This window comes from Shewanella sp. MF05913 (genome assembly GCF_059758095.1).
Genome location: NZ_JCAYNT010000011.1, coordinates 1 through 57,671, shown reverse-complemented (window position 1 = coordinate 57,671; position 57,671 = coordinate 1). Strand labels below are relative to the sequence as shown.

At 43.6% G+C, this 57,671-nt stretch carries 58 protein-coding genes; 4 read left to right on the top strand and 54 right to left on the bottom strand.

The features are described 5' to 3' along the window. Positions 1–97: 97 nt before the first annotated feature. From AC19MV_RS13745 to AC19MV_RS13500, 50 genes are all read right to left on the bottom strand, one after another. Entirely contained in the window at positions 98–496 is a 399-nt protein-coding gene (locus AC19MV_RS13745; protein WP_432403553.1) for a DUF2802 domain-containing protein, read from the bottom strand. An 82-nt stretch (positions 497–578) separates the two neighbouring features. Further along, on the bottom strand, positions 579–1,073 hold the full coding sequence (locus tag AC19MV_RS13740) for a chemotaxis protein CheW (protein ID WP_432403551.1): 495 nt from the start codon (positions 1,071–1,073) through the stop codon (positions 579–581). 2 nt (positions 1,074–1,075) lie between these two features. Further along, positions 1,076–2,146, bottom strand: a complete 1,071-nt coding sequence (locus AC19MV_RS13735) for a chemotaxis protein CheW (RefSeq protein ID WP_498308224.1) — start codon at positions 2,144–2,146, stop codon at positions 1,076–1,078. Further along, a complete protein-coding gene (locus AC19MV_RS13730) occupies positions 2,130–2,924 on the bottom strand; it encodes a ParA family protein (protein WP_432403547.1) in 795 nt (264 codons plus the stop codon). Before AC19MV_RS13730 ends, AC19MV_RS13735 begins: the two co-directional genes overlap by 17 nt. A 37-nt stretch (positions 2,925–2,961) precedes the next feature. Next, the gene (locus AC19MV_RS13725; protein WP_498308222.1) at positions 2,962–3,417 is read right to left on the bottom strand and encodes a membrane anchored protein in chemotaxis locus; all 456 of its coding nucleotides are present in this window, start codon (positions 3,415–3,417) and stop codon (positions 2,962–2,964) included. Beyond that, the gene (locus AC19MV_RS13720; RefSeq protein WP_498308220.1) at positions 3,410–4,636 is read right to left on the bottom strand and encodes a protein-glutamate methylesterase/protein-glutamine glutaminase; all 1,227 of its coding nucleotides are present in this window, start codon (positions 4,634–4,636) and stop codon (positions 3,410–3,412) included. Before AC19MV_RS13720 ends, AC19MV_RS13725 begins: the two co-directional genes overlap by 8 nt. 25 nt (positions 4,637–4,661) lie before the next feature. Beyond that, the gene (locus tag AC19MV_RS13715) at positions 4,662–6,902 is read right to left on the bottom strand and encodes a chemotaxis protein CheA (RefSeq protein WP_498308218.1); all 2,241 of its coding nucleotides are present in this window, start codon (positions 6,900–6,902) and stop codon (positions 4,662–4,664) included. 15 nt (positions 6,903–6,917) lie between these two features. Beyond that, the gene (locus AC19MV_RS13710; protein WP_432403538.1) at positions 6,918–7,655 is read right to left on the bottom strand and encodes a protein phosphatase CheZ; all 738 of its coding nucleotides are present in this window, start codon (positions 7,653–7,655) and stop codon (positions 6,918–6,920) included. A gap of 13 nt (positions 7,656–7,668) precedes the next feature. Then, the gene (gene cheY, locus AC19MV_RS13705) at positions 7,669–8,052 is read right to left on the bottom strand and encodes a chemotaxis response regulator CheY (RefSeq protein WP_432403536.1); all 384 of its coding nucleotides are present in this window, start codon (positions 8,050–8,052) and stop codon (positions 7,669–7,671) included. Between the two features lie 45 nt (positions 8,053–8,097). After that, positions 8,098–8,817 (bottom strand): RNA polymerase sigma factor FliA, encoded by a 720-nt coding sequence (locus AC19MV_RS13700; RefSeq protein ID WP_432403534.1) that lies wholly within the window; start codon positions 8,815–8,817, stop codon positions 8,098–8,100. Beyond that, on the bottom strand, positions 8,810–9,691 hold the full coding sequence (locus tag AC19MV_RS13695) for a MinD/ParA family protein (protein WP_432403623.1): 882 nt from the start codon (positions 9,689–9,691) through the stop codon (positions 8,810–8,812). The genes AC19MV_RS13700 and AC19MV_RS13695 overlap by 8 nt, the downstream gene beginning before the upstream one ends. A 4-nt stretch (positions 9,692–9,695) precedes the next feature. Beyond that, entirely contained in the window at positions 9,696–11,081 is a 1,386-nt protein-coding gene (gene flhF, locus AC19MV_RS13690) for a flagellar biosynthesis GTPase FlhF (protein WP_432403532.1), read from the bottom strand. A gap of 29 nt (positions 11,082–11,110) precedes the next feature. Further along, positions 11,111–13,210, bottom strand: a complete 2,100-nt coding sequence (gene flhA / locus AC19MV_RS13685) for a flagellar biosynthesis protein FlhA (RefSeq protein ID WP_498308217.1) — start codon at positions 13,208–13,210, stop codon at positions 11,111–11,113. Between the two features lie 115 nt (positions 13,211–13,325). After that, positions 13,326–14,459 (bottom strand): flagellar biosynthesis protein FlhB, encoded by a 1,134-nt coding sequence (gene flhB / locus AC19MV_RS13680; protein ID WP_498308215.1) that lies wholly within the window; start codon positions 14,457–14,459, stop codon positions 13,326–13,328. A gap of 9 nt (positions 14,460–14,468) precedes the next feature. Then, on the bottom strand, positions 14,469–15,272 hold the full coding sequence (gene fliR / locus AC19MV_RS13675; protein ID WP_498308213.1) for a flagellar biosynthetic protein FliR: 804 nt from the start codon (positions 15,270–15,272) through the stop codon (positions 14,469–14,471). A gap of 3 nt (positions 15,273–15,275) precedes the next feature. Beyond that, positions 15,276–15,545, bottom strand: coding sequence for a flagellar biosynthesis protein FliQ (fliQ, locus tag AC19MV_RS13670; protein ID WP_160054623.1), 270 nt, complete (start codon positions 15,543–15,545; stop codon positions 15,276–15,278). Positions 15,546–15,557: 12 nt separating this feature from the next. After that, a complete protein-coding gene (gene fliP, locus AC19MV_RS13665) occupies positions 15,558–16,301 on the bottom strand; it encodes a flagellar type III secretion system pore protein FliP (protein WP_498308337.1) in 744 nt (247 codons plus the stop codon). Between the two features lie 17 nt (positions 16,302–16,318). Next, positions 16,319–16,729 (bottom strand): flagellar biosynthetic protein FliO, encoded by a 411-nt coding sequence (fliO, locus tag AC19MV_RS13660; RefSeq protein WP_498308335.1) that lies wholly within the window; start codon positions 16,727–16,729, stop codon positions 16,319–16,321. A gap of 72 nt (positions 16,730–16,801) precedes the next feature. Then, entirely contained in the window at positions 16,802–17,185 is a 384-nt protein-coding gene (gene fliN, locus AC19MV_RS13655; protein WP_160054621.1) for a flagellar motor switch protein FliN, read from the bottom strand. Positions 17,186–17,195: 10 nt separating this feature from the next. Next, positions 17,196–18,224 carry a flagellar motor switch protein FliM gene (gene fliM / locus AC19MV_RS13650; protein ID WP_432403521.1) on the bottom strand — a complete coding sequence of 343 codons (1,029 nt, stop codon included), beginning with the start codon at positions 18,222–18,224 and terminating at the stop codon, positions 17,196–17,198. A gap of 29 nt (positions 18,225–18,253) precedes the next feature. Next, positions 18,254–18,781, bottom strand: a complete 528-nt coding sequence (fliL, locus tag AC19MV_RS13645; RefSeq protein WP_432403519.1) for a flagellar basal body-associated protein FliL — start codon at positions 18,779–18,781, stop codon at positions 18,254–18,256. A gap of 92 nt (positions 18,782–18,873) precedes the next feature. After that, positions 18,874–20,544 carry a flagellar hook-length control protein FliK gene (locus tag AC19MV_RS13640; protein WP_498308212.1) on the bottom strand — a complete coding sequence of 557 codons (1,671 nt, stop codon included), beginning with the start codon at positions 20,542–20,544 and terminating at the stop codon, positions 18,874–18,876. A gap of 315 nt (positions 20,545–20,859) precedes the next feature. Continuing rightward, entirely contained in the window at positions 20,860–21,306 is a 447-nt protein-coding gene (gene fliJ, locus AC19MV_RS13635; protein WP_498308211.1) for a flagellar export protein FliJ, read from the bottom strand. 3 nt (positions 21,307–21,309) lie between these two features. Then, on the bottom strand, positions 21,310–22,650 hold the full coding sequence (fliI, locus tag AC19MV_RS13630; protein WP_498308209.1) for a flagellar protein export ATPase FliI: 1,341 nt from the start codon (positions 22,648–22,650) through the stop codon (positions 21,310–21,312). Next, complete coding sequence (gene fliH, locus AC19MV_RS13625) at positions 22,647–23,783, bottom strand: flagellar assembly protein FliH (protein WP_498308207.1); 1,137 nt, start codon at positions 23,781–23,783, stop codon at positions 22,647–22,649. The genes fliI and fliH overlap by 4 nt, the downstream gene beginning before the upstream one ends. A 61-nt stretch (positions 23,784–23,844) precedes the next feature. After that, the gene (fliG, locus tag AC19MV_RS13620) at positions 23,845–24,891 is read right to left on the bottom strand and encodes a flagellar motor switch protein FliG (RefSeq protein ID WP_498308206.1); all 1,047 of its coding nucleotides are present in this window, start codon (positions 24,889–24,891) and stop codon (positions 23,845–23,847) included. Then, positions 24,884–26,566, bottom strand: a complete 1,683-nt coding sequence (gene fliF / locus AC19MV_RS13615; protein WP_498308333.1) for a flagellar basal-body MS-ring/collar protein FliF — start codon at positions 26,564–26,566, stop codon at positions 24,884–24,886. The genes fliG and fliF overlap by 8 nt, the downstream gene beginning before the upstream one ends. A 72-nt stretch (positions 26,567–26,638) precedes the next feature. Beyond that, on the bottom strand, positions 26,639–26,980 hold the full coding sequence (gene fliE / locus AC19MV_RS13610; protein ID WP_160054603.1) for a flagellar hook-basal body complex protein FliE: 342 nt from the start codon (positions 26,978–26,980) through the stop codon (positions 26,639–26,641). A 188-nt stretch (positions 26,981–27,168) separates the two neighbouring features. Next, the gene (locus tag AC19MV_RS13605; protein WP_498308204.1) at positions 27,169–28,518 is read right to left on the bottom strand and encodes a sigma-54-dependent transcriptional regulator; all 1,350 of its coding nucleotides are present in this window, start codon (positions 28,516–28,518) and stop codon (positions 27,169–27,171) included. Continuing rightward, complete coding sequence (locus tag AC19MV_RS13600; RefSeq protein ID WP_498308202.1) at positions 28,511–29,728, bottom strand: sensor histidine kinase; 1,218 nt, start codon at positions 29,726–29,728, stop codon at positions 28,511–28,513. The genes AC19MV_RS13605 and AC19MV_RS13600 overlap by 8 nt, the downstream gene beginning before the upstream one ends. A gap of 449 nt (positions 29,729–30,177) precedes the next feature. After that, positions 30,178–31,608: a sigma-54 dependent transcriptional regulator gene (locus AC19MV_RS13595; protein WP_498308200.1), complete on the bottom strand. Its 1,431-nt coding sequence runs from the start codon at positions 31,606–31,608 to the stop codon at positions 30,178–30,180. Positions 31,609–32,143: 535 nt separating this feature from the next. After that, complete coding sequence (fliS, locus tag AC19MV_RS13590; protein ID WP_498308198.1) at positions 32,144–32,548, bottom strand: flagellar export chaperone FliS; 405 nt, start codon at positions 32,546–32,548, stop codon at positions 32,144–32,146. Between the two features lie 6 nt (positions 32,549–32,554). Then, a complete protein-coding gene (locus tag AC19MV_RS13585) occupies positions 32,555–32,899 on the bottom strand; it encodes a flagella biosynthesis chaperone for FliD, FliT (RefSeq protein WP_498308197.1) in 345 nt (114 codons plus the stop codon). A gap of 55 nt (positions 32,900–32,954) precedes the next feature. Next, positions 32,955–34,319, bottom strand: coding sequence for a flagellar filament capping protein FliD (gene fliD / locus AC19MV_RS13580; protein WP_498308195.1), 1,365 nt, complete (start codon positions 34,317–34,319; stop codon positions 32,955–32,957). A gap of 67 nt (positions 34,320–34,386) precedes the next feature. Beyond that, complete coding sequence (locus AC19MV_RS13575) at positions 34,387–34,836, bottom strand: flagellar protein FlaG (RefSeq protein ID WP_498308194.1); 450 nt, start codon at positions 34,834–34,836, stop codon at positions 34,387–34,389. A gap of 344 nt (positions 34,837–35,180) precedes the next feature. Continuing rightward, positions 35,181–36,755, bottom strand: coding sequence for a flagellin (locus tag AC19MV_RS13570; protein ID WP_498308192.1), 1,575 nt, complete (start codon positions 36,753–36,755; stop codon positions 35,181–35,183). Positions 36,756–37,004: 249 nt separating this feature from the next. Continuing rightward, on the bottom strand, positions 37,005–38,582 hold the full coding sequence (locus AC19MV_RS13565; RefSeq protein ID WP_498308191.1) for a flagellin: 1,578 nt from the start codon (positions 38,580–38,582) through the stop codon (positions 37,005–37,007). 251 nt (positions 38,583–38,833) lie between these two features. Beyond that, positions 38,834–40,039 carry a flagellar hook-associated protein FlgL gene (flgL, locus tag AC19MV_RS13560; protein ID WP_498308189.1) on the bottom strand — a complete coding sequence of 402 codons (1,206 nt, stop codon included), beginning with the start codon at positions 40,037–40,039 and terminating at the stop codon, positions 38,834–38,836. 10 nt (positions 40,040–40,049) lie between these two features. Next, positions 40,050–41,969 carry a flagellar hook-associated protein FlgK gene (gene flgK, locus AC19MV_RS13555; RefSeq protein ID WP_498308188.1) on the bottom strand — a complete coding sequence of 640 codons (1,920 nt, stop codon included), beginning with the start codon at positions 41,967–41,969 and terminating at the stop codon, positions 40,050–40,052. Then, complete coding sequence (gene flgJ / locus AC19MV_RS13550; protein WP_498308186.1) at positions 41,969–43,105, bottom strand: flagellar assembly peptidoglycan hydrolase FlgJ; 1,137 nt, start codon at positions 43,103–43,105, stop codon at positions 41,969–41,971. The genes flgK and flgJ overlap by 1 nt, the downstream gene beginning before the upstream one ends. A gap of 17 nt (positions 43,106–43,122) precedes the next feature. Further along, complete coding sequence (locus tag AC19MV_RS13545; protein WP_498308184.1) at positions 43,123–44,220, bottom strand: flagellar basal body P-ring protein FlgI; 1,098 nt, start codon at positions 44,218–44,220, stop codon at positions 43,123–43,125. 10 nt (positions 44,221–44,230) lie between these two features. Next, a complete protein-coding gene (flgH, locus tag AC19MV_RS13540; RefSeq protein WP_498308183.1) occupies positions 44,231–44,905 on the bottom strand; it encodes a flagellar basal body L-ring protein FlgH in 675 nt (224 codons plus the stop codon). A 9-nt stretch (positions 44,906–44,914) separates the two neighbouring features. Next, the gene (gene flgG / locus AC19MV_RS13535) at positions 44,915–45,703 is read right to left on the bottom strand and encodes a flagellar basal-body rod protein FlgG (protein ID WP_160054578.1); all 789 of its coding nucleotides are present in this window, start codon (positions 45,701–45,703) and stop codon (positions 44,915–44,917) included. Between the two features lie 11 nt (positions 45,704–45,714). After that, a complete protein-coding gene (gene flgF / locus AC19MV_RS13530) occupies positions 45,715–46,458 on the bottom strand; it encodes a flagellar basal-body rod protein FlgF (protein WP_432403473.1) in 744 nt (247 codons plus the stop codon). 251 nt (positions 46,459–46,709) lie between these two features. Continuing rightward, positions 46,710–48,089, bottom strand: coding sequence for a flagellar hook protein FlgE (gene flgE, locus AC19MV_RS13525; protein ID WP_432403471.1), 1,380 nt, complete (start codon positions 48,087–48,089; stop codon positions 46,710–46,712). Between the two features lie 60 nt (positions 48,090–48,149). Beyond that, positions 48,150–48,932 carry a flagellar hook assembly protein FlgD gene (gene flgD, locus AC19MV_RS13520; RefSeq protein ID WP_498308182.1) on the bottom strand — a complete coding sequence of 261 codons (783 nt, stop codon included), beginning with the start codon at positions 48,930–48,932 and terminating at the stop codon, positions 48,150–48,152. Positions 48,933–48,956: 24 nt separating this feature from the next. Further along, on the bottom strand, positions 48,957–49,373 hold the full coding sequence (gene flgC / locus AC19MV_RS13515; protein ID WP_432403467.1) for a flagellar basal body rod protein FlgC: 417 nt from the start codon (positions 49,371–49,373) through the stop codon (positions 48,957–48,959). Between the two features lie 2 nt (positions 49,374–49,375). Then, positions 49,376–49,774, bottom strand: a complete 399-nt coding sequence (flgB, locus tag AC19MV_RS13510; RefSeq protein WP_498308180.1) for a flagellar basal body rod protein FlgB — start codon at positions 49,772–49,774, stop codon at positions 49,376–49,378. Positions 49,775–49,910: 136 nt separating this feature from the next. After that, positions 49,911–50,744: a CheR family methyltransferase gene (locus tag AC19MV_RS13505; protein WP_160054565.1), complete on the bottom strand. Its 834-nt coding sequence runs from the start codon at positions 50,742–50,744 to the stop codon at positions 49,911–49,913. Positions 50,745–50,808: 64 nt separating this feature from the next. After that, entirely contained in the window at positions 50,809–51,729 is a 921-nt protein-coding gene (locus tag AC19MV_RS13500; protein WP_432403463.1) for a chemotaxis protein CheV, read from the bottom strand. A 461-nt stretch (positions 51,730–52,190) separates the two neighbouring features. Here AC19MV_RS13500 and flgA point away from each other — a divergent pair, with 461 nt between their 5' ends. The 3 genes from flgA (at position 52,191) to AC19MV_RS13485 (ending at position 53,822) form a co-directional block, all read left to right on the top strand. Further along, on the top strand, positions 52,191–52,898 hold the full coding sequence (gene flgA, locus AC19MV_RS13495; RefSeq protein WP_498308179.1) for a flagellar basal body P-ring formation chaperone FlgA: 708 nt from the start codon (positions 52,191–52,193) through the stop codon (positions 52,896–52,898). A 73-nt stretch (positions 52,899–52,971) separates the two neighbouring features. Continuing rightward, a complete protein-coding gene (gene flgM, locus AC19MV_RS13490; protein ID WP_498308177.1) occupies positions 52,972–53,301 on the top strand; it encodes a flagellar biosynthesis anti-sigma factor FlgM in 330 nt (109 codons plus the stop codon). A 95-nt stretch (positions 53,302–53,396) separates the two neighbouring features. Then, the gene (locus AC19MV_RS13485; protein ID WP_432403457.1) at positions 53,397–53,822 is read left to right on the top strand and encodes a flagella synthesis protein FlgN; all 426 of its coding nucleotides are present in this window, start codon (positions 53,397–53,399) and stop codon (positions 53,820–53,822) included. Between the two features lie 437 nt (positions 53,823–54,259). Here the strand turns inward: AC19MV_RS13485 and AC19MV_RS13480 are convergent, their stop codons facing one another. Both AC19MV_RS13480 and AC19MV_RS13475 read right to left on the bottom strand, forming a co-directional pair. Continuing rightward, entirely contained in the window at positions 54,260–54,832 is a 573-nt protein-coding gene (locus AC19MV_RS13480) for a chalcone isomerase family protein (RefSeq protein WP_498308175.1), read from the bottom strand. A gap of 139 nt (positions 54,833–54,971) precedes the next feature. Then, positions 54,972–55,451: a DUF2947 domain-containing protein gene (locus tag AC19MV_RS13475; RefSeq protein WP_432403453.1), complete on the bottom strand. Its 480-nt coding sequence runs from the start codon at positions 55,449–55,451 to the stop codon at positions 54,972–54,974. A gap of 103 nt (positions 55,452–55,554) precedes the next feature. Between AC19MV_RS13475 and AC19MV_RS13470 the strand changes: the two genes are divergently transcribed. After that, on the top strand, positions 55,555–56,046 hold the full coding sequence (locus tag AC19MV_RS13470) for a tyrosine-type recombinase/integrase (RefSeq protein ID WP_498308331.1): 492 nt from the start codon (positions 55,555–55,557) through the stop codon (positions 56,044–56,046). Positions 56,047–56,296: 250 nt separating this feature from the next. Here the strand turns inward: AC19MV_RS13470 and AC19MV_RS13465 are convergent, their stop codons facing one another. Next, a complete protein-coding gene (locus tag AC19MV_RS13465; protein WP_498308174.1) occupies positions 56,297–56,557 on the bottom strand; it encodes a YHYH domain-containing protein in 261 nt (86 codons plus the stop codon). Between the two features lie 267 nt (positions 56,558–56,824). Then, positions 56,825–57,671: IS66 family transposase (tnpC, locus tag AC19MV_RS13460; RefSeq protein ID WP_498308172.1), on the bottom strand; the 847-nt coding region annotated here is incomplete at its 5' end.

Here is a 57,671-nt window from a genome sequence, read left to right as displayed (position 1 = left end):
TAATGAGTAACAAAACGCCATCAAGTTGATGGCGTTGTTGTTTTTATCTATATACCATTCCGTCTTAATAAGTGATGACTCAGAATGCGGATTGGTATTACTTTCGATGCAATCTTAAAATCAGTTCGGCTTCGGCTTTGGGTAGTTCACATTCTTGAATTAACTCTTCAATACCCGCCCCTAGCGCAACCATTTTAACCGCACGAGAATACAACTTAGCTTGTGGGTCTTGCTGGCTGGACTCTTCGATCATATCAGACTGTTGAACAAGCTTCTTTTCTAGCTCAACCACTCGACGGCCAACACCAATCGTGCCGCTGCGCAATTCTTGTAATTCGCGTTTTACAGCTTCGCGTTGGCGATCACTTTCTTTAACTAGCACGGTTAATGCGTCAACTTTAGTCTTTAACTTGCGTGATTGTTTTTGTAAGTAAAGCACCAAACCAAGGCAAATAATCACGGAAACTAGCGCAGCAATTAAAAATTCATCACCCATCAACATACCTACATTGCCATTACATAAAAGCAAAATAAAAAGCCAACAAACAATGGTTGGCTTTAGGATTACAAATTAAAAATTAAAGCTGTGTTAATTCGTCCCACTCGTCGTCTGACAATAACTTATCTAGGTCGACTAAAATCAATAATTCATTATCACGATTACTCACGCCTTGAATAAACTTAGCACTTTCTTCAGTTCCCACATTTGGCGCGTTATCGATTTCTGAGCGACGTAAATAAACCACTTCTGCAACACTATCTACCAAAATACCAATAACTTGTTTTTCGGCTTCGATAATCACAATACGAGTAGAATCATCAAGCTCAGCTGACTGCAAACCAAAACGTGAGCGCGTATCAATGACGGTCACGACGTTGCCACGAAGGTTAATAATGCCTAGTACATAATCAGGCGCACCCGGCACAGGGGCTATCTCGGTATAACGCAACACTTCTTGAACTTGCATTACATTGATGCCGTAGGTTTCATGGTCTAACTTAAATGTTACCCATTGTAATACTGCATCGTCTTTACCCGCAGCAACCGCTGCTACACTTCTAGAATCGCTCATAGTTAACCTCGGTCAATCGAATCCTGACAACCTAAACCTGCATCAAGCATTTCAATCAATGCTTGTACATGCAAAATGCCACACATTTGTTGTTTTACTACCCCAGCAAGCCAAGGACGCTTACCCGGTTTTTCACGCCAATTGACGTGTGATTTGTCTATCTTCACGGCATTAACCAATGACTCACAGGTTAAACCCCAAGAACTGTTTTCTAACATAACAAGATACTGATAGTTCACTGTTTCTGCCAGTGCCGGTGTATATTTTTCTGGCATGACCCAGGCACAGGTATCAACCACATTAATTTTACTGTCGCGGTGAGTTTGCACTCCTTTAAACCATGACGGCCTACCAATGAGATGGTTAATTTTCTCTATCTTTATAATGCCACCTAAACTCACTAATGGCACGGCTAAGGTTAAGCCTGCAACATTAAAGAATAATACCTGAAATTCATCATCTAATACGTCTTGTAAATTTTGAGTAATACTCGGTGGTGTCGCCCCAGTTTGCGTTTGCAACGCTTGTTGTTGCGCAGCTTTGTCTTCAGCGAGCTTGTCATGTTTAATAATAGCGTCTTTTAATTCAGCTAGCGCACTATTATCAGTTTTTATATCGACTAACGGTTTGATTTCTTTATTCGTTAATGACGTTTTTTGTATATTTATACTTTTTAGCGCGGATTGATCAACAGGTGTCGTCTCTGTTTGGCTGATGGCTTGACGCACTCTTTCTGCACTGGCCTTAATTTGCAGCTGTATATCAGTTCCTTTGTCGACATGCGATACCGCAGACAGTAGCTTTTCCAGTGCTAATTTATCGACTTGAGTTGCGGGTTCAGCAAAACGTCGAGCACTCGCAGCTTTTATTTGTGATGCAAATGAAGACTCAGGTTTACTGGTCACATTTGCACTCTCTTGTGCTGACTTAGCATTGTCTATCGATTTAGGATGAACCGCGATAGGCGCAGCAACTGGCTTGGTTTCAGATGTTATTGCAGGTTGGGCTTCTGCCGGTTCCTGTAATAAAATACTGAAATAATCAAAAACAGTTTCATCAACCGATTTTGACATGAGTAAACTCCCGAGCGTATAAAAAATCAAGCAGACGATTGTATGCTTTAACCCCACGACTCGTCGCAGAATAATGTGATGCGGGTAAATGCGCCAGGCTGGCATCTCTAAATTTGGTATCTACAGGGATCACGTCATTAGGCCACAATGTTTGTCCATATTTGTCTTGTAAAAACTGTAACGCTATTGGTGATGCTTTGGTGCGTTTATCGTACATTGTCGGTAACACTGTGTAGCTATAACGGGTCTTTTTAGAACGGCCCATAATTTCCATGGTTTTCACCATTCTCTCTAAACCTTTTATCGCTAAAAACTCAGTCTGCACCGGAATAATAATATGATTACTCGCCGCTAACGCATTGACCATTAATACCCCAAGCACTGGCGGACAATCAATAATGGCCACATCGTATTTGTCTTCAACTAATGATAATAAATTACGTAATACTAGCCCCATACCTTCTTGATGACCTAAAGAACGGTCAAGTGTGGCAAGTGCCATATTGGCGGGAATAATATCTAAACCTTCTATTTGAGTGGGTATCACATTTTGCATAATCAATTCTTGAGTCAAAGCTTGATGATTTAAAAACACATCATAAAGCGACCCTGGTACTTCATCGGAATCAATACCCAAGTAATAGCCCAATGAAGCATGAGGATCGGTATCAATCATCAACACACGTTGACCACGTTTAGCTAACGCTCCAGCTAAACTGGCAACCGTGGTGGTTTTACCGACACCACCTTTTTGATTTGCTACTGTCCATACTTTCAAAAAAAGCCTCTCAACTTATCATTATGCGATGGAATGCTCATTGCTGTTTTTGTTGTTTATCTTCTCGAGTGGTAACTCGAATACCGCCATTAGGCAAGCGAATCACTTTAACGCCTTGAGCATTTTCAGACACTATAACTTCATGCGTTGGTAATGTCTGTGAACTGTCAGTCGATGGTGGTAATTTGTCATTGTTAGGCGCCTCTGCTCCTGGCCCAACTAGCACACTTTTCGTGTCATTTTTGCCCGACTGACTAATCATGGCTTGGGTTTGCTCTGGATGCATTAACAACCAATTAGAAATATTTTCAGCTTGGTCTTCCGGTACCATCAATAACACTTGCGAAGATTTTAGTTGTTCAACCTCTTTTGTAAGTAAGGTCATTTTACGCCGTGAATCAAGATATAAACTGCCTAACACAAGGATGGCAACAAAGCACAAAAATAAGCCTAATCGAAGCTTAGTGATTAATGATGTTGCTGAATTAGCCACGGCAGGTCTCTTTTAAAATCGCATCGGCCATATTATCAAGCGCAATAGAATGTACAGATATTCCTACAGAAGCAACGGCTTGCGGCATTCCATATACGACACAACTGGCTTCATCTTGAGCCCAAATAGTCGCCCCAGCAGACTTAAGCATTCTGGCGCCTTCGCGGCCATCGGCTCCCATTCCTGTTAATACCACAGCCAAGACATCACCACCATAAGCTTTAGATGCAGATGCAAAAGTAATATCTACCGATGGTTTATAATTCATGTCTGCGTTACCAGCCAACACTTTTAAGCGTGCGGTCATCCCGGCGCGCTCTAACATTAGCTGCATACCACCAGGCGCAAGATACGCACAACCAGCACGCATGACGTCGCCATTTTGTGCTTCTTTCACTTCTATTTTGCATAACGAGTTTAAACGAGCAGCAAATGCGGGCGTAAACGCGGCCGGCATATGTTGAATGAGTACAATAGGGTGCGGGTAATTAGCTGGAAATGCCGTCAGCACTTTTTGTAGCGCAACAGGCCCACCTGTTGAGGTACCGATTAATAAGACTTTGTATTGTTTACCACTGGCTCGAATAGTAGACACTGATGGAGCAATCTGTGCTGATTGACGCTCAGTCACTGGCGAAGTTAATCCGCTGCGAGAGGGTAATGAAGCATTCCCAACAGTTGCAGTGCTTTGATTAACTCTTGAGCCTAAAGGTCGGCGAGGTGCACTTAAACTATTGTCTGATAAGCTCGTTGAACGACGAGAGTCTATTGTATTGCTAGATAATGCACTCGGAGTTGATAACGCGCTCGGTCGATACATTCGTCTGCGACCCAACGCTTTTATGCGCTGTTGTAGCAAACTAATTGCATCATCTTTATTGGTCGCGATGTCTTCAAAACGTTTCGGGAGAAAGTCGAGCGCGCCAGCTTCTAGCGCATCAAGTGTCGCTTTAGCTCCGTCATGTGTTAACGAAGAAAACATTAAAATAGGTGTAGGATTGTTAGCCATGATCTCACGGACAGCACTAATACCGTCCATAACCGGCATCTCGATATCCATCGTGATCACTTGAGGGTTTAACTTTGCAGCCATCTCAACCGCTTCTTTGCCATTAACAGCAACAGCAACGACTTCGAGATCAGGATCTTGATTAACAATTTCACTGACTCGACGTCGAAAAAAGCTAGAATCATCTACAACTAATACTTTTATGGCCATTTAATTCCTTAATTTATGGAACTTTTTATTTTTTGTTTTTATTTTTGGCGTAATGTTTAAGTAAACCGGGAATATCTAAAATAAGCGCAATACCGCCGTCTGAAGTAATTGTTGCTCCAGCCATACCAGGCGTGCCTTGCAACATACTGCCTAAGGGCTTAATCACCACTTCTTCTTGACCAATAAGTGCGTCGACAACAAAACCAATCTGCAAAGTGCCAAGCTGCACAATAACAACATGGCCATGCTTTTTATCACCATGCTTAAACGTCGTTTTCTTGCTATGAAGCCAATGCTCAAGATAAAACAATGGCACAGCTTTATTACGGAAAATCACCGTTAATTGGCCATCGACAATATTCGTTTTAGTTAAATCTAAATTGAAGATTTCATTCACACTCGACAGCGGCAATGCGAATACTTGCTTAGACACATCGACCATTAAGGTTGGCATAATCGCTAAGGTCAACGGCACTTTAATCTCAAGAACCGTGCCTTTACCTTTCATTGAATCAATGTGAACAGTACCGTTTAACTGAGTAATGCGAGTTTTAACCACATCCATTCCCACACCACGGCCTGAAATATCAGATATCTCAACTTTAGTTGAGAAGCCTGGTGCAAAAATCAGATTATACGCTTCGTTATCAGTCATTCTTGATGCGGCATCTTCGTCTAACACGCCGCGAGTGATAGCAATTTGTTTTAGCTTTTCAGGATCCATCCCAGCGCCATCATCCTCAATTTTAAGCAGGATATGGTCACCTTCTTGACTCGCAGAAAGCGTAATGGTGCCTGTTCGAGGCTTGCCATTGGCTTCACGCGTAATCGGCATTTCAATACCATGGTCTACCGAGTTTCGCACTAAGTGGACTAATGGATCGGCTAGTGCCTCAACTAAATTTTTATCAAGATCGGTTTCTTCACCAATCATGATCAAATCAATTTCTTTATTTAATGTTCGAGCTAAATCGCGGACAACCCTTGGAAAACGGCCAAACACTTTCTTAATTGGCTGCATGCGGGTTTTCATTACCGCACCTTGCAAGTCAGCGGTAACGAGATCAAGGTTGGCCAACGCTTTAGACATTTCTTCGTCTTCGCGGGTAATGCCTAAACTCACCAGGCGATTACGCACTAACACTAATTCGCCAACCATATTCATAATCTGGTCTAAACGAGCAGTATCAACACGAACAGTCGTTTCGCCTTGTGGGACAGCATTGGCTTTGGCCGCTACAGGTACAGGCGCTTTATCTTTGGCGACTTCTGCTTTAGGTACGGGCACTGCTACCGGCGCGGCTTTGGCAACGGGTGCTGGTGTAACAGCTTTCGGTACGTCAGGAGCTTTAGGAGGTGTAGGCGTAGCCGCTACGACAGGGGCTGCGGGTTTAGCAACGACTGGAGCACTGCCTTTACCATGTAATTCATCTAATAAGCGTTCAAATTCATCATCGGTAATTTCATCAGAGTCGACTAATGGTTCAACAACCGGTTCTGCTGGCTTAATGGGTTCGCTAGTGGTTTCAGCTTTGGCTTTAAACGATCCAGAACCATGAAGCTCATCAAGTAATGCTTCAAACTCATCATCGGTAATCTCATCACTATTGCTTGATGATGCACTGGCCGATTTAGGTGCTATGGTGTCTTGATTTACAGCGGATGTAGCTGTTGAGGTTGGGCTTTTACCTGAGCCATGCAAGGCATCGAGTAATGCTTCAAATTCAGATTCGTCAATTTCATCAATACCAGTTGAGCTAGGCGCAGAAGTAGATTGCACACTAATGTCTTCGACATACTCAGGTTCAGAGACTTCAGCGGCTTCTTCTATGATTTCAGGTTCAGCAGTTGATTGACCCATTTCAGACGGCAGTGGAGCGCCAGAGCTTAATAATTTTAGTTTTGCTAACAAGTCTGAATCGGCAGGGTCTTGTTGTTGTCCCTGTTGAGTTTGAGCAAACATGGTATTAATTGCATCAACCGCTTGCAAAATTATGTCCATTAGCTCTGCATTGACTACACGTTTACCAGTACGTAAAAGATCAAACGTGTTTTCTGCTTCGTGACACACATCAACCATGGGTTTAAGGCTTAGAAAACCGGCCCCACCTTTGACGGTGTGAAATCCACGGAAAATAGCATTAAGTAAATCACTGTCATCAGGATTATTTTCAAGAGCGACCAGCTGCTCTTGTAGAAGCTCTAAAATCTCACCAGCTTCAATTAAAAAGTCCTGGAGTATCTCTTCATCAACATCAAATGACATTAAATTGACTCCTAATTAGAAACCCAGACTTGATAGCAGATCATCAACTTCATCCTGACCCGTGACCACGTCTTCACGTAACTCAGCGTTCATGATTGGGCCTTCTGCCTCTATCTTATTATCTTTAATTGTAGGTAATGACTCAGTAGTATGGTCACCAAAAACGGTCAACATGGATACTAAATTACTCTCTACTTCGCGCACTAGTTCAATCACTCGGCGGATCATCTGACCGGTTAAATCTTGGAAATCTTGCGCCATCAATATCTGAGTGAGCAATTCACGAAGACGGTTAGAATCATGCTCGCTATTAGACATAAACTGCTGAACATCATGACAAAGTGATTTAAATTCACCCAGTTCGATGTCGCGACGCATCAGTTTATCCCACATAGGCGTTACAGATTGAATGTTGCTTATAATGGTATCGGCCAAAGGCAAACATTCTTCAACCGCATCCATGGTTTTATTAGCAGCTTGTTCTGTCATCTCAATAACATAGTTTAATCTTTCTTTAGCATCCGGAATTTCAGTGTTCGCTAATTCAGATAAACGGTTATCAACTTGGAAATCTTTTAGTGCGCTGTGCAATTGGCGAGTGAGCTTACCGACCTCTTCAAACAGCTCACGCTGCAGAGGAGTCGCTAAATCTCTAATTAATTCGTCAGCTTTACCTTGCTCTCCCGCCGATAGCAGTTCAACAAGTTGCTGGGCCTGTTCGAGAGTAATTAACCCCGATATTGATGCCTGCATGACTTATCCTTGCTTAAGCGAGTCGTTCAAAGATTTTGTCTAACTTTTCTTTTAACGTAGCGGCTGTGAACGGTTTAACAACATAACCATTAACACCAGCTTGAGCCGCAGCAATGATTTGCTCACGCTTAGCTTCAGCCGTAACCATTAATACAGGTAAATGTTTTAGTGAATCGTCTGCACGGATTGCTCTAAGTAAATCAATACCCTGCATTCCCGGCATATTCCAGTCGGTTACAACAAAGTCAAAATGACCTTTTTGTAACATAGGTAGGGCTGTTGAGCCATCATCTGCTTCTTGGGTATTATTAAATCCCAAGTCTCGCAACAAGTTCTTAATGATACGTCTCATTGTTGAAAAATCGTCAACAATAAGAATCTTCATATTCTTGTCCAAGGTTTCCTCCGGTGAGCTGACACTCGTTTGCTCTATAATTAGTTATTATTCTTGTGTCCAATGCTTGAGTTTGGCTTTTAGTCTGAGCATAGCCTGACTTAATATCTGGCTAACTCGCGACTCACTTACCTCAAGGATGGCACCGATTTCTTTTAAGTTTAATGCTTCGTCATAATATAACGACAGCACTAAAGCATCTCTTTCTGGCAAGGTTTTAATTGCTTCAACCAGTGCAGATTGGAACTGAGTCTCAGCGAGAGAATCAAAAGCTTCATTTGGGGATTCGTCGTCTGTGGTTAACACATCCTGGGAAACACCAAGGTCTTCTATGCCTATGATTTTACCGACAGAAACATCATTTAAGATATGATGGTACTCATCGAGAGACATATCAAGTTTTTCAGCAATTTCTGTGTCTCGTGCATCGCGCCCTAACACTTGTTCAAGTTCGTCAATGACATGGGCTACACGGCGATTATTACGATGAACTGAGCGTGGAACCCAGTCACCGCGGCGAATTTCGTCAATCATTGCGCCACGAATACGAATGCCAGCAAAGGTTTCAAATTTAGCCCCTTTGGTGCCATCAAATTTTGATGATGCTTCTAGAAGCCCCATCATACCTGCTTGTAATAAATCATCCAGTTGCACTGATGCTGGCAGCCTTGCCAACATATGATGAGCAATGCGTTTCACCAACGGTGCATACTGTTCAACAATCGATGTTTTGTTATCGAACTGAGTATACGCTGCGGCTTTATTCACTCGCTCTCCCCTCTTCTACTGGTTTACGTTGTACTAATCGTTCAACAAAAAACTCTAAGTGACCACCAGGTTGCTGCGGTACAGGCCAGGTCATAATTTTATTGGCCAACCCTTGGTATGCAATCGCAGAAGGTGATTTGGGAAACGCTTCTACAACCAATTTTTGTTTACGAACTGCTTTGCGCAAATTTTCATCAAAAGGAACGCTAGCGACAAGCTCTAAAGCCACATCTAAAAATCTATCTGTTACTTTACTGAGTTTAGCAAATAATTCCATGCCTTCGCGTAAACTACGCACCATATTTGCCACAATTTTGAAGTGGAACACACCGTGTTCACGACTTAAAATCTTAATCAGTGCATAAGCATCGGTAATCGATGTAGGTTCATCACATACAACGATTAATACATCTTGTGACGCCCGCGAAAAACTCAGCACCATATCTGAAATACCCGCAGCCGTATCAACAATTAAAATGTCGAACTGGGTGCGCATTTCACTAAAGGCACGAATTAAACCTGCATGCTGCGCTGGGGTCAATTCAACCATCGCTTGTGAACCAGACGTGGCCGGCACAATACCGATCCCTTTTGGCCCACGGACAATGATGTCATCTAATTCGGCATCGCCAGACAAAACATGAGATAAATTTTTCTCTGCACGGATCCCTAGCATCACATCAACGTTGGCTAAACCTAAGTCAGCATCAAGCACCAGTACACGCTTGCCCTTTTCGGCTAATGCGACTGCAGTATTAATTGATACGCTTGTTTTACCGACTCCGCCTTTACCACCGGATACGGCAATTACTTTAACTTTATCGTTATTTGGTTGATTCATCATACGTAAACCACTTGCTTGATCCCGAGTCATATCTTTACTCAAATGCATAGGCAGTGTCATTTGACCATGCCGTGTCTTGTGACGTTGGTTGTTCTGTTTCGTTTAATGCGGCTAGTGCTTGTTTGGCTAATTCTAGTGTATCAGCCACTTTCATGTCTTCTGGAACACGTTGACCGTCAGTAACATAACTCAATGGTAACTCATTTTGAATCAATACGCTCAATGCACCTGCAATTGATACTGATTCATCTAATTTAGTCAAAATAGCACCCGATAACGGAATGCGTTTAAAGTGTTCAACAGCATCTTGTAATACACGACGCTGGCCTGTGGCAGACATTACTAAATAACTGCGGATTGGGATCCTACTATTTGCAGTCAAATTATCAAGTTGTTGATAAAGACGCATGTCACGTTGTCCCATTCCTGCAGTATCAATTAACACTAGCTTACGATTTCTAAATTGATATAAAATCTGCTCTAATTCGCTTAAATCATGTGCTTGCTTAACTGGGCAGCCCATAATTTTACCATATGTCGCTAATTGCTCATATGCTCCAATTCGATAATGGTCTGTCGTAATCAACGCGACTTGTTCAGGACCATGATGTGCAGCAAACCGCGCAGCAATTTTTGCTAAAGAAGTCGTTTTACCGACACCCGTTGGGCCAACAAAAGCAACCACACCACCACGTTTAACAATATCATCACCTTGATTATCAAGTAAATTAGCTAAACTTTGTGGTAATGCTCGCACTAAGTCTGCTGGCGTGTAGTGTTGGCTCAGCCCAGCTAGTTTAGCAGCAACAGCGGGAGAAAACTCAGCTGCAATTAATTTACTTTCTAACATGGCGCCAACTGGATCAGAGCGCTTTTTGTGATCTTTCATTAAAGAAGACACCTGGTGGGTCAGTAAGCTTCTTAACGATGCCATTTCCTCACGCAATGAGTCTAGCTCGGCAGATTGATTTTTATTACTTTTATTGGGTTTTTCAAGATGATTTACCTGTGGGGCACTTGGGGTAGGCTTAGCCGTTTTAGCCCCTTGTAATTGGCGAGCCCATTCAGGTAACTCTGGTTCATCTTGATGCACAGACATTTGCTGTGCCATGCGATTGTGCTGCTTTTCAAGTAATGCTTGTAACGAGTCCGCGGCAGGCGGTGGGCTCACTTTTGAATGTGCCTTAACGGCAGGTTTAGCGCCCAATGAAACTCTATCTTCACTGACATCCATAAAGCTATTCGTTGGCGCTTGCGACGCCATAGCGGCTTTGGGTTCGTCATAATCAACCGCGGCAACAATTTCGATGCCACCAGCCACTTTTTTATTAGACATAATGACAGCGTCAGACCCTAGGGTGTCTTTAACTTGTGCCAATGCTGCACGCATATCTTTGGCAAAAAATCGTTTAATTTTCACGTACGCACCTCTTTAAACTGACGTTATCACTATTGACCTACTGCAGAAACAATTCTGATTTGTTTCTCGTCGGGGATTTCTTGGTAAGAAATCACTCGTAAATTTGGAATAGTGTATTTAACAAATCGTGACAGCGTGGATCTCAGCATACCAGATGTCAATAATATGGCTGGTTGCCCAACCATTTCTTGCTTCTGTGCAGCATCTAAAAGTGACTGCTGCATGCGTTCTGCGAGTCCAGGTTCAATATTTGGCCCTTCTCCACCTGTCGCCTGCATAGACTTATGCAACATCTGTTCCAACTCAGGCGCCAATGTAATGACAGGGATTTCAAGTTCTGGTCCAGAGATCTCCTGGACTATCATCCGTTTTAGGGCGATACGCACTGCAGCTGTCAATACTTCAGTATCATTACTCTTACTGCCATACTCTAATAACGTTTGGACGATTGTGCGTAAATCTCGAACCGATACACCCTCATTTAATAAGTTCTGCATGACTTTAACCACAGAGCCTAAAGGCATAATGTCGGGTACAAAACCATCCACTAATTTTGGTGAGTTCTTTGCCAGCATATCCATTAACTGCTGCACTTCTTCGTAACCTAATAGTTTAGCGGCATTGTTGCTTAACAATTGGCTAATATGGGTTGCGACAACGGTCGCGGTATCTACCACTGTGTAGCCTAATGTTTGTGCATGCTCACGTTGCTCTGGCGAAATCCAAACGGCCTCTAAACCAAATGCAGGATCGCGAGTTTCAATACCGTCGAGCTTGCCATAAACTTGTCCTGGGTTAATTGCCAGTTCACAGTCATGTCTCACTTCGGCTTCACCCACCACAACCCCCATCAATGAAATCCGATAAGCATTGGGTGATAAGTCTAGATTGTCACGAATATGCACTGCTGGCACTAAAAATCCTAACTCTTGAGATAATTTCTTACGAACACCCTTAATACGGCCTAATAATTCGCCACCCTGGGATTTATCAACCAATGGAATTAACCGATAGCCGACTTCAAGACCGATGGTGTCAACGTGGCGCACATCATCCCAGCTCAAATCTTTAGGTTCTTTATCTTTGGCTTCCGCAGGGCCTTTAGTCGCGACAACTAACGCAGCTTGCTTTCTTTCAACATTACGTTTGTAAACAAAATAAGCGGCGCCGGCGGTGATAAATGCAAACGTTAAAAATGCCACATGCGGCATGCCGGGTACAATACCCATAATAAACAGTAGACCTGCGGCAATCGCTAAAGACTTATGATTGTCAAACATCTGACTCATCATCATCTGGCCCATATCACCAGATTCATTTTGACGCGTTACCATTAAGGCCGCAGCAATAGACAATAGTAAGCCAGGTATTTGCGCCACTAAACCATCACCAATGGTCAGTAAGGTATAAATTTCTACCGCACTTGAGAAATCAAGATCATGTTGCACTATACCAATAACAAAACCGCCGAGGATGTTAATCACTAGGATCATAATACCGGCAATAGCATCACCTTTAACAAACTTCGACGCACCGTCCATTGCGCCATAAAAGTCAGCTTCACGGGTCACTTCGGCGCGGCGAATACGCGCTTGGTCTTGGGTAAGCGTTCCCGCATTTAAATCTGCATCAATGGCCATTTGTTTGCCGGGCATTGCGTCGAGGGTAAAGCGAGCACTCACCTCAGCAATACGCCCAGCACCTTTGGTAACTACTGCAAAGTTAATGATAATTAGGATAATGAACACCACTAAACCCACAGCATAATTGCCGCCAATTACCACAGAACCAAAGGCTTCAATCACCTTACCCGCCGCATCTCCACCGTTATGGCCTTCTAACAATACAATTCGAGTTGAAGCGACGTTTAACGCTAATCGCAACAACGTCGCGACAAGTAACACGGTAGGAAAGGCAGCAAAATCAAGGGGTCTGTCGGTATAAATCGCGACGAGTAACACCACTAACGCTAAGGCTATATTGAAAGAAAACAAGATATCGAGCAAGAATGGCGGGATAGGCAAAATCACCATCCCTAATGCAGCCAAAACTAATACAGGCGTACCGATACCTTTAAAAGTAGATGGTCTTATTTGTTTAAATTGCCCAAAAGCTGCTTTTGCATCCATATTTAGATGAACCCTTTCTGTCAGTCTACTGCGTCAATGGACTGTTAATTGACGCGAATAAACTTAGAAAGCAAGAATTAAGCCAAAGATAGCATTATCGAAAAACATGCTGAGCTTAATATTTTAAATCATCGGGGATAGGCTGTTTGTAAGGAATAGGTTTAGGCTTACGCCCCTTACCTTTTTGATATTGTCTGAGTTGAAACACGTAGGCTAATACTTGAGCCACTGCGGTAAAGAGCCCTTCTGGCACTTGTTGGTCAATCTTGGTGGTATGGTAAATAGCCCTGGCAAGAGGTGGGGCCGACACAATAGCGACGTTATGTTCACGAGCAATTTCTCGTATTTTAAACGCAACATCGTCTACGCCTTTGGCAATTAAAAATGGAGCCGATGAACGGGTCACATCATATTTAACCGCTACTGCATAGTGCTCGGGGTTAACCACTATCACATCCGCTTTGGGCACTTCTGTCATCATCCGGCGCTGAGCCATTTCATGCTGCATTTGCCTAATACGCCCTTTGACTTCAGGTTTACCCTCAGTATCTTTATATTCATCTTTGACTTCTTGCTTGGTCATTTTAAGCTGTTTATTGTGATTCCAAATCTGGAACGGCACATCAATAATGACAATCAGCAACATTGAACTGCATAAAACAATAAACATCCATACCAGCAAATCTAACGCATGGTACACATTACCCGGCAAATGGTCGTTCGATAACATTAAAATATCGTAAAAATAGAACGTTAATAAAAAATATGCCGACAGCGCAACAACAGCAAACTTAGCGATACCTTTAGTTAACTCAACCAGCGCTTGAGTACCAAACATGCGTTTAAAGCCATTCATCGGATTAAGCTTACTGCCTTTAGGCATAAATGCTTTGACCGAAAAAGACATGCCACCTAATACGATATTGCCTAAGAAAGACACAAACGCCAACAATGCAATAAAACTCAACAGTGGCCAGGCAAGCTCATTACCCACGACGCCCCAAACACGAAACATCGAGTTGGTATCGAATATTTGATCGCGCTCCATGGAGAAAATTTGTTTCATGATGTTGTAAAGGCTAATCGCAATAGAAGGTCCAGTCATGGCAAAGCCTACTGATGCAGCCAATAACACCGCGGCGGTTCCGAGTTCTTTTGAGCGAGCGACTTGACCCTTTTCACGTGCTTGTTCAAGTCTCTTACTGGTGGGTTCTTCTGTGCGTTCTTGACTGCTGTCATTTTCGGCCATTTTCCCTCCTTAGAACACGATTGCTGCGTCGGTTTGACATTGAAGTTGTAACACATCACACATCAACAGCTGTGCCGCCTGCCAGACTTCATCAAAATGCGCCATGATAGGACCAAGGGTTAACCATAAAATCAGCAAACCACTGACCATGGTAACGGGAAAACCAATAGAGAAAATGTTTAACTGAGGTGACGCTCTGGTCATCACACCAAAAGAGAGGTTAATCAGTAATAAGGCCACAATCGCCGAGATTGACATGGTTAATGCCGCCCCAAACATATAACTGCCCCATTCAGCTAACGCGCGATAATTGGCAATAGAAATACCTTGAGTCGAAATAGGGATCGTTTCAAAACTGGCCACCAGCATTCTAAACATCAATAAATGGCCATCAACGGCTAAAAATATCAGGGTCGCGAGCAGTAAAAAGAAATTACTCACCACAGGTGTTTGTTCACCTGAACCGGGGTCAACCATAGAGGCAAAACCTAAGCTGGTTTGCATACCAATAATTTGCCCCGTTAACACAAATGTCTGCATTACCATTAGAGTAACAAACCCCATCGACACACCAATAAGAATTTGTTGAGCAATCACAAACACTGAGCTAAACGCCATGAGTTCAACGGCTTCAATAGGCGGTAATACTGGCGCAACGGCAACGGTAATGGCAACAGATAACAGCAAACGAACACGCGATGGCGTGGTATTAGCACCAAATACCGGCATGACCATTAACATCGAGGAGATACGAAAAAACGGCAACAGGTATGCGGCAATTGTTTGACTGATTTCATCAAACAAAATATCCATAACTTAACCTATCACTACAGGAATGAGGTTTACCATATCAAGGAAAAAATCCATCATGGTTTGTACTAGCCAGTGACCTAAAAACATCAGTGCAAACAAGGTCACTAAAAGACGAGGTAAAAAACTTAGGGTTTGTTCATTAATCGAGGTTGCCGCCTGAAACACTGCCACAATCAAACCAATGAACAAACCGGGCAAAATAATCGCCGACACAATCAGTACAATGACCGACAATGCTTCTCTAAAGATATCTATTAGCGATTCTGGAGACATAAATAGGCGGCCTTATATTCCGAAGCTATTCGCTAATGTGCCCATCACTAGGCCCCAACCATCAACTAAAACAAATAACATAATTTTAAAAGGTAGCGACACAATCATCGGCGATAACATCATCATACCCATAGCCATTAAGATACTGGCGACCACTAAATCGAGCACTAAAAATGGCACGAACAACATAAAACCAATCTGAAAAGCGGTTTTTAGTTCACTGGTAATAAACGCAGGGATCACCACGCTCATTGGCGCTTGCTCTGGAGATTGAATGTCTTTGTAGCCCGAAATTTCAATAAAGGTTTGTAAGTCTGTGGTGCGAACTTGCGACAACATAAACGTTTTTATCGGTTCTTTGCCAACATCATATGCCTGGGTTAAGGTCATGGTTTCATTAACGTATGGTTCAACCGCCTCGACATAAATCTTATCAAATACTGGCGCCATAATAAAAAACGTCATAAACAAGCTAATACCAATAAGCACTTGATTTGATGGGGTTTGCTGCAAGCCCAATGCTTGTCTTAATATCGATAACACCACAATGATACGCGTAAACGATGTCAGCATAATCACCATTGCTGGGATAAAGCTCATCGCCGTCATCAGCAATAAAATTTGTAATGTTACTGAATATTCTGTTGCACCGTCGGCGCCTGTGGTCACAGTAACAGCCGGTAAAATGCCATCTTGCGCGAACGCATCAGGAGCCATCAATAACCCGAGCATTGCCATAATGGCCATCTGCAACATGCTAGTGTATTTATTCATTATTGCTGTTCCTTAGCTTTTCTCAAACGGCTGGCAAATGAAGTTGCAGGGACATCTACCGCGGTGTCTAATTTGTCGATGAGATTAATACTTTGCGGAGTAACACCGAGAAGATATTGCTGACCATTAACGTCAATAAGCATCACTTTCTCACGCTGGCCAATGGGCGTCACCGCAAGTGTTTTAATGACCCCACCATTTGATGGCACAAGATTTAGACGTTTTACAATGTAAGCTAAGACAAAAATGATCGCCAGTACTACAATTAATCCACCCACCATATTGGCAAGCGTTGCAGTATTTGAGACTTCAGAGGTGCGAGTGAGTACAGCGGTAGTTGCAGAGTTTGCAGCATTGGGCACTTCGGCATCGGTCAATGCTTGGGCCATCACACTGAGCATTGAGATCATATTTGCCACGGTCATTCCTTGTGTTGTGAACCTTTAGCAAAACCTGTACAAGGCCGGTTTTGCTCATCAAGATTATTTAAGCTTTTTAATACGTTCAGTTTGGCTGATCACGTCGGTTAAACGGATACCAAATTTATCGTTCACGACCACCACTTCACCGTGCGCAATTAACGTACCGTTTACCATCACATCAAGTGGTTCGCCGGCAACACGGTCAAGTTCAACCACTGACCCCTGGTTTAGCTGCAATAAATTACGAATGCTAATAAAACTGCGGCCCACTTCCATTGAAATGGTCACCGGGATATCAAGAATCGAATCCAATTTAGCGGCTTCTTCTTTGGTTATCGGTTTAGAGTCATCAACTAACTCATCTAGCTCAACCTGCTGCGCTTCTTCTAATGCTTGCTCAGCCATCGCTGCAGCCCAATCATCACCAGTATCTTCTGTACTCATTTATATCACCTTATAAATCTGAAATTTCACGAGCCTTACCTTTACGCGTAACCAGTTGGAGTTCTGATTTGACCGTTTCTGGTCGAGCTATTTTCTCGCTAATTTTTAATGCTAAATTATCGCGTGACTTACCGAGTTTACAACGATAAGTCGGCAAGTCTTCAATGCGCATCATAATATGTTCAGGCAAGTCGATAGGAATAATATCCCCGGCTTTAAAGCCCATCACGTCGCGTAATGTCACTTCGTGTTCAACGATATTGGCATCAAAGCCAACTTGTACGTCCATAATTTCATCACGAAGCGCCTGCGACCAACGCATGTCAGTATCTTGCTTATCACTTTGCACACCCGCGTCTAATAACTCACGGATAGGCTCAATCATCGAATACGGCATGGTAATATGGAAATCACCGCCGCCGCCGTCAACTTCAATGTGAAATGAGTTAATGACCACGACTTCAGTTGGGCTGACAATGTTAGCCATTGCAGGGTTCACTTCCGAATCAAGATATTCAAACTCAACATCCATTACCGGCGCCCATGCATCTTTATAATCTTCAAAGATGATTTTTAGCAACAACTGAACAATGCGACGCTCTGTCGGGGTAAATTCTCGCCCTTCAATTTTGGCATGAAAACGGCCGTCACCACCAAAGAAATTATCAACCAAAATAAACACTAAACGTGCTTCCATGGTAATAAGTGCAGTCCCCTTCAACGGGCTAAAACGCACCATATTTAAACTGGTAGGTACAAATAACGTATGAACGTACTCGCCAAACTTAAGCATTTGTACGCCATTAATAGACACTTCTGCCGCGCGGCGCATCATGTTAAACATGCTTATCCGAAGATGACGTGCAAAGCGCTCGTTAACGATTTCAAGCGTGGGCATACGGCCACGTACAATTCGGTCTTGAGACGAGAAATCATAAGAGCGCGCATCTTCGCTATTCTCTTCAATATCATCGTCATCAACGTCGTCTACTCCATGAAGTAGCGCATCGATTTCATCTTGGCTTAATAAATCACTCACATCGTAGCCTTAGCAGTTAATGCATTTGGTTATTGCATCACAAAACCAGTAAACAGGACTTTTTCAACCACTTTTTTGCCCGTTATTGGTTGCAGCGTATTTTGCACATTAAGTAATGCTAATTGACGAAGCTCATCTTTACCGGCTTGGGTACTGAGCTTTTGCACATCTGCACCACTAAATGTGGTTAGCAGTGCATCTTCAATTAAAGGAATATGTTTCTTAGTTAAGATACTGTCGTCTTCACCGCGTACCATTAGCTGCACTTTAATCTCAACTAACCGCGCACGATCAACACCTGGCAAGTTGAATAAAAAAGGTCTCGGCATACCGACATAATCTGCTTGAGCAGAGACAACCGCCTCAGCTTCTGACTGGGTAGCATCTGCACCTTCAGCAACCGGTGTAACAGGTGCAGGATCATCTGACCCCATAAAAAACCAGGCACCACCTGCGGCTAATAAAAGCACAACCAAACCTATGCCACCAAATAACACCAGCTTGTTCTTCTTTTTCCCGCCGGTTGCAGTCTCTTCTAACTCTAATTCTTCAGCCATAAAGGTTCCCAATAAACAATGTGACTAACTTGATGACGAGCTCAATAACCCATTGTTATTAAAAAGTCATATTATGTGTATAGGTTACCTGCTTAAGCATAATAATCTATAGCAGAATGTAAACTCCTTGATGTATTTGTCATCAAGCTGATGTCTTGTGTTGATATTTCGTCCAATTGACCATCAGATGACTGGCCTTGATGTTCAGATGACTCTTGTTGCTGCTCTCGTCCGCTACCGCCTTGCGATACCTGGCTGTCGGTCAGTTGTAACCCTTCACTTGCAAGCATGTCACGTAAACGAGGAATAGCTTGCTCAACAAGATCGCGAGTTTGCGACTGTGCAACATGGAATTGCACTTGAGTTTGATCACCCTGAATTTGTATTTTTACCGTTAAATGGCCTAGCTCTGGTGGATCAAGACGAATTTCGGCTTGCTGAATACCATTACTCACCATGGTGATTAACTGTTGCTTCATGACAGGAGAAAACTTTTGGATCATCTCCTGCATCTGGCTGCCCGCTTCCGACTGCGGCCTTAATGAAAGTTGAAATTGCGGTACTTCGCTCTTATGCACAGGCGTAAAGCTACTTTGATTTTGTAACGACTTACTGTCAACCTCGCTGACATCTGCAAACATATCAAGTCCGTTATTGGCGGAGTTAACGTTTACACTAGACTCATTCGCACGCTTACCTGCAACAGAATCTAACACCACCGAAAACTCAGCTTTTTCTAAGGCCTTTACCTCTGCAGCAACAGGTTGAATATTACCATCGATCCGCGTTTTATCGCCTAAAATAGATTTTGCGTCAGCAGCCAAAGTTGATGTCATATTCTGATCAGACTGAGAGGCGCTTAACTCCGCGCTGAATGATGATGTGGTACTGGCACTCAGTGTCACTGAAGATGGGATTGATGTTAACTCAACATCCAATTGCGCCATAGTAGCGCCTTGATCTTTAACTCTCGCATTCACTACAAGCGCTTTATCTATCTCGCTTTGCTGATAAGTATTAAGCACATTAACCGAAGTATCATCAATACTTTCAAGTTCGAGCTCTGCCATCGCTAAAATAGACTCATCCACAACGGGCATTTGTAAATTAAAATCGCTCACTAACTCACCTAACGCTTCAGCATCTAGTGCTTGTAATTCAGTGCGAGAAAGTTTGCTAAATGCCATTAAATTGGCTAATTGCTCGGGATTAAGCTCTGAGATAACGTGTGAAGATGAAGACGAAGGAGATAAATGAATTGTTTCGGTAAATAACTCATCGATATTGAATTCACTGCTTTTACTATCAAGAGACTCTAAATCAATTTGTTCAAACGTTAAGTCACCTAATGTATTTCCGATTACATTAGGCGAATTGACAATAGGTTCTAAAGTGGCGCCCTGTTGTGTGTAAACACCGCTCTTATCGACATACGGCAATTCATTTCCGCCATGAGGATTACGCTTACCTAAATTATCGGCCATCGTCAGCTGAGCAAAAATCATCTCTGCATCTGAATTTTCATCAGAAAGTTGCTCAGATGTTTTATTGAGTTCGTTTTCAATATCAGCATCATATATTGGCACTTCGACATTTGAATCAACGGTTTTAACGTTAGCATTATTTACTTCTGTACTTGATTCGCTCGCCTGATTAAAAGTAGATAAGAATGACGTATTTTCAACATCTTGCTTGTTACCTTTCGAACCCACATCGGCAGATTTACTGCTATTGCTAAGTAAGATATTGCTCATCTGCTGCATAATCGGCTCCACTTAAATCAAATCAAGTTTGGTGAAATATCATCACGAAAAGGGGTCAGTATCAAGCACGTTATGCACTGTTACATTGGTATGTAGATAACCCGACAGCAACTAGCATGGACTTTAAAAGTCCACTCAGCACTGTCACTTCGCTGACGATGTGTTTTCCTATAAACAGAATCAAGCAATTTAAGTGCCACTTGTTTAAAAATACTAAAGTTAAACATTGAGGCTAAAAACTGAGGTAAAAATAAGGTGAAAATACTAATAATCTAATGCTGACAAGCAAACCTTGATCGATTCTGATTGAACAAACTACTTCATCTTCTGCCGAAAATATTGCTGCATCGCAAACTCATCAGACATTTTTTGTTCGCGTTTTGACTCAGCTATTTGCTCTTTGGTGGCTTTTTTAGCCAACAACATCTCAACCGCTTTACGCTTTTGTTGAGTCTCTTGCCAATGTTGCTGACGATAACCCACTTGTTTTTCACCGTCTTTAACCACGGCCACTTGTTGTAAAATGGCCTGATCAACCTGGCGGATAAATTGATGAAACTGATGATATTGATTTGCACGTAATGTGGTGCCGGTGTGGCCTTCCATTTGCTTCATGTAATCTAAGCGGTAATTATTTAACGCATCAAGCTGCCCCTGGCGCTTTTGGCGTTCAAATTGAGCGGCTTTTAATTGCAACGCGGCTTTCTCTTCTGCGGCAACAGCTAATTTAAGCACGGTGACTAACGGATCTGTTTTAGCCATGGATTAGCCTTGGCACTGCGCGGCAATTTGCGTCAGCATGAGTTTACTGTCATCAAAGCTCACAGGTTCTTTAAAGCCCTGACGTAAAAATGCATTCATTGCAGGCTGCAAACGAATGGCATTATCAATGCGCGGATCGCTGCCTTGTGAATAAGCGCCGATAGAAATCAAATCACGATTTTGCTGATATAACGAATACATTTGTTTTACACGACGCATCGCTTCTAAATGCTCACCACTTATCACCATTGGCGCCACGCGACTAATAGAAGCTTCCACATCAATGGCAGGATAATGCCCAGAGTCAGCTAGTTGACGAGATAACACCACGTGGCCGTCTAAAATGGCACGAGAAGCGTCAGCAATCGGATCTTGCTGATCATCACCTTCTGTTAGCACAGTATAAAATGCGGTAATAGAGCCTTGACCAGGACCGCCATTACCCGCTCGCTCAACGAGTCTGGGTAATTTTGCAAACACCGAGGGTGGATAGCCTTTAGTGGCTGGCGGTTCACCCACCGCTAACGCAACTTCACGCTGAGCCTGGGCATAACGGGTTAAACTGTCCATCAGCAATAACACGTCATAGCCTAAATCACGGAAATACTCAGCAATACGCGTAGACGTTTCACACGCGCGTAAACGCATTAATGGCGAGGTATCTGCTGGCGCGGCAACGACAACAGAACGTGCTCGGCCTTCCTCACCTAAAATCTCTTCAATAAATTCTTTAACTTCACGGCCACGCTCGCCCACCAGCCCAACCACAATAATGTCAGCGGTAGAACCGCGAGTCATCATGCCAAGGAGCACACTTTTACCGACACCAGATCCAGCAAACAAACCCATACGTTGACCTTTACCAACGGTGAGCATCGAGTTAATCGCTCTTACACCGACGTCTAAAGGCTCGGTAATCGCTCGTCGAGACAAGGGATTAATATTGGGTCCGTGACGAGCAGCTTGGTGGTCAGTATTCAATGGTCCTAAACCGTCTAACGGTGCACCACTGCCATCGAGCACTCGTCCGAGTAACGACATGCCTACATTTAAACTCGATTGCTCACCTAACGGCGTCACTCGAGCGCCTGGTAATACGCCGCGCAGCTCTTCAATTGGCATCAAGTACAGTAATTTATCATCAAAACCGACCACTTCAGCGACTAACTCGCCCACCATGGTTTCAATTGAACACAAACTGCCTACAGGCGCACGACATCCAGTGGCTTCAAGGGTTAACCCGACAACTCGCACTAATTGACCACTGGCCACTGGTCGCAGAGGCAACACTTTTTTGTGATGAACGCTAAATTTGTTCAGCAGCTGCTGTTGACGATCGCTCATCCATTGTCCTTGGCAGTATCAACGTTAACGGCATCAACATTAGCGGCTTCATCAACTCTCGCTGTATCACCCACACTAACCGTATCTGGCGTTATCGGGACTTGTTGTGATGGATCATTTACATTTTGTTGTTCATTAATGGCAGGCGACAAAGCCGCTTTCGCATGGCTATCTTCTATACGATCGATTTGTGAAGAGTCCGTTTGTGATGAGTCAGCTTGATCAACTGATGATGTACTCTCATCGTCAACATGAACCTGCTCAGCAGATACTTGCGTATAAGCAGCTAAATCTTCAACTTCAGATGATTGATAATTAGGGGTGGTCGTTTTTAGCTGTTGGGCATTTTTAGTCAGCTGAGTGGCTTGCTCTTCAAGCTCAGTAAACACTTGCTCAATACGTTGTTTAACCCGTAAGTCGACTGAGGAACGCACGCTTTCAATCATGCAATCACCGTTTGATAACGTCGGGTCGATATCGATTTGCCATTGATTTTTTAGCAGTTGTTCTGGCGGGTAGTTTTGCGACACGATATCTGCATCGTGCTGGTTTAAGCGTAGCTTAACCCTTTGATCTTTTAACGGCAGTGCGTCAACACCTTGACGAAGTGCCGACAAAATATGCTCTGGATGGGTTTTTAATTCATGACCAATCACTGACTTAGCTAAACTCATTGTCATCGCCAGTAATTCCGCTTCAATCTCAGCATCTAAAACAGATAACGGTTGTTCAAACTGAGCGATAAGCTGCGTGAGTTGCTCAACCAATTGGTTAACGGCTACTTGCCCAGCTTCAAAGCCCTGTTGTTCACCTTGAGTAAAACCTTCACTGTGGCCTTGCTCTAAGCCTTCTAAACGGCCTTGCTCTAAACCTTGTTGATAACCGTCTTGCTTGCCCTGCTCAAACCCTTCTTGTTCCGCAGCCGCGCGAATATCTTCAATTTGCGCCATGGTTGGCGGAGCCATTGATTTTTCAGCGGTCACAGGTTTGGTTTGGTAAGGCTCAGATGACTTACCAAACATATTAGAGGGGTCTTGGCTTTTATCTCGCGTGATATCAGGAAGCTGCCAATGACTGAATTCAACTTCATCATCGACACTGAGGACATTTTTAGACGATTTGGATTCAGACATAATCAATCACTTGTATTGTTAGTAAATTAGCTATCAGAAATAACGGCACTCAAACGATCGATTATAAGAACTCGTCACCGCCACCACCGCCCAGCATAATTTCACCACTGTCGCTTAAGCGACGCGCAATAGATAGAATTTCTTTTTGAGCCACTTCCACTTCACTGATACGAATGGGACCCATGGCTTCAAGATCGTCACGCAATAATTCTGCAGCACGTTTAGACATATTGCCTAAGATTTTCTCTTTTAAGGCTTCATCAGCCCCTTTAAGTGCCTTCATCAGCACATCTTGCTGCACTTCACGTAACAAGGCTTGAATACCACGATCATCAACATCAATCAGGTTTTCAAACACAAACATCATATCTTGAATTTGCTGCGCCATCTCTTCATCAGACTCACGCATGGTTTCCATAATCTGGCTTTCTACGCCGGTATCGAGGTAGTTCATAATGTTTGCAGCCGCTTTTAAGCCGCCCATTTTCGCCGCTTGTGCGCCACCTTGACCCGCAAATTGTTTCTCCATAATGTCATTCAACTCCTGCAATGCTGCAGGCTGAACTTCTTCAAGATTGGCAATACGCATCATTAAATCTAAACGAGTGTTTTCAGGGAACTGGCTAAAAATTTCAGCCGCTTGATCGGGTTCTAAATAAGACAACACAATGGTTTGAATTTGTGGATGTTCGTTTTGAATAATGGTCGCCACCTGGCGAGCGTCCATCCATTTTAACGAGTCTAGTCCTTTGGCACCGCTGCCCATAATGATTTGTTCAATCAAATTACCGGCTTTATCTTCGCCTAATGCCGCGGTTAACGCTTTGCGCACAAACTCTTCGCTGTTAAAACCAATTGAAGAGAATTTTTGAATATCATCTAAAAATAATTTGTGTACACCAATGACTTTTTCTTGACCAAAGTCATCCATGGCTGCCATCGCCATACCCACTTTTTGCACCTGCTTAGGCTCTAAGTGTTTTAAAATTGACGCGGCATCGGCTTCACTCAAACTGAGTAGCAAAATAGCGGTTTTTTCAACACCGGTCATCGACCCTGGGTCAAATGCTGCCGGTTTTGCCTTTTCTTTATCTTTTTCATTAGCCATTGTCTTGTAACCAATTCTTAACTACTTGAGTGGAAAGCTCAGGCTCATTGGCCACGAGTGCTCTAATTGCCTTAATCATATCATCATCTTTATGCAAATTAGGTATATGAATTGAACCATCATCGGCATAACTGTATTCAGCTTCTTTAGTGTTGAGCATGCCCAGGGTGTCTGCGGCATATTGATCTTCAATTTCAGCTAACTCATGACCAGGTCGAGTGTCCGCTGGCATGTCGGTACCTTGTGGATTAGTGAGTTTTTTCAGCATTGGACGAACCACAGCTAAAAACAACACTAAAATCAATAAAGCACCTAACACTAATCTAATGGCGCGCCAAAACCAAGGCTGCTCCCACATGTCTGGTTCTGGTAGCGCTTCAATTAACTGGTCCATAAACGGCACGGTGACCACTTCAAGCGCATCACCGCGTTGAGTGCTAAAGCCCACAGCACCTTCAAGCAAACGACGAATATTAGTCATCTCTTCTTCTGTGCGAGGCACTCGAGACACTTGACCATTTTCATCAACTTGACCCGGTTTAAAGTCAATGGCAACCGACACACTCACCCGGCGCACCACACCAATTTGTTGGCGAGTATGGCTAATGGTGGTGTCGAGTTCATAGTTACGAGTCGCTTCTTTAGACATATCGCCAGAGGCTGTTGACACACTGCCCGCTTCACCCGCCACTTGAGGAATGTCAGCTTCCATTGGTGGTTGATTACTCAACGCCCCAGGGATACCGCCAGAACTTTGACCCGACGAGTTACGCTCAATGGTCATTTCGCTGCGAATAGCCGGTAAATCAGGTGAAAAACGCTTAGCCGTTTGTTCTACCGCAGTGAAGTCCATGTTGACATCCACTTGCGAGGTAAAGTTTTCAGGGCCAAGAATAGGCATTAAAATCGATTCAATTTTGCGACGATATTCCGCTTCTTTTTGTTGTACCAGTTCAAGTTCGCGGCGCGCTCTAGCTGAGGTACCGTCCTGGCTGCCTGAATTTAATAAGCGGCCATTTGAGTCGGTGACGGTGACGCGTGCTGGCTCAAGGCCTTGTACAGCAGAGCCAACAATATCAACAATCGCGTCAATTTCTTCCTGGCCTAATCCGCCGCGGCGCACGTTAACCACAACCGTTGCACTTGGCTTTGATGCATTGCGGGCAAAAACGTTTTCTTTTGGTAGTGCTAAAATCACTTTCGCGCGGCTAATGCTTTTAAGCTCTTCAATGGCGCGAGCCAGGTTTAATTCCTGGCTGTGCTTTAAACGCGCTTGCTCCATACGTTGGCTCACACCAAAACCACTGTCCTGACTTAAATAATCATTGGTTTGAGTGCTGCTTTCAATGCCTGCGCGGCTTAGGAGTAATTTTACTTCTTGATATTTGTCTTCAGGCACTTTGACAACATCAACATTAATTTGATAATCAATTTGGCTTTTATCCAGTACATCAAGTACCTGGATCATTTCAGCCGTTTCCATTTTACCCAATGGACGATATTCCGGCTCTTGCGCCCACATCATCACAAAAACAGCCAATGCAAGACACACAGCCAAAGCCAAAATCATGATCACCTGGCGCATCATGTCAGCCCCGCCGACGTTGCCCATTAGCCCAGACTTGTTCTCCTGCTGGACACCGGCGTCAACTGTTGAATCTGAACCTACCATTATGTCTGTGCTCACAATATGTACCTGCTATATGTCTGATGTTTGGGATTACCTAGCGCTTAAAACCGACAGCGGCTAAACAGGCATACTCATGATTTCTTTATACGCTTCAACTAACTTGTTACGCACTTGCACGGTGGCTTCAAATGCCACACCGGCTTTTTCACGGGCAATAACGGTGTCAGACAAGCTCACTGTGGTGTCGCCCATGTCTAAACGTGAAGCTAAACTCGATGATGTTTGTTGCAGTCCATTCACGCTACCTACCGCTTGCGATAACAGCTGGCTAAAATCAGCGCCAGTGGTGTTATTCACTTGCTGAGTCAAGTTAGGGGCAATTGATGAACCAATAGAAGGGGCGATTTCGCCACGAAGCGATTGCATTTCTTGTAATAATGGATTGGCGCTAATCTGCATGGTGTCACTCCCTTTCGTCGACTTTTTGACGACAACAATAATCTTATAAGGAGTTAAAGCAATATAGATGCCAAGATGTAAAACAGAAGGGATAACATCAACAAAAACAACTTACCTACATATATGCAGATAAGTTGAATTCAGTATAAATAGTTTATAATCAGATAATTATAGATTTAAAAACAACATTACGCGGGTAATTGAATACCCATGTCTCGCATTTTTGCCATTTTATAACGTAATGTACGCGCACTGATCCCGAGTTTTTCAGCGACCATTTTCCGACTCCCCTGACATTGATTCAAGGTTTCTAAAATAATCACGTGCTCTTGCGCTTTAAGCTCATCACCTAACCCTTCAACATCACCAGACTTATCAACATCGAGGCTATCGTTAGATAATAGGTTTACGTCTGCGGAATCAATAATAATGTCGTTGACACCAATATCGTCATTCACGCGTAAAATTAGCGCACGTTGAATCACATTATCGAGTTCACGCACGTTACCCGGCCAACGATAAGTTAATAAACGTCGGGTAGCAGCATCATCAAGCTTAGGGACTGACGTCATATTTAAGGCTTTAGCATGCTTGGCCAGTAAATGGCGCGCCAGCGGTAAAATATCTGCAGGGCGTTGATGTAATGCAGGCCAGGTTAACGGAAACACGTTAATACGATAGTATAAATCTTCTCTAAACTCGCCAGACGTTGCCATGGCTTTAAGATCGCGGTTTGAGGTCGCTAATACGCGTACATCTAACTTAATGGTTTTACGACCACCTAAACGCTCTACTTCACGCTCTTGCAATACGCGTAATAACTTGGCTTGCAAGCCAAGCTCCATTTCCGATATTTCATCGAGTAATAATGTGCCGCCCTGGGCCTGTTCAAATTTACCCGGGCATGCTTGATACGCGCCGGTAAACGCGCCTTTCTCGTAACCAAATAGCGTGGCTTCGAGCATGTTTTCAGGAATAGCCGCACAGTTAATTGCAATAAACGGCTGTCCATTACGTTGGCTATGTTGATGAATATAACGCGCTAACACTTCTTTGCCTGAGCCACTTGGGCCCATAATCATCACCGAGGCTTCAGACACCGCAACACGTTGAGCAAGTGCCAATAACGCCAGGCTTTTGTCATCGGCAACCACAGGTTTATCGTGATGTTGCTTTAACGGCAAATATCGAGACACTTGATTAAGTAACACTTCTGGCGCAAAAGGTTTGGCAAGGTAATCGACTGCACCTAACTTCATCGCGCTGACCGCGCTGTTAATCGTGGCGTAAGCCGTCATTAACAATACCGGTAACTTAGGTTGGTGCTGCTGTAAATAACCGAGCAAACCCATACCGCCGATGCCGTCCATTTGCACGTCACTGATCACCATATCAAACTGGTTGACTTTTAACGCAATAATCGCTTCTTCAGCACTGCCAACATCAACGCACTCATAGTGAGCTAACAACAAGGTGTCGAGTAATGCCTCGCGTAAATCAGCATCATCTTCAACTAATAGAATATGTGCTTCAGCCATGTGTCACCTCCTGATGATATGCTTTTTTGGCGTGTGGAAAAATCAATCGAATATGGCAGCCCATTCCGGGCTTACACGATAACTGAATGTGTCCGCCATGATTGCGTACCACAGACTGAACCACTGCTAACCCAAGGCCTGTGCCCTGACTTTTGGTGGTAAAAAACGGCTCTAGCACTTGCTTTTGCATGGAGGGGTCTAACCCTTTGCCATTATCAATCACATCTAATAATAGTCCGTCAACGGTTTCACTGGCAGACACTTTAATTTTAGTCGCGCCAGCTTCAAGGCTGTTCATCACCAAATTGTTCACCGCAGAACTTAACGCATTGGCATTGGCTAACATGCTCGAATGCGAAGTGTCTTGTGCTTCTAACTGACACTGTTTTTTATCTGCTATAGGCTCACAGTTAGCCATCACTTGAGTGATAATGTCATCCATAGTCACCGACTCTGCCATGCTGTCTTGACGACCTCTGGCCATCAGTAACATGTCATTAACTTGACGCTCTAATTCGTTTAAGCGGTCAACCAACTTCGATTGAAACTTGCTTCGCGCAGCATCGGTTAACTTTGGGCTAGCTAAATTTGAAGCATACAACAACGCCGCAGACAACGGCGTACGCACTTGATGCGCTAGGGTTGCGACCATTTTGCCTAAAGACGACAAACGTTGTAAATGAGATAAATTCTTTTGTAATAAACGGGTTTCAGTTAAATCGGTAATAACGATTAACTGCCCAGGTTCTGGCGCTAACGGCGTAATCGCCAATTTAACACGGCGACCATTTTTTAATGACACTTCATGGCCGTCATCGTCTTGCGGCGCAAATGCGCGGTGAATAATGTCAAACCAGCGCGCCCCTTGTAGCGGACGGCCTAATAGTTCGGTGGCCACAGGGTTTGCTAGTGTCACTACGCCATCACCATCAATAATCACTACGCCCGATGGCATAGCCTGAAGAATATGCGCCATTTGATTAGACATATTGGCAGCCTTACTTGAAAAATCGCTTACAACCGGTGTAAATACCGGTGCTTTCGCATGCGCAATGCTTTGACGTATAGCACTCTCACTCGGCCTATATTCAGCATGAGCCGCAGCAGCTGCATAAGGTGTGGCAATAAGTGGGGTGGCAGTAAACGATGTTGTCATCGGCAACTCAACCTCCGCTTCACGCGGATTTGATAACACTCGAGCTGAATACATGGCCACTCCGTCAAAAGAATTACATTTGAACTGGTGGATGCATTAAGTGTGCCAAGGCGAGAATCTAGGGGGCTAGGAACTCGCAGGCTCGCCTGAGGTCGGACTTCGTCCTGCTAGGTTCTAGGACGGACTACGTCCTGCTAGGGCGGACTGTGTCCTGCTAGGTGCTAGGGCGGACTGCGTCCTACTAGGTTCTAGGACGGACTACGTCCTGCTAGGTTCTAGGACGGACTACGTCCTGCTAGGTGCTAGGACGGACTGCGTCCTACTAGGTGCTAGGGTGGACTGCGTCCTGCTAGATTCTAGGTGCTAAGCAACAGCTGGATCCCCGATAAAAGCATTCGAGGATGACGTGCGTGGTGGTGCGAGTTCTAGAAGCAAAAAACACATCTGTGGATGTGTTTTTAGGTTAATTGCTAATGACGAATCAAAGCAATAATAAGCTAATGTTATTCTTTGCTCATGCCGTATTTACGCATTTTTTCAACGAGGGTGGTACGGCGAATACCGAGCATTTCTGCGGCGCGGGCGACGACATTGTCTTGTTGCTCTAATGCCTGGCGGATCATATCGATTTCAAGCTCTGCCAGTAGGTCTTTAAGATTGACCCCTTCTGGCGGTAATTCGCTCGGGAATCGGGTTTCAGGAATATCAACTGGCTCTTCATCGCTAAATATCGATGCGAGTGCATCGCGTTCGAGTTGTTCTTCGCTAATTTCAACGCAGTATTCGGGTACATCAATGTAACGGTATTTATGCGGTAAATCATTTACATCAACAAGGCCGCCTGGATACAGAATCGTTAACCGTTCAATCAAGTTAGACAATTCACGGACGTTACCGGACCAGTTATGTTCTTTTAACGATTCAATGGCGCGTTGGGTGAAACGTACTTTACCGCGGCCTTCGTTAAAGACTCGGTTGACTAACTCGTGCAATAACAAGGGTACGTCATCACGACGCTCGCTTAAGGCAGGCATTTCGATTGGGAATACATTGAGGCGGTAATATAAATCTTCACGGAATTCATTTTCAGTGATCATGGTTTCTAAATCACGATGGGTTGCCGCTACAATTCGCACATCGGTTGCAATGGTTTTACTGCCACCGACGCGCTCAAACACCCGCTCTTGCAATACACGTAATAACTTAACTTGCATTTGCAATGGCATGTCGCCAATTTCATCTAAAAACAGTGTGCCGCCTTCGGCGAGCTCAAAGCGGCCTTTACGGGCAGATATCGCGCCAGTGAACGAGCCTTTTTCATGGCCAAACAATTCGCTTTCAAGCAGTTCTGGTGGAATAGCACCACAGTTTACCGGAATAAACGGTCCATCACGGCGCTCAGACAAATAATGAATATTACGCGCCACCACTTCTTTACCTGTACCCGACTGACCTAATACCAGCACGGTAGCGTCAGAGCCAGACACTTGATTAATTAAATGTCTTACGTTGGCAATGCCTTCGCTGCGGCCGACTAGGCTGCGGAATAATTTGGTTTGATTGCCACTGGTTAAGGTGTGTTCTCGTTTGGCCTGACCAAAAACCTGACAAAAATGCAGTAACTCAGTTAATTGCGGGTAATTTACCGGCTCTTCTATTTGCCCAAGCACATTAGACAAATGCACCTCAGATTCGCCAAGCAACAGCATAGGTTGCCAGGGCGCTATCGCGGCAATATTTTTGATGCTCTCTGCACTGATGTTGTCATTAACAATCACTACGGCACGAAAACGCGATTGCTCAATTAATGGCAATAAAGATTGATGAGAGACTATTTCGCATTGCTCGCCCAGGAATTCGAAAATGCAGCACAAACGAGTCACGCGCTCTGATGGGGTACCGACAATTAACATTCTTTGTTCTATTTGCATCATTCAGAAGGCCAAAAGCTCTTGTTATAGGTTTTTATCCAGGATGATTATGCCACAAAAAACAGCCACATAAACCAAAATACATTGTATCAAAAATAGTCGCCAAAAAAGTCGCCAAAAACTGACCACGTTACAATATTCTATCATTATCGCTCAATTGGCTTGTTAATCTGCAATTTAGCAGCAAGAAAAATGAGTTTACTCATAAATATTGTATTAACAGCGTGGCATAAGCAAGCAACAGTTACATATTATCTACATCAAGGCACATTTTTAATGAAAATGCTGTTTTTTCAGTCTAAAAATACAACGTAAACTCAATAAATCATCTTTGCGCCTATCTAAGTAACTAAAATGAGTAACTTAAATGAGTCACTTATGCGAGCCCGTTATATTAGCAACTTAATATGAGCAACTGATATAAACTGCTTACGAGCAAGACTTAAATGAAAAACTGATACAAAGTCATTATTTTTGGCCCAATAGTAAAAAAGACGCAAAGCGTCTTTTTTACTTTAAATACAGTATGCTGTAACGATTAACTTGCTTCAGTGGTTAACTCGTGCATATCTTGTGGTATGGTATCCCAACCTTCTTTAATGGTTCTGAGTAAAGTAGCAACCTCGTCGAGCTTATCTACATCATTGGCTACATTAGCCTCAGACAATCTTCTCAACATATACTCATAAAGGTTATCTAGGTTAGCTGAAACCTCACTACCTGCATCCATATTAAGGCTGCCACTCAATCCCGCAATAATGCTAATGGCTTTACCAATGCTTTCGCCTTTCTCTGCGTAATTTTTTTGTTGCATTGCATATTTAGCTTGGGCGATGCGCTGCAATGCACCTTCAAACATCATTTGAATAATACGATGCGGTGAAGCCACCGCAATTTCGCTTTCTAGCGAGACCTTACGATATGACTGGAGTGAGCTTCTCATAAATACCTACCTATCTGAATCTATACTTTTATAAACATTAACTTGACGTTGATTTTGCTTACCTACATTTATCTCTGCATGGAGGTGATTCAAAACCAGCTTGGCTTTTACTTCAAGAGTCAACGTCAGTTCTAATTGCCTTTCTAAATAATCACGTTGCACAAATTCACTATCTGCAATTAATGCATTTAACATTTTTTGACGTTCCGCTACCAACTCTTGCAATTTAAGTACCAACTCGTCAAAGTCTTCTATGCCATTTTTATTTTTTAAGGTGTTTAAAACGTCTTTACACTGTTCATTAATCCGCTCTAAGGCATCAATTAACACTTGTTGCGCTGCTGAAGTCATTGACCACTTACCTTTCTTACTTGCTTAAATAGATTAATCATTAACAGTATGTCAATTAATCATTCTGGCTCACAAGGCCAGGGAGTGAATCAAGACGAGACTGTAAATCTGAGCTCTGTGTACTCAACTGACCCACAATTAAGTCCATGTAGTTATATTGTTTATATAATCGCGCTTCAAATGATGCCATTTTTAAAGCAAATGCTTCACGCTGATCACTTAACCGAGAAAGATTTTCATCCAAAGAGCTATCACGACTGTCGATAATTGAGCCAGTACCTACATAAGAGTCAAGGTAACTGTCTAACTTGGTTGCAAGACCAGTATCTTCAGTAGCAAACATTTCTTTAATCCCCGTCACATTATCTTTTAATGCTGCGGTTAATATGTCGTCATCTATTTCTAATGAGCCTGTGCGCGTAGTGGTAATGCCGATAGAGGCTAATGACAAGTTACCATTTGATGTTGAAAACGCTGATGAAATAACGCCACGCAACTGGCTTTGAATACTTCTTGGTAATGAATCCCCCTGCAAAACGGCGGCTTCTTGTGTATCAGCATTATAGCTTGTTAAACTCGCGATGGTTGTTGTCATCTCATTAAACGCTGCTACAAATGCTGTAATACCGCTTTTAATTGAACTGGTATTTTGCGCCACCGTTAAGGTTGTGGGCTTGTCAATATCGGCATCTTTAAGGTTAAGGGTCACCCCATCAATTGCACTGTCGACAGTATTGCTGCTTGACGTGAGCTTTAAGCCATCAATATAAATAATTGAATCTTTTGCTGGTTGTATTTCGCTCATTGCAAAAGTGTCAGCCAGTACCGTGCCTGCACCCGTATCGGTTGCTGTTACATTAATATTATTAGCGGTACCGGTTTTGTTAGAGGTTAGCACTAATTTAGCGCCTTCATCACTGTTTACAATGGTAGCGGTAACGCCAACATTATCTTTAGCTGAGTTAATTTTAGACACTAACGTTTGTAAAGTATCTTCAGCGGTTACAGCAACATCAAAGCTATTACCGTCAACGGCAAAGTTTAACGAGCCCTCATCTAAGGGTGCTGTTACGTCACTTATTGCCGCAGAGCCGACTTTTTGACTTACCGCTAATTGTTCTACAGCAAGACTATAGCTACCTGACACGGCAGTATTTTTTACCGTCGCACTTAGGTAATCACTGTTAGATAGCGAAACACTTTGGCTGTCGAACGAGCTGGTTTTTGACAAAAAACTTAAACTGTCTTGAAATGTAGACAAGGTACTCTTCAAAAAACCCAGCGCTGAAATTTCAGAACTAATGGCACCTTCTTTAGCGTCAAATTGAGCAACTTTTGGGGCTTGTTCTGAGCTAACTAAAGCCGATACAATACCGTTAATGTCCAGGCCTGAACCTAACCCTACCGATGTTAAAGCCATATTTACCTCAACTTATTCTATTTTAAAAGTATCATTATCTTTTATCAAATATTCAGCACAACGCTAATTAGGCTTCCGTTCTCATCAACAGCCCTTTAACATCAAGCAATTTTTGCGCCAACTCTAAGGCCTCATCATTGGGAATTTGTCTTATCAACTCACCGGTGTCGATATCCATCACTTTCACTACCGCTGAGCCTGAATCGTCATCAATCGAAAATGCTAAGCCTTTATTCATTATCGACATCACCTCGGACAATTGCTCAACCACTGCCGCGAGTGCTTCAGCATCTGATTGCTCTTTTTTAGTCTCGGCTGCAGCGTTAGCATCAGCCTGAGTTTCCGCTATCGCCTTGGTCAACGATACCTTGTCTACTTCGGGTGCATGAATGCTTGCTTCAACTGTAATATTTGACACGCCATTACGACCCGGCAAAGCATCGGATATTACTTCAGGTCTATTTGTTACCGAAGGGCTTACAGGCGAACTTGTAATGCCCATTGAATTATTGTCCATAACATCCTCCAATTGCCGCAATCTTTTAACAACACATACCAATACAACGCTAAGACCAGGCAGCTATAAGCTAGCATCTATCTGCATTACTCAATTATTTGCAACTAATACTAAGCTCTAAACACTAAGCACTAAGCACTAAGCGCTAAGAATAATTGCTAATCGCATAAAGCAAAAAAGGAAGATTCAACTGTGAATCCTCCTTTTCTCTATTGCCGTTATGTTACCGATTCACTCAGTGCGTAACAGTCAATCATCTACCATATCACGAGCTACCACTACCTATTACTTACTAGTTGTAACAATAGTACCAATAGCGATTTCAGTAGTGATTACAGAAGCGATTATAGTAATGACAGTGCGACCTGTGGCAACTGATTCGCCTGCGCCAGCATCGCTGACGAAGCCTGTGACAGAATCTGCTGCTTACTTAATGTTGCACTCTCTGCAGCAAAGTCAACATCTTGAATGCGGCTACGTGCATCTGACACGTTATTTTGAATGTTACCCAAGTTATTAATGGTAAAGTCCATGCGGTTTTGCGTCGCACCGAGGTCAGCTCGCTGACTATCAATACTTGCCAATGCGGCATCAATAATGTCAATCGCGTTTTGTGAGCCACCAGCAGTCGAGATATCAATACTAGCCACTGTTGAAAGCTCGGCATCGGCACCAATCACTGACGACAAATTAGCAGTCGTTAAAGCACCTGATGCATCTCCAGTTACATTTAATTGGGCTGTGGCAGCGTCCTTACTTACCGTTGCAGCGCTCCAATCTAGAGCACCTGTCACATCTAAATTAGCTATCGTTGACGCAGTACCAGCAGTACCCGATGCATTGATATCTGTAGCCGTCCCCAAAGCACTAAGGCCATCCTTACTCCTTGCCTGGATAGCTATGTCTGCTCCACCGGTTCCGCCTTGAGTCAAAGAGCCGCTGATTGAAATATTCTCACCAGAGGCTTTATTAAAAATCATCGCCCCAGTTGTAGGGTCTTGACTAACCGTAATACCCTTATCTTTCAGCTTATTAATTGTGGTGGTGTCAGCCAGCAATAAATCACCTAAAGCATCACTTTGAGTAACCGTAGTTGTTTGAACGACGCCAATTGCAAGCGACACTTCAACACCATCAACAACCAAATTCAGCGTATCATCGGCATTGGTATTTACGGAAGTAACCGTTACCCCAACTGAAGTATTGGATTTTACACCGTACACACCATCAACACCATTAATTTCACCCGCCAAATCAGACGCACTCATCCCATCTCGTAATGCGATTGCGGTCTTTTCGTTACCAACTTGCATTTCAACTTTATCGTCAGCACCAAAAGCCAAAGTAGAGGTTCGCACACCAGAAAAACCACCGATTGCATCCGCTACTCTTAGCGTTTTACTTTCCATACCTATTTTGTCTGCTGAAATATCACCCAAGGCTATTGAAATGGTTTCGTTAGAGTTAGATCCTACTTGGAATTTCTGACTACCGTAACTGCCATCAAGTAACTTTTGACCACCAAATGAAGTGGTTTCTGCGATACGAGTCAATTCAGTTTGCAACGAAGAAATTTCTTTCTGCATAGATGTACGGTCTTCTGCAGAGTTTGAACCGTTAGCAGACTGCAATGACAGGTCGCGCATGCGCTGTAAGATGTTAGTTGACTCGCTCATAGCGCCTTCAGCGGTTTGCGCAATCGAGATACCATCATTAGCATTACGCATCGCCACACCAAGACCATTAATTTGGCTTGTGAATCGATTAGAAATCTGTAAGCCTGCCGCATCATCTTTGGCGCTGTTGATGCGCAAACCTGATGCTAGACGTTCCATAGAAGTTGCTGTACTGCTTTGGGCTTTGTTTAAGTTGCCCTGAGCTTTCATTGATGTGACGTTAGTGTTTACTGAAATAGCCATGATTTAATTCCTCGTATTCCTGACTGTAGACATTGCCTGTCTTTTAGTTAGCCAGGCGGATCATATTGGTTACACTTAAGGTAACGGCATAGTTACCAGGAACTTTAATTTTTTTTACTCTTATTGAAAAAATAAATACAAATAAACAACTCAACGCCAGTTAACAACTACAAATAAAAAATTTTAAAAAGAAAAAAGCCGCCCTGAGTTAATGGCGGCTTTAAATAAAATCAATGGCTCTGTGGATTTTTACCCCAATAAAGACAAGGCGACCTGTGGCAACTGATTCGCCTGTGCAAGCATCGCTGATGAAGCCTGTGACAGAATCTGCTGCTTACTTAATGTTGCACTCTCTGCAGCAAAGTCAACATCTTGAATGCGGCTACGTGCATCTGACACGTTATTTTGAATGTTACCCAAGTTATTAATGGTAAAGTCCATGCGGTTTTGCGTCGCACCGAGGTCAGCTCGCTGACTATCAATACTTGCCAATGCGGCATCAATAATGTCAATCGCGTTTTGTGAGCCACCAGCAGTCGAGATATCAATACTAGCCACTGTTGAAAGCTCGGCATCGGCACCAATCACTGACGACAAATTAGCAGTCGTTAAAGCACCTGATGCATCTCCAGTTACATTTAATTGGGCTGTGGCAGCGTCCTTACTTACCGTTGCAGCGCTCCAATCTAGAGCACCTGTCACATCTAAATTAGCTATCGTTGACGCAGTACCAGCAGTACCCGATGCATTGATATCTGTAGCCGTCCCCAAAGCACTAAGGCCATCCTTACTCCTTGCCTGGATAGCTATGTCTGCTCCACCGGTTCCGCCTTGAGTCAAAGAGCCGCTGATTGAAATATTCTCACCAGAGGCTTTATTAAAAATCATCGCCCCAGTTGTAGGGTCTTGACTAACCGTAATACCCTTATCTTTCAGCTTATTAATTGTGGTGGTGTCAGCCAGCAATAAATCACCTAAAGCATCACTTTGAGTAACCGTAGTTGTTTGAACGACGCCAATTGCAAGCGACACTTCAACACCATCAACAACCAAATTCAGCGTATCATCGGCATTGGTATTTACGGAAGTAACCGTTACCCCAACTGAAGTATTGGATTTTACACCGTACACACCATCAACACCATTAATTTCACCCGCCAAATCAGACGCACTCATCCCATCTCGTAATGCGATTGCGGTCTTTTCGTTACCAACTTGCATTTCAACTTTATCGTTATCACCAAAAGCCAAAGTAGAGGTTCGTACACCAGAAAAACCACCGATTGCATCCGCTACTCTTAGCGTTTTACTTTCCATACCTATTTTTTCCGCTGCAACACTGTTCAGCGATAAAGAGATCGTTTCGTTTGAATTAGAACCCACTTGAAATTTTTGCGTACCATAACTTCCATCAAGCAATTTCTGACCGCCAAATGAGGTGGTATCGGATATACGAGTTAACTCCGTTTGCAATGCCGACAGTTCTTTCTGCATTGCTTCACGGTCACTAGCAGAGTTAGAACCGTTAGCAGATTGTAAAGACAAATCACGCATACGCTGTAAAATGTTAGTCGATTCCTGCATCGCACCTTCAGCCGTTTGTGCAATTGATATACCGTCGTTGGCATTACGAATCGCGACACCGATACCGTTAATTTGGCTGGTCATGCGGTTAGAAATTTGCAACCCTGCGGCATCATCTTTAGCGCTGTTAATGCGTAAGCCTGATGCTAAACGCTCCATAGACATGGATGTTGCGCTTTGCGCTTTGTTTAAGTTGCCCTGCGCTTTCATCGATGTGACGTTGGTATTAACTGAAATAGCCATATGTAAAATCCTCTTCTTAGTTGAACGCCAAGACTCGGAGCTTGGCTAAACGGTTAATCATGTAAACTGTTTAATGTGTTTTTTAAACTTATGCCGAATGACTGAAGCTTTACAGCTAACAAGCCAGTTGCTTTACGCTGCAATTACTCTGCAATTGCTTTGTGCTGCTGTTACTTTAAGCATATGTTTCGAGCTACAGACTGTTAATTTATGGTCAATAAAACCATTCATTTAAAGTCTGGGTAAACTGGTTATATATAATCAAACAAACTGAGCGTGCCGACTTTAGTAAACAAACTGGATACCGCGTTAAGCGCCATTTGTTGTTTTTCAAACTCGGTAATCGCTGAGGCAAAATCTAGGTCTTCTAACTTTGATAATGCCGAGGTGTTAATAATTTTTTCGTCAGTGTGATTGTCGCTGTACTGTTGCAACACTTTTAAGCTGTTGCCGGTTAGGCTACGTTGCTGACTCATTTGATTGACACCACTGTCTAGGTTATTCAATAGTTGTGCCAACTCTGACTGACCTGCTGGTGTTTGTACTGTAGAGCCACTTTCAAATAAGGCGATAGCCTTGCTGAAGGTATCGAAAATACTGACTTCTGCAACTTCATTGATGCTGAAAGTATCGCCAGCTTTAGGTTCGCCATCTAGTTTAACGTCAATGCCGTTAACACTTACCGGCACAGAAGCGTCAAAAGGTGTCACCGTCGTAATCGGAGGAACTGCGCTATCGATTACTGAAATATTAAGCCCGCCAGCACCGTCATCGGCGAAACTAAAGCTATAAGAACCAGGAGTATAGGTCGCCGAGTCAGTTATTTTGGCGCTGGTGACAACAAAGTCGCCTTGCTGTGATGACGAATAATTGACGCCATAGTCGCCCATGGCATTAGGGGCGTTCATAAAGGCAGCATCACCTGGGGTATTGGTATTAATCTGTACGCCTGTTGCAATATTGCTTTTGCGAATACCTGAGTCGCCGCTGTAAACAATTTGACCCGCATTATTAAAGGCAAATGGAATGTCGTTAGTTTGAGTGCCGCCAAAAATATAATTGCCTGACTCGTCTTTGGTGTTGGCAATGGACATTAATTGTTCAAGACTTTGACGCATGTCATCGGCAATGGTTTGCCGCTCGGCAGTTGTCATGCTGCCGTTTGCTGCACGAAGCATGGATTCTTTCATGCTGGCGGCTAACGTATCGGCTTGACCTAATTGACTTTCGGTTTGTTGTACATGATTAGTGGCGTAATCGATATTTTTAACAAATTGATCAACCAAAGTGTTTTTTTGTTTAAGATTATCAATCGCAATGGCCGCTACTGGGTCGTCACCTGCGGTTTCGACTCTTTTGCCGCTCGAAATCTGCCCCATGATGCTATTAGTGGCCGATTGCTTTTCTAAAATGCTGTTGGTGCTTTGCTGAAACATTTGTCCGGTAGAAATTCTCATGATTTATCTCCTAGCGAACCGAGCTTAATAAGGTGTCAAAAATCGTTTGCGCGGTAGACATAATCCGCGCGGCGGCCTGGTATGACTGTTGAAAGCGCAATAAATTGGCGGCTTCTTCGTCTAGATTAACGCCAGATTCGCTTTGTACCCGGTCGTACGCTTGCTGATAAATGGCCGATGCGGAGTCCACGCGAACTTCTGCGGCTTTGGTTTGGCTACCGATATCTAATTTGGTGTTTTCAAACACGCTGGTTAAGGTGCCCGTGCCGTTGTTCATTAATTTGACGTCCGACAATTTAGCCATTTCAACTGCATTGCTGTTGTTGCCTTCGGCAAAGGTTAGGTCGAACGTAAAGCTGTCAGCGGTTGCGGTGCCACTTGATGTAATATCAAAGTCCATACCAAAGGCATTAATATTGTTATTGGTAATAGTGCCTATACCTAATGACGCTCCAACACTGTCAAATGCCTGATAAGTATTGGCGGCGGTATCAATGGTAAACGTAATTGATGAACCGGTTGCTGTACCTTGAAAACCAGCAATGCTCGAGTCCATGCTGTTTAAGCTAACTGAAGTATTACCCGAGTTTGCTGCGGCAGAGGTTAACGTCGGCCCAGCAGCTGCAATGCCTTCAGGGTCGGTCATGACCACTTTTAACCCCGCGGCGGCACCGGCGGTTGGGCGAATTTCAAATTTATCGCCATCTTCAATGGGGCCATTAGCGACATTGATGGTGAAACCAGCTTCTGTTGTGAGCTGGCTACCCGATACTGCGAATGGGATTGCTTTTCCGGTTTGAGTATCTTTAAGTTGATAGCCATCGGCCGTGGTAAAGCTCAATTCATAGCTGCTACCAGACAATGCGCCCACATCGTCAATATTGACTGATAAAGCCGCTGAACTGGTGTTGGTTGAGTAACCGCCTGCGCGACCTGTTGCCATTAACGGGTTATTGATATCACGGAAAATATCGCTGCCCACGTCGCCATTTAAATCAAAACCACTTGATTGCATTTCATTAAAGGTATCGGCCACACCCAACGCTAGCTGGCCTAACTCGTTGCTGGCAGGAATTAAGGTGTCGTCGCGATAAGCAAATAACGCCCCTAATTGACCGCCTAATTTACTTGGATCAACATTGAGGGTTTTATTACTAATCGATGCGGTGAGTTTGGGTTCGTTAGGGAATGGATCGCCGGCGCTCACACCGATGCTCATTGCCACTTCGCCCGACACTAACATGACCGAGCCGCCTAGCATGATTGACTTGGCGCCAGTATCTAACGGAATAACGTTAACTTGTGCGTATTCGCTTAGCTCTAAAATCAGTGCGTCTTGCTTGTCTAAAATCTCGTTGTTGTCGCCTTGATCTTTCATCAACTCTAAATTGATGTTGGCCAGCTCTTTGCTGATTTCGTTAACGCGGGTGGTCACCGACTCAATTTGGCTATTGGTTTGTTTAACCTGGTTATCAAGCTGCGACTGCATTTGATTAATGTTGATGGCCATTTGCTCAGCCGAACTTAAACTATTACTGCGAATGCCTAAATCGGAAGGTAAATCGGCCACACTGTTAATGCTGGCAAAAAAATCATTGATGCTATTGGGCACCATGCTACCGATTTGCGAGTAAAGCTCGTCAAGTTCGCTTAATTTTGAGTATGTGGTTTCGGCAGCGCTCATGCTGGTTTGGCCGATGCGTAACTCGCGCGCGGCAAATTCGTTGTACACACGCTTTACGTCAGACACATAAGTCCCTGTACCGTAAAAGCTGTCGCCAAGGCGTTGTGATTGTAACGTTGCCTGCGTTGCCGTTTGGCGGTTGTAGCCTTCGGTATTGGCATTGGCGATGTTATTACCGGTTACCCCAAGTTGAGACTGAGATGCCATAACGCCGGTGCGCGCGATGCTAAGTAGATCAATCGCCATTATTTAGTCTCCTGGGGTAATACAGATTTAAGGCCTTCTTTTACCGACTTCATCACGTTAATCACCTTGTTGGCATATTGTGGGTCGGTGGCGTAGCCCGCCTTTTGCAATGCGCGAATAAACTGGGTTGGCTCGCTGGCCACTTTGCGCGCATCTTCGTAACGATCGCCTTGGCCAATAAATGACACAAAGTCGCTAAAGCTTTGTTCAAGGTCGTCGTACATTCTAAAGTCTGCTTTTTGTTGCACCGGAATGCCTTTTTCAAACTCTAGGGTGTTGACCGAGGTTTTTTCGCCTTGCCAACGCTTGTCGGCTTTAATGTTAAATAAGTTGTGGCTCATGGTGCCGTCGTTACGGCGAACCACTTTTTGGCCCCAACCAGTTTCCAGTGCCGACTGGGCAATGAGCACTTCGGCTGACGTGCCCAGGGTTTTAGCCGCTTTTTCTGCATGCGGATACAACACTGAAATAAAATGCTGTGGACTGGTAAACTCGCTCACTGCCACGCCTTTAGGTTTTAATTTGTTGGTCTCTTGCGGCAAGTTATTGCCTGCGCTTATCGCCGCACTCTCCGGTGCGACAGCTTGCTTGTTTGCAAACGGTTGGCTTGCTAACTGCTCGCCGCGTAATACACTGGCCAATTGCTGTGGCATTACCGCTGCCATGTCGCTGTGATTAATGGCCTGGTGCGATGTTGCGACTTGCTCAGCTGGCGCGATAGTGTCTAAGGTGTCTTGATCAAGTTCGCTTGGCTGCGCGACAAACATGGATGGATTGACTTTGCTCTCGCTGTCACCACGCAATACCGACGCTGGCGTAACAGGGCTGTTGTTTGGGTCAAGCTGCTGCACCATTAGGTCAGCGAGGCCTAGCATGCCTTTGTTTGACAAATCGACCGACATTTGTTGGTCAAGCATTTGCTCAAAAAACGCGGTGGTTTCGCTGTTCATCGGATTGTCTGACTTAAAAGCGGCATTGGCATCGCGCATGCTTTTCATGAGCATTTGAACGAAAATACCTTCAAATTGCTTTGCCGCTTCTTTAAGTGCCCCCTTCTCGTCTTTCTGGGCCTGGACACGAAGTGAATCTAGTCCTCCTAGATCCAGAAAGTTCGATGAATTTGACAACTTTTCCATAGTCATACCGACAATTTTTAGATGATGATAAGTTCACCATGCAAAGCCCCTGCCATTTTTAACGCTTCGAGTATGGCAAGTACATCGGATGGTGCTGCACCCACTAGATTGACGGCTCTTACAAGCTCATCAAGGCTGGTGCCTGGATTAAACATAAACATACGACGATCTTTTTCTGACACATCGATAGTGCTGTTGGTGGTGACCACGGTATCGCCACCCGCTAATGCGTTAGGTTGTGACACTTGAGTGGCCTCAGCGATGGTGACGGTTAAGCCGCCATGGGTCACCGCTGCGGGTAATAACTTAACGTGCTGACCGACCACAATGGTGCCGGTACGTGAGTTAACAATGACTTTGGCTGACTCGTCTGCTGGCTCAACTTCAATGTTTTCAAGGGTTGATAAAAACGACACTCGTTGTGATGCATCACGCGGCGCACTGACCTGAATAGAAGTTGCGTCAATGGCTTTAGCCATGTCTGGGCCAAGTAAGTCGTTAATGGCATCTGCTGTACGCTTTGCGGTAGAGAAGTCTGAGCGACGTAAATTAAACGTAAGGTAGTCGCCACTTGCAAATGGGCTGGCAACACTGCGTTCAACAATGGCGCCACTTGGGATACGCCCTACCGTAGGGGTGTTTTGAATCACTTGTGAGCCATCTAGGCCTTCGGCACTAAAGCCACTTACTATAAGGCTGCCTTGTGCAATGGCATAAACGTTGCCATCAACCCCTTTTAAGAAGGTTTGAATGAGCGTACCGCCACGTAAACTTTTGGCTTCGCCTAAACTCGACACGGTAACGTCAAGGTTTTGACCCGGCTTAATAAACGCTGGCATGTCGGCATGCACTGCCACTACTGCGACGTTTTTTGAATTAGGTTTTACCGAATCGGGTAAATTAATGCCAAAGTTTTTAAGCATGGTGCGAAAAGTTTGTTCGGTATATTTGGTTTTTTCACCGGTACCAGGTAAACCGACCACTAAACCATAACCAATCAGCTGATTACTTCTTACGCCTTGAATATTGGCGATATCTTTTATGCGCTCTGCATGAACAGGGGCTGTTAGGATTAACAGTGAGGTCATTAGCGACAACAGCAATTTGATTTTCATGTATTACTCCTTAAAAAGGCCACCAGTCACCCAAGAAAAACGAATTCAACCAACCCACTTTTTGTGAGTCTGCAAATGTGCCAGTGCCGCTGTATTGAATACGGGCATTGGCAACACGGGTTGAATCGATGGTGTTGTCTGGATTGATGTCTTGGCTGCGAACAATTCCAGTAACGCGAATAAACTCATCACCGTTATTAATTGAAATCCATTTTTCGCCGCGAATAACTAAGTTGCCGTTACTGAGCACTTGCATGACGTTAGCCGAAATGCTGCCATCTAAACTGTTAGATTGGTCGGCATCTGCTTCACGCTTGGTGTTCATGCTATCTGAGTAGCCTAGGTCAATTGGCACTCCGCCAATTGACACATTTTTACCGCCGGCATAAACAGGTGTGACATTTAAGTCACTGCCTTTAGATATGTCATTATTGGCGCTTTTTTTGGCTTGAGTAGACTCTTTAAGCGTGACGGTGATGATGTCGCCGACGCGATGCGCACGAATGTCGGAGAACAAGCTCGATGCTTGCGTATCAAGAAAAATAGATCCCGTTGCGGCTACCTGCGTCGGCGGCGTGTCTGGGTATACCGGCGCATAGAATGGGTCATCGGCAATGGGCTTTTTTTGTGTAGAACTGCAGCCTGCCAATAAAATTATCGACGCTAACGTTATGTATTTAATCATGATAACTCCTTAGAGATTCTGATTAACGTAAGACAACATTTGGTCAACCGCTGAAATGACTTTTGAGTTCATTTCGTAAATGCGCTGACCTTGAATTAAGTTCACTAGCTCTTCTGTCACGTTGACGTTAGAGGTTTCTAACGCGCCCTGACGAATGGCACCTAAACCATCTTGCGATGCAGTGCCTTGAATTGGCGTACCGCTGGCACCGGTTTCGGTGTAGAGGTTTTGCCCTAATGGGTCTAACCCTGACGGATTAATAAAGTCGGTCATGGTTAACTGGCCAATCACCTGGCTTTCTGCAGTGCCTGGAATTTGCACTGACACTTCACCTTCTGCTGACACAGTAATACTGGTGGCATCGTCTGGAATAGTAATGGCGGGTTGCACCACATAGCCTGAACCAGGAGTCACAATTTGGCCGGTATCATCCAGGCTAAATTGACCGTTACGGGTGTAAGCTGCGGTGCCGTCTGGCATTTGCACTTCAAAGAAGCCTGAGCCTTCAATCATTAAATCTAATGAGTTGTCGGTGGTGAGCATGCTGCCTTGGGTAAACATTTTTTGGGTGGCGACCACTTTGGTACCGGCACCAATGTTTAGGCCATTAGGTAACTTGGTGTTGTCGGCACTGACGCCGCCGGCTTGATTAACGGTTTGATACAGTAAATCTTCAAACACAGCGCGACTTTTTTTGAATCCAACCGTACTGGCGTTAGCCACGTTGTTAGAAATGACCGCGATGTTTGTTTGCTGCGCATCAACACCAGTTTTACTTATCCATAACGCTGGAATCATAATAATTACTCCTAACTAATTTTCATCAAGGAAGTCGACGCACGATCAATTTCTTCGGCGTTCTTCATCATTTTGACTTGCATCTCGTATTGACGCTGGATCTCAATCATTGCGACCATTTCATGTACTGGGTTAACGTTACTGCCTTCAACCGCGCCGCTTTCTACTGCAACATTGGGGTCGGTTGGCGCGTTACCGCCGGCCATAAGACGAAATAAACCGTCTTCACCGCGCATCATTTGATTGTTACCTGGATTAACCAGTTTGATGCGGGCGACTTCTTCAATGACTTCTGCGGTTGCGCCTTGCGGTCTCACAGAGATAATGCCGTTAGCGGCAATTTCGACGTGTTCAATGGGCAGTGGTAATACGATTGGCCCTGCATCGCCCATTACCGGGCGGTTGCTGCTGTTTACCAGCAAACCTGTACTGTCAAATTTTAAGCTGCCTGCTCGGGTATAGGCTTCTGAGCCATCGGCGGCTTGTACGGCTATCCATCCATCGCCTTTAACGGCGACATCAAGATTACGACCCGTGGTGACAATGGGACCGCTTGCAAAGTTACTGCCTGGGCTTTCAATCATTGAAAACACGCGGCTAGGTAAACCTTCACCAAACGCCTGCATAGAGCGAGCTTGAGTCATGTCAGCCTTAAAACCATCGGTATTGGCGTTGGCAAGGTTGTTAGCACTGACCGCTAAAGCATTCATGCCTTGCTTAGCGCCACTCATGGCAACATAAAGAAATTTGTCCATTTGCTGCTCCGTCAAACTTTCTACAAAATGAATATATGTAGAGTTATAGCAAGCATCATGCCAATGAAGTTTATTGCTAGTGAGTTATATTCAACACGCTGAATGTAGAGGAGTAAAAATAGTAGACGGGAGTGGTTGATAGTCAAAAAAACAGCAGTTTTACGATAATGAAGGCGGTATATTACTTAAATGGCAAGGTGTTGCCGACAACGGCAACACCTTGTGTGTTAATCAAAAATAGTGAGTAAAGATTAACGGATCTGTAATACTGTTTGGTTTAGAGTGTTGTTCACTTCCAGGGTACGAGAGTTAGCCTGGAAGTTACGCTGAGCGGTAATCAAATCAACCAATTCGGTGGTTAAATCAACGTTTGATTGCTCAAGCGCAGAAGACTGAATGCTACCAAAGGTACCACTATTAGCTTCACCGGCTAATGCTTCACCTGAATCTAAACTGGCTTTCCATGAGGTGTTACCCACCTGGGTTAAGCCTTGCTCATTAGCAAAACGCACTAACGCAACACGCGCTAATGGCACGGTTGAACCATTACTGTAACTAGCAGTAATTAAGCCATCCGAGCCAATGCCAACATTGGTTAAACGGCCAACGGTAATACCGTCTTGGCTTAATGCAGTCACTTCAAATGGCGAAGCATATTGTGTTGGGTTATCAAATCTGACTTCAAGTGTTTGAGTACCGTCTGAGCCAGGGTCTAATACACCGGCACCTGGTGTGCCAAGTGTTACTGTAGTGATCGGCGAAGGATTAGTCCCTGTATAAGAACCAACATTGTTAAACGAAATCACTGCACCATTCCAAGCTCCTGTACCACTTGGGTTAGTTGCTGTTGCAGTTTCGCTAAGGGTACCATCACCAACACCATCGCCATCTGCATCTATTTGATAACTCCCTGGAGTTTCCACACTAACAGGCTCACCATCAACGGCATAAAATGCAAGCCAGTTACTCTCCCCTGTATATGAGCCACCTGTAGGTTTCACAAAATAGGTGGTCATAATATGAGACTCACCTAATGAGTCATAGATGGTTACTGAAGTTGAATTGTTGTAGGTGTCAGAATTGTCTGGGTCAAATGCGCTAGGATCTAATGCATCTTCGCCGACATTTAAATTCATTTGTAATTCAACCACACCCGTTTTAACTGGGCTACCGGCAGTATCTGGAATTTGAATAGGTTTGGTTGTGGTTAAGCTCACCGAGGTTGAGTTACCTTCATCATCAACAGGGAAACCTTGTAAAAAGTTACCTGCGGCATCGACCATGTAGTTGTCTGAATCGACTTTAAAAGCACCTGCACGAGTGTAAGATAAATCTTGAGTACCGACACCAGAAGAGGTAACAAAAAAGCCGCCGCCACTGATCGCCATATCTAATGAATTGCTGGTAAATTGTAAACTACCTTGGTGAAATTGCTGTGCCACCTGCGAGGTTGATACACCGCCGCCGACCGCCGTTTTACCATTAGAGAAAATTGAGTTTGCGTACACGTCAGCAAATTCAGCACGCGACTCTTTAAAGCCGACAGTGTTTACGTTGGCAATGTTGTTTGCCGTTGTGTTTAAGTCTTTTTGCGCGGCAGAGATACCACTCAATGCAATGTTAAATGACATAATTCACCTCAAAGGTTTTATTCATAATCAACACGTTTATTTAGTAAACTGTAGATAATGTTAAGTTTCAGATACGGCAAGTACGTCAGATAACTTAATACCGCCGACACCGCGCAAATTCAAAATAGCCCCTGTTGCAGCGGTGCCTAACGACACACTGCTAACATGGGCATAAGTAGATACAGCTAAGTCCTGGGCTTCGCCATCGACTTTTCCGCTCGCCTTAATAGAGTACATTCCCTCTTTTACTGGCGAGCCATTTTTATCCAGTCCATCCCAGGACACATCAACGTTACCGCCAGCGCTGCCATCCACACTAAAGGTTTTAATGAGCTGTCCAGATGCATCTTCAACTCTAACCGTAATCGTATCCATGGCTGACGGTGTACTAATGACGCCATTCATGCTCGGACTCTCAGCTGAAATAGCTCCAGTGTCTGAAGGAATTAACACCTTACGGCCAACGAGACCCGATGCTTGCAATGCCTGACTGGAGCTCATCACTGTATTGAGGTTTAAAATTTCATCGTTAAGATTTGAAATACCATCAACGGTAGAAAATGATGCCATTTGGGCAATCATTTGATCGTTATCTACAGGCTCAAATGGGTCTTGCATTGATAACTGCTGACTGAGCAAAGCAAAGAAGTCTTCTTGCTTTAACAGCTGATCATTCGCTTCAGGAACCGCGCTCTGCTCAGGTAACCGAATTGAATCGAGAAACGAATTACCCGTGGTTAACGTAGTAGTGCTCTGCACTGAACTCTTGGTCACTGCACTCGTATTTGATGCACTGCTTGAGGTCTGAGGTAAAGACTGACTGTAAGAATTAATTAGGCTCATAGCTGCCTCCTTGAAAAATCAAAACTATTTACCCATATTGAGCGTTTGTTGCAGCATTGATTTAGTGGCATCTGCTACCTGAACATTCATTTGGTAAGACCGCGAAGCTGAAATCATGTCAGCCATTTCTTCCATTACATTCACGTTTGGTTTGTAAATAAATCCGTCAGCATCAGAAAGTGGATGATCTGGCGAGTACTCTTTAATTAACGGTTTATCACTTTCAACAATGCCCTTCACCGACACACCAGGAGATTGATTTTGCTGATTGCTGGCTTTGGCCATTTCTGCTTCAAAAACTGGATGACGTGCACGATAGGTTTTATCGACACTGCTCGACACTGAATCTGCATTGGCGATGTTACTGGCCGTGGTATTAAGCCTGACAGATTGCGCCGACATCCCTGAACCAGAAACATTAAAGATATTGAATAAACTCATGATTAATCACCTCGCAATGCTTTACGCATGCCACTAAATTTACTTTCAAGAAAACCCAGTGACATTTGATATTCGAGCGCATTTTGCATAAATGCAGATTGTTCTTTTTGCGTGTCGACGGTGTTGCCATCGCCGGTGTCGGGTTGAGTCGGCACACGGTATTGCACGTGTTGCTGTGTTAATGACGTTAAATCAAAGTGTCTTTCTGTGGTTTGACTCATGCTTAAGCCATTTTGATGAGAGCTCGCGGCTTTCATCGCAGAAGCAAAATCCACATCTTGCGCTTTGTAATGAGGAGTATTGGCATTGGCGATATTACTTGAAATCACTTCTGCTCTTTGAGCTCGTACGCCCAACGAGTATTGGTGAACACCTAATGCATTATCGAAATTAATCGCCATAAAATTGCCTCCATCAGCTAACTGATAGAATTAAAGCAAGGGTTATGCCAACAATTACAATAAAGGAGGAATAAGTATTTTAAATGAACATGCCGACGAATGCCGGCATGATAAAGCTAGTAAGCTATTTATTTAACTAGGTTTTCTTTTGATAGTAAATACCAGGATTACAACGAACCATATTAAATTCTTCGGTTAAACCGGCAATAGATTCTGACGCACCTAAGAATAAAATCCCTTTAGGGTTAAGTGCGGCAGCAAATTGCCGCAAAATTTTAGCCTTTGCCTCTGGCGCAAAATAAATCAGTACATTACGGCAAAAAATAATGTCGTATTTACCTAATAAGCTATAACTTTCAAGCAGATTATGCGCTCTAAAGTTAACCAGACGCTTTACATTGTCTTTCAGTTTCATGTTGCCCGACGGTAAAGCATCAAAAAACTGACGCTTACGTTCATCAGATAAACCACGCGCTAACGCTAAACTGTCGTATTCAGCATTTTTACAACGTTCAAGCATTGAAGGCGATAAATCCGTTGCCTGAATAGACGCTCCGCCAGGCAGTGCGCCAGGCTTACGTTGTTGGTATTCAAGCACTGTCATCGCTAAAGAATAGGGTTCTTGACCAGATGAGCAAGCAGCCGACCAAATCTTTAATGGACGGCCTAACTTACTGTACTCAGGTAATAAGGTGTTGTGCAGTAACTCGAAAGGATAACGGTCACGAAACCATAAGGTTTCATTGGTTGTCATCGCGTCGATCACTTCAGCACGTAATTGACGCTCAGTCGGTTTCATCGACTTTTTAACCACCTCTGATAATGAGGGTAAGTTATGCTTACCCATCAAAGGGGCTAAACGGCTACGCACTAAATATTGTTTGTTCTCGCCTAACACAATACCGCTATGCTGTTCTAAAAACAGTCTAAATTGATTGTACTCTGCTTCAGCAAGTGATTTATCTGTCACATTAACATCCTAAAATAAGTAAGCTTATAGCGCTTAATAATTTACACGCTGTCATTATAGACAGTTATAAGCTCAAATGTTTGTTTACTGCGGCGGCCAATTCATCTGGGTTAAATTTTGCAATAAAATCGTTTGCGCCCACTTTTTGCACCATCGCCTGGTTAAATACGCCACTGAGTGAAGTGTGTAATACCACTTTGATATTCTTCAATTTTGGATCGTCACGAATTTCAGCCGTTAAGGTATAACCGTCCATTTCTGGCATTTCGATATCGGAAATAATTAACGGGATTTCGTGCGATACATCGTCCATTTCAGCCGCGATAGCTTTAAGTTTATTTAATGCTTCTCGGCCATCTTTGGCAGTATCAATCTGTAAATTTAACGATTCGAGTGAGCGAATAATTTGCTTACGCGCCACGGCTGAGTCGTCGATCACCATAATGTGGTAATGCTGTTCTCTATCGATGGTTAGCGTTTCGTTCACTTCTTTACTGATCGCGGTTTTAACCGGAGAAATCTCATCAAGGATTTTCTCTACGTCTAAAATCTCAACCAACTCGCCTTCAATTTCGGTTACTGCTGTTAAATAAGAATAACGCCCTGCACCTTGTGGTGGTGGCATGATTGCAGCCCAGTTCATATTGATAATACGCTCAACTGAACTCACCAAGAATCCTTGCACGCTGCGGTTGTATTCAGAAATGATAATGAAACAATTTTCAGTCGACGTGAGTGGACGGCCACCGGTTGCAGCACTTAAATCAATGACCGAAATGGTTGTACCACGAATGTGAGCGACACCTTTAACAAATCGATTTAATTTAGGTAATGTGGTTAATGGAGGACATTGCAGGACCTCTTTAACTTTAAACACGTTAATACCGAAGCGCTGACGACCATTAAGCCTAAACAGCAGTAATTCTAATCTGTTTTGCCCAACAAGTTGGGTACGTTTGTTTACTGAATCTAAAATGCTCGACATAGCGGGGCCTTGTAGTTAACTGTCACCCAAAAGGATACATTTGTTATTAAAATTATCGTAAAGCCTAATTCTTGATAATAAACTTAATTTTTTGATAAAGTTCAAATTATTGATAGTAAAACCCGGTTAGCAGTACCCAGTTGTAATATCCACACTACCCGGTTGCAATAATGAATACGTTGTTGATAACACACTTTACTGGCAACGCACACCAGTTAACCATTGCCAGGTCGACTACACAATGAATACTTATCGCCACAACTTATCAACACAAATAGGCATACAACTTGCTTAGATTAATAAACTAGCCGATACGGTATTTTTTTGACGGAGGATTAATGAACATGATTCGCCGCCATACCCATCGATTATTAGTCTATTCAATACGTCTACATTATCCGCGTATTAATCGTTTTTCAAAGTATAGGTGCATTCTGGCAAAACAAGCTAGTATCTTCATTATGAAAGTATTTTTTTTATGTTTTTTGTGCTTGCTCTCGCTTTCTTTACCGGTATTTGCCAGTGAAGAAGCCACTGCTCCTTCATTATCGACCATTTATCAATTAGCTAAAGAGGCCGTAGAAAAAAAAATTGATGTAGAGTCAAACGCTAAGGTCGAAATTACCCCACAAAATTTAGAAGGAAGGCTGACACCGCCACGCTGTTATCCTCCAATATCGGTTGAGTTAGCCAGCGAACGAGATGTCACTCGAAATAACACCGTTAAAATAAGCTGTGAAACTCCAGATTACGACTACCCGTGGCAGATGTACTTGTCTGTAAGAGTTGATATTCAATATCCTGTTATTGTCGCGACTGAATTATTGTCACCCAATCAGATTCTAAATTCTGATGACTTAGCCATTATGTATGTAGACCAATATAGTTTGAAGGGACAATTCTTTTCAGATAAAGCGAGCCTACTCGGTTCGCGCGTAAAACGTAGAGTAGCTAAAGACTCACCGATCATTGGCAGTAATCTTTGTTTTGTCTGTAAAGGGGACATGGTCTCTATATATGCTAAGACACAGAGTATCGAAATTAAAACCTTGGGTGAAGCATTGCGTGACGGCAATATTGGAGAAGCTATTAAGGTCAAAAATAGCAAAAGTAACAAACGACTAGAAGCTGTAGTGATTGATGTTGGTGAAGTTGAAGTTAGGATGTAAAATAGATTAAAGTTTTTTCCACGAGCGCCGATAGCCTGTATGGAAAACCTAATACATTACGCTGGAGCCTCACATGGCAATTGATATTAAGCACAATACTGCGACCAATACACAGATGCGCACAGCACGTGACACGCAGTCTACTTCGCAAACCAATACTGCTGCGCCGCAGAAATCTGGCACGCCCGTTAAAAGTGATTCGGTAAGCATTACTTCGCAAGCGCAACAGCTGCAAAGTGCTCAAGGCAAAATGGCTGCATTACCAGAAGTGGATCAAAAAAAGGTCGCTGAAATTAAACTGGCTATCTCAGAAGGTCGTTATAAAGTCGACCCAGAAAAATTAGCTGCGAATATCGCTAGTTTTGAAGCTGAACTGAGTGGCTTATCGTTCGATAAAGAGTAGCCTAGTCCGTTACTCTTTATTGTATTTTAACCTTTGTTATCGGTGCACTTTTGCATCATAGGAAAGTGTTGACTACGTAAACCAAAGAGTAATATATGACCGATATAACAGTGCTACTTGATGCTCAACATCAAACTCTCACTCTGCTTAAACAGCTCATTACTGAAGAAAAAGACGCATTACTCAAGCAAGATGCTGACAAACTGTTAGCGCTCGCTAAAGATAAATTGCAGCGTATGAGCTTACTCAAGGCAACGGATGAAAAGTTAGCTGCCCACCCAGAGGCGGAAAAACTGACCTCTGTACCAGAACTTGCCCAAAAAGTTGAATCGGCCAAAGCTATCCTTGCCGAGTGCAAACACATCAACACCCAAAACTCTAGCTTAATAGAGCATAATATTGCCACGATAAATCGTTTAGCCCAGGCGCTACAAGTGAGCCGCAATGCCACTAGCCTCACCTATAATGATAAAGGCAAAACCTCTACAATTTCGAGCTTAGGTAATGATTTTACTGCCTAGGACTAGGACGCTTCGCTACTAGAGCGCTGCGCTGCTAGAAACGCTTCGCTGCTAGAAACGCTTCGCTGCTAGAAACGCTTCGCTGCTAGAACGCTTCGCGGCTAGAAACGCTTCGCTGCTAGAAACGCTTCGCTGCTAGAACGCTTCGCTGCTAAAAACTATTAAATCTGATCTAGCACCTAGCAGGACGCAGTCCGCCCTAGAACCTAGCAGGACGCAGTCCGCCCTAGAACCTAGCAGGACGCAGTCCGCCCTAGCAGGACACAGTCCGTCCTAGCACCTAGCAGGACGCAGTCAGTCCTAGAACCTAGCAGGACGCAGTCCGTCCTAGTACCTAGCAGGACGCAGTCCGTCCTAGTACCTAGCAGGACGCAGTCCGTCCTAGCAGCGCAGCGACCCTAGCAGGACGCAGTCCGCCCTAGCACCTAGTAGATGATTTACTGCGCTAACATATCCTGCTTTAAACTGTCTTGCGCTGGATTATCACCCAACCAAATTTTTAATAACGCCTGACGAAATGCCTCACCTGCAATGTTACCTTGAACCTGGCCATTTTTAATACTGGTCACGCCCTTGCCTTTTTGAGTCACAAAAGTAAATTGATCGCCCTCAACAATTTCATCGGCAAACAATTGAGTAAAGTGTTGAATATCCGTTTTAATCGAACCAATATTGTTATCGGTTGCCGCATCAAAGCCTTCTTCAATCGCATTGCGCATTTTATCTGAGGTGATCATCCCAGAGGTAATGGTTAATTGAATCACCGCAATCGGTTGCTCAAGCACGGTATCTAATTGGTTTGCTGTTGCAGGCAAATATAAACTGCCGACATATAAGTCCATAAAAAACTTACTGCGCACGCCTGCACCATTCAGCACTAAGGTTTGATCAGCAAACATCGCTTGATCCGCAACATTCACATCAGCAACCATTTTTGCCTGTACTGCAGTTGGTGCTAAGGTTGGCAATAACACCGAAAAAGCCAAACCGATTAACGCATAAAGTTTCATGTCATCTCTTTTAAATAATCTGTTATTCATAAAAGTGGTTATCATTTGTTTTAGTAGAGTCTATTAATCTCGAGTAGACACATAAGCTCTACATACAAAGGATTTCAGCACCAGGTTGTCATTTATAGAATGTGTAGCTCTAACCTCTAACACCTAATTTATATTGGCCATTTTGCTCAAACATCAATGCTTGTTTGTGTTTTTGCGCCATTAAAATTGGACCATCATCAAAGAATAAAAAGCATTTCCAGTTACGAACAAACACATCCCAACGGGTTTCTAACACTTGATATTTTTCATAACAGAAATAAATCACAGTATCATCTGGCCATTTAATGTGTTCTAAAATGGCTTCAGGCAATGCATTATCATGAGAATCCCACGCCGACTGCCAATGCTCAGTCGCACTCCAGGCATCCTGCTTTGCTGGCCAATCACCTTTTTCGAATAGTTCCGCACGGCTGCTTTTATTGCTTATCCACTTATTCCATACTTCCATGGCACTTTTATCAGCCAATGGCTTGATCAACGCCTTGTCATCGTCTGACACTGGCAAATCTTTATGGTTAAAAATCCACTTACGCTTATAAAGTTCAAACGGAATATATGAGTGTGACAAACAACTGCTCCTGGCAACATAAAAATGAGGCGCAATTATAGCGTTAAAACAAGGTGAACTGCGATAGCGAGGCTGAGAAATGATGAGGTGATTTGCAGAAAAACTGGCAGGTACTAAACGAGAGCGTATTTTAGCAGAACATGAAGTTAAGCGATTACTTGAAGCCCTAGAACTTGAGTTACCTATTTACCGTGATGTGGTGATGATATTGCTACTAACAGGCCAACGTAAAAGCTGTGTGTTCAGTATGGAATGGCGCGAGATAGATCATCAACGTGGTATTTGGCTGATTCCAACCAGCAAAATGAAAGTTAAAAAACCTCATGCTGTGCCACTCACTAAAGAAGCGATGGATATACTGACCAGACGCAGCAAAGAAGCTGTTAAAGGTGAACGCTTTGTATTCCCTAGCGAGCGCAGTCAATCAGGTCATATTATCGAAAAGGCAGGTAAAGGCAGCTTCTGGCATCGCATCACAGAACGTGCCGAGCTTCGTTGTGCAGAAAAGGCCTACGCTTTCAAAAATAATTGTCACCATTCACGATTTAAGGCGAACCATAGCAAGCTGGAGCGTCATGCGAGGCGGTCGCTTTAGATTTCGAAAATCAAACCACCAGTAAACTGCTAAGTCATAGCCCTAGGGATTTAAGCAAAAGCCAATATCACAGCCAGTACTTATGCTCATTTAGATATTGAACATGTTAGGCAGGAACTAGGGATTACCACAGCGCATTTACTTGGAACTTTTCAGCAGGAATCGAAAGTGGATAGGCTTGTTGGAGAAATAAAACAGCTCTCTGAAGATGAAAAGAGAGAGCTGTTTAAAAAGTTAAGCTAATTTGAAGCTATGACTTAATAGCAACTTTTTCAGTTTTAGCCTCTTCAACTTTATGTGTATGAAGAATACCGTCATGTGAATGTTTTTCTTGGCTGCTAGTATCAGTTTTTGCAATCCCATTGTGGTAATTATAACCAGTACAAAGCCCTTTATCTATTGATGCTTGACTACAGTTGTGACCACCGTTTTTATCAGTTCTTCCGCTATGTGCGAATGACATGGGGACGGCCAATAAAAACAAAAGCGAAGCCAGTATTAATTTATTCATATTTTCTCTACTTAAGGTAAACAGCTAGTTCTAAATTCTTTTAAAACAATACCTTGATAACAATAAAAAGGATTATTAACAACATATAAATTGACTATTTATATGATCTAATGACCAAAACTATAAATAACTCATATAGAAATATCAATCACGAGGCTTTAGAGATCAAATCCAATAAGACAAGGAGAATAAATACGAAAAAATGAACACTTATTTTTACAAGAGAGTTCATTCAATCAGGCCATATTATTGAAAAAGCGTAACCGTCTAGCGAACCACACCTACTTTTTTAAAATTCCATGGTAACAGGCTGTCGATATCAGGTGCTGGTTGGCACAGTTCATTAAGGCAAGCCATGATGTAATCAAATGGGATTAAACCATTTACCTTTGCGGTTTCCACAATGCTGTAAAGTGTTGCGCTGGCTTGTGCACCGTTAGCCGTTTGGCTAAATAACCAATTCTTTCGGCCTATCACAAACGGTTTTACTGCGCGTTCAGCTCTATTGTTATCGATGCTGAGTCGTCCATCATCCACATAACGAATGAGTTTGTGCCATTGATTAGCCAGGTAATTAGCCGCCTCAATCAGTTTGGTATTGCCCACTAAATTTGGCTGGTTCTGCTCAAGCCATGCTTTTAGCTTGTCCAGTATAGGCACACTGGCTTGTTGTCTTGTCGTGTATTTATCATCCACATTTTTATCTTTAACGCGTGACTCAACAGCGTACAATTTTTGGATAAGGCTCAATACCACATCCGCTTTGCCGGTTTTGTTTTTGCCTTGTAGCTTTTTCGCCTCGATAAATTTACGACGAGCATGAGCCCAGCAGCCGATTAAGGTTGCCTCTGTTTTGGCATAGGCCTGATAACCATCCACGTGTAAATACCCTTGATATCCATCAAGATAATTGACCACGCACGCGGCCGCGCGACTATTGTGGAAGTCATAAAGCACGATATTAGGGATAGGATTATTCGGGTCCGGTGAATCCCTACCTGAGCAATACACCCACATGTAGCTGTTCACTTTATCGGATTTCACCACCTTTAATGGCGTTTCATCGGCAAACAACGTGGGCTGCTTTAACAGCTCGGCTTTAAGTCGCTCAACT

Coding starts and splice junctions, on each gene's coding strand:
- fliJ (WP_498308211.1), bottom strand. CDS start 21,306: ATGGCTAAAACAGATCCGTTAGTCACCGTGCTTAAATTAGCTGTTGCC.
- flgK (WP_498308188.1), bottom strand. CDS start 41,969: ATGGCGATTGATCTACTTAGCATCGCGCGCACCGGCGTTATGGCATCT.
- flhA (WP_498308217.1), bottom strand. CDS start 13,210: ATGGATGCAAAAGCAGCTTTTGGGCAATTTAAACAAATAAGACCATCT.
- fliI (WP_498308209.1), bottom strand. CDS start 22,650: ATGAGCGATCGTCAACAGCAGCTGCTGAACAAATTTAGCGTTCATCAC.
- AC19MV_RS13565 (WP_498308191.1), bottom strand. CDS start 38,582: ATGGCTATTTCAGTTAATACCAACGTCACATCGATGAAAGCGCAGGGC.
- fliO (WP_498308335.1), bottom strand. CDS start 16,729: ATGATCTCAATGCTCAGTGTGATGGCCCAAGCATTGACCGATGCCGAA.
- AC19MV_RS13570 (WP_498308192.1), bottom strand. CDS start 36,755: ATGGCTATTTCAGTAAACACTAACGTCACATCAATGAAAGCTCAGGGC.
- AC19MV_RS13735 (WP_498308224.1), bottom strand. CDS start 2,146: ATGTCAAAATCGGTTGATGAAACTGTTTTTGATTATTTCAGTATTTTA.
- fliP (WP_498308337.1), bottom strand. CDS start 16,301: ATGTTGCAGATGGCCATTATGGCAATGCTCGGGTTATTGATGGCTCCT.
- fliR (WP_498308213.1), bottom strand. CDS start 15,272: ATGGATATTTTGTTTGATGAAATCAGTCAAACAATTGCCGCATACCTG.
- flgM (WP_498308177.1), top strand. CDS start 52,972: ATGGCAATTGATATTAAGCACAATACTGCGACCAATACACAGATGCGC.
- AC19MV_RS13720 (WP_498308220.1), bottom strand. CDS start 4,636: ATGGCCATAAAAGTATTAGTTGTAGATGATTCTAGCTTTTTTCGACGT.
- fliL (WP_432403519.1), bottom strand. CDS start 18,781: ATGGCTGAAGAATTAGAGTTAGAAGAGACTGCAACCGGCGGGAAAAAG.
- AC19MV_RS13740 (WP_432403551.1), bottom strand. CDS start 1,073: ATGAGCGATTCTAGAAGTGTAGCAGCGGTTGCTGCGGGTAAAGACGAT.
- AC19MV_RS13485 (WP_432403457.1), top strand. CDS start 53,397: ATGACCGATATAACAGTGCTACTTGATGCTCAACATCAAACTCTCACT.
- flgC (WP_432403467.1), bottom strand. CDS start 49,373: ATGAGTTTATTCAATATCTTTAATGTTTCTGGTTCAGGGATGTCGGCG.
- flgL (WP_498308189.1), bottom strand. CDS start 40,039: ATGAGAATTTCTACCGGACAAATGTTTCAGCAAAGCACCAACAGCATT.
- flgA (WP_498308179.1), top strand. CDS start 52,191: ATGAAAGTATTTTTTTTATGTTTTTTGTGCTTGCTCTCGCTTTCTTTA.
- AC19MV_RS13575 (WP_498308194.1), bottom strand. CDS start 34,836: ATGGACAATAATTCAATGGGCATTACAAGTTCGCCTGTAAGCCCTTCG.
- AC19MV_RS13595 (WP_498308200.1), bottom strand. CDS start 31,608: ATGATGCAAATAGAACAAAGAATGTTAATTGTCGGTACCCCATCAGAG.
- AC19MV_RS13695 (WP_432403623.1), bottom strand. CDS start 9,691: ATGACTCGGGATCAAGCAAGTGGTTTACGTATGATGAATCAACCAAAT.
- AC19MV_RS13465 (WP_498308174.1), bottom strand. CDS start 56,557: ATGAATAAATTAATACTGGCTTCGCTTTTGTTTTTATTGGCCGTCCCC.
- fliS (WP_498308198.1), bottom strand. CDS start 32,548: ATGAGAAGCTCACTCCAGTCATATCGTAAGGTCTCGCTAGAAAGCGAA.
- AC19MV_RS13745 (WP_432403553.1), bottom strand. CDS start 496: ATGGGTGATGAATTTTTAATTGCTGCGCTAGTTTCCGTGATTATTTGC.
- AC19MV_RS13600 (WP_498308202.1), bottom strand. CDS start 29,728: ATGTATTCAGCTCGAGTGTTATCAAATCCGCGTGAAGCGGAGGTTGAG.
- AC19MV_RS13605 (WP_498308204.1), bottom strand. CDS start 28,518: ATGGCTGAAGCACATATTCTATTAGTTGAAGATGATGCTGATTTACGC.
- flgH (WP_498308183.1), bottom strand. CDS start 44,905: ATGATTAAATACATAACGTTAGCGTCGATAATTTTATTGGCAGGCTGC.
- AC19MV_RS13480 (WP_498308175.1), bottom strand. CDS start 54,832: ATGAAACTTTATGCGTTAATCGGTTTGGCTTTTTCGGTGTTATTGCCA.
- fliN (WP_160054621.1), bottom strand. CDS start 17,185: ATGAGTACAGAAGATACTGGTGATGATTGGGCTGCAGCGATGGCTGAG.
- flgF (WP_432403473.1), bottom strand. CDS start 46,458: ATGGACAAATTTCTTTATGTTGCCATGAGTGGCGCTAAGCAAGGCATG.
- AC19MV_RS13710 (WP_432403538.1), bottom strand. CDS start 7,655: ATGCAGGCATCAATATCGGGGTTAATTACTCTCGAACAGGCCCAGCAA.
- fliH (WP_498308207.1), bottom strand. CDS start 23,783: ATGTCTGAATCCAAATCGTCTAAAAATGTCCTCAGTGTCGATGATGAA.
- flgJ (WP_498308186.1), bottom strand. CDS start 43,105: ATGGAAAAGTTGTCAAATTCATCGAACTTTCTGGATCTAGGAGGACTA.
- flgE (WP_432403471.1), bottom strand. CDS start 48,089: ATGTCATTTAACATTGCATTGAGTGGTATCTCTGCCGCGCAAAAAGAC.
- fliQ (WP_160054623.1), bottom strand. CDS start 15,545: ATGTCTCCAGAATCGCTAATAGATATCTTTAGAGAAGCATTGTCGGTC.
- fliG (WP_498308206.1), bottom strand. CDS start 24,891: ATGGCTAATGAAAAAGATAAAGAAAAGGCAAAACCGGCAGCATTTGAC.
- flhB (WP_498308215.1), bottom strand. CDS start 14,459: ATGGCCGAAAATGACAGCAGTCAAGAACGCACAGAAGAACCCACCAGT.
- fliD (WP_498308195.1), bottom strand. CDS start 34,319: ATGGCTTTAACATCGGTAGGGTTAGGTTCAGGCCTGGACATTAACGGT.
- flgG (WP_160054578.1), bottom strand. CDS start 45,703: ATGATTCCAGCGTTATGGATAAGTAAAACTGGTGTTGATGCGCAGCAA.
- AC19MV_RS13640 (WP_498308212.1), bottom strand. CDS start 20,544: ATGCAGCAGATGAGCAATATCTTACTTAGCAATAGCAGTAAATCTGCC.
- AC19MV_RS13715 (WP_498308218.1), bottom strand. CDS start 6,902: ATGTCATTTGATGTTGATGAAGAGATACTCCAGGACTTTTTAATTGAA.
- AC19MV_RS13585 (WP_498308197.1), bottom strand. CDS start 32,899: ATGACTTCAGCAGCGCAACAAGTGTTAATTGATGCCTTAGAGCGGATT.
- AC19MV_RS13545 (WP_498308184.1), bottom strand. CDS start 44,220: ATGAAAATCAAATTGCTGTTGTCGCTAATGACCTCACTGTTAATCCTA.
- flgD (WP_498308182.1), bottom strand. CDS start 48,932: ATGAGCCTAATTAATTCTTACAGTCAGTCTTTACCTCAGACCTCAAGC.
- AC19MV_RS13500 (WP_432403463.1), bottom strand. CDS start 51,729: ATGTCGAGCATTTTAGATTCAGTAAACAAACGTACCCAACTTGTTGGG.
- fliE (WP_160054603.1), bottom strand. CDS start 26,980: ATGCAGATTAGCGCCAATCCATTATTACAAGAAATGCAATCGCTTCGT.
- flgB (WP_498308180.1), bottom strand. CDS start 49,774: ATGGCGATTAATTTCGATAATGCATTAGGTGTTCACCAATACTCGTTG.